Raw genomic sequence first — 57,671 nt, 5'->3', positions numbered from 1 at the left:
TTTTATCGCCTGCATGTACTCAATGCCGATTTTGGTCCTAACTCTATAAAAGCACTGGGAGTGATGGTGTTTTTACCGTCGCTGCTGATCCTTGCCGTGCTCACCGACTTCGGCAGTGAAACCTTAGCGGCATTACTCGGTACCGTGGCAGGTTATGTGTTATCGGGTTCAGAGTCCAAGCCCAAGCCCGAACAAGGTCCTCACCAGTAAGTTCTAAAAATAGTGGCAGTGCCCTGTGTGCTGCTATCTCCTTTACTCCCAGTTACCTCGCTGATCACACTGACACAACGTGAATTTTTATCACTTTCTACCGAACAAGACGTCTCGTTTGAGCCCTTACTCGCTTGCACCTAGCAGATAGTCCCCCTTTGAATAGCCGGATTTACTTTAGAGCGGATGCATTATTCGAGTATGAATAATAGACATGTAATAAAAATGTAAGTTAAATTAATCCTTTTTTATTATTGCCAGTGATAACCATTATCATTACGATCCCGTTTCTAATCTTTGTACCTTAAATGGAGTTGCGTCGTGAATCAATTAGCCCCTGTGGTTGATAGCCAATCAGCTAGCAATAGTCATAGTGATCCAAGTCACCCCTATATTTTTAACGAGAATAACCTGCTGCATTACGAGATGGCTTCTATGCAAACCATGTCGTTAATCCATCAAGCCATACGCCGTGCTAAAAAGGTTCATTCAGGTGTTAACCACCAGCAGCTTAGCCAATTGGTTGCCAATATAGATTTAAGCCAGCCATTACATAGCGTGGATAAAGCACTGGATGAAATAAAAGCACTGTACTTAGATCATGCCGTCTATTTTCACCACCCTAAGTACGTGGCACATTTGAATTGCCCGGTCGCCTACCCTGCGGTGATAGCCGAGCAATTGCTCAGTGCCATTAATTCTTCGTTAGATACCTGGGACCAAAGCGCTGGCGGTACCTTAATAGAGCAAAAGCTAATTGACTGGAGCGTGCAAAGAATAGGCTTTGATAGCCACGCTGATGGCATTTTCACCAGCGGCGGCAGTCAGTCCAACCTAATGGCATTATTACTGGCGCGGGACGATGCGGCTAAACGCCTGCATGGTCACGTCATCCGTGACCATGGCCTGCCAGCACAAGCCAAGCGCTACCGTATTTTCTGCTCAGAAGTAAGCCACTTTAGCATTCAAAAATCGGCGGCCCTATTGGGACTTGGGTATAACGCAGTGGTACCAGTGAGTGTTGATAAGCACTTTAAAATGGACTTAGCCGCGCTCGATGCAGCCATGTGCCAAGCCCGAGCACAAGATGACATTCCCATCGCCGTCATCGCCACGGCAGGGACCACCGATTTTGGCTCAATCGACCCATTAGCGAGCATCGCTGAGCGCTGTCAAAAACAGCAGGTATGGATGCATGTTGATGCCGCTTATGGCTGTGGCCTGCTCGCCACCGATGATTACACCCATTTACTTAGCGGCATTGAGCATGCCGACTCGGTCACCCTAGATTACCATAAATCTTTCTTACAACCGGTGAGCAGCAGCGCCTTTATCGTCGCCGATAAACAGCAATTCCAACATTTAACCCATCACGCTGATTACTTAAACCCGTTCAGTGATTGCCCACAAGCAGCGCCTAATTTAGTGGATAAAAGCCTGCAAACCACTCGCCGTTTTGACGCTCTGAAGCTGTGGTTGACGCTACGCATTATGGGCAGTGAACAGGTTGGCCGCGTGTTTTCAAGTGTGATGGCTTTGGCGCGCAGTAGCTTTGTGACGTTAAAACAAGATCAGGAATTTGAACTGGTTCACGAGCCAGAATTAAGCACACTGGTGTTCCGTTTTATTGACCCCCAACTCGATGACGAGCAGCTCAATACACTGAATTATCAGATTAAAGACGAGTTATTCAAACAGGGTGAGTGTGCCATCGCACGCACCAAATTTAGGGGCATTAATTACCTCAAATTCACCCTACTCAACCCCAACACCGCCATTGAGGACATTAAGACCATTGCCGCCGAAATTAAAGCATGCGCCTACACCCTCAAAGCGCGCTTATTCGAAAAGGAGACAAACTATGAATAAGGTGTATGACTTCATCGCCATTGGCCTCGGCCCTTTTAACCTCAGCCTAGCCTGCTTAAGCGACCCAATTGAGCAATTGGATGCCTTGTTTCTTGAGCAGCGCCAGTGCTTTGATTGGCACCCAGGGTTGATGCTCGACGGCGTCACCTTGCAAACTCCTTTTATGTCGGACTTGGTGACTTTGGCGGACCCCACCAGCCGCTTTAGCTTTCTAAATTATGCCAAGCAGCAGGGAAAATTATACCAATTCTATATTCGCGAAAGCTTTTTCTTACTGCGTGAACAATATAACCAATATTGCCAGTGGGCAGCGAGTGAGTTACCCAGTGTGCGCTTTGGCCACTGCGTTCGCCGTGTCGAATTTGACAATAGCCAAGATTGCTACCAATTGACCGTTGATACGCCAGAAGGTGAAAAGCGCTTTTTTTGTCGCCATCTCGTACTCGGCATCGGCCCTTCGCCGTACTATCCACCCGCTGTGCAGCCCGATGCAGCCAATGTCTGTCATGCCACTGAATATCTGTATCGTCGCGATACCCTCAACCAAAGTAAGAGTATTACCGTGGTGGGCTCAGGGCAAAGTGCCGCAGAAATCTTCTATGACTTATTATGTGACATAAAACACCAAAACTACCACCTGCAATGGGTCACCCGCGCTCCGCGCTTTTTCCCCTTGGAGTACACTAAATTAACCTTGGAGATGACCTCTCCTGAGTACGTTGATTACTTTTACCAATTAGAAGACGCCACTAAAGAGCAACTGCTTGCCAATCAGCGTAACCTCTATAAGGGCATAAACAGTGAGCTGATAAACCAAATTTACGACAAGCTTTATGAGCTTGATGTTCAAGGTATTCAGCGGGCGCGATTATTTACTAACAGCGAACTCCTTAAACACCAAGGAGAGAGCCTGCAATTCAAACACTTAGAGCAGCAACGTAGCTTCACCTTGCACAGCGAGCAAACGGTCATGGCCACCGGCTTTAATTATCAGTTACCCGACTTTCTCAGCGGCCTAATGGATGAGCTCTGTTGGCGCGACGATGGTCGTTTCGCCGTTAATCGCAACTACAGTATCGATAAACGCCAACGCGTATTCGTACAAAATGCCGAGCTCCATACCCATGGCTTTGTCACCCCAGATTTAGGGATGGCCTGTTATCGTAACAGCTGCATCCTGCGCGGCATTCTCAAGCGTGAGCCCTACAAGATTGAACAGCGTATCGCTTTTCAAGAATTTGGCGCCCCAGCCAGTGTTCAGCAACCACAAAAGAGTCCTGTATGAAGCAACAAGCGCTGAAATCGACGCTTATACTGCTTACGGTGATCTCTGTGGTGTGCGACACCATGATTTTGCCGTTTTATCCGCAGTTTTTTGCCACTGAGTTCAATGTCAGCTCCAGCTTGCACGTAGGCAGCTACCTTGCCACTTGCTGTATCACCGTGATGTGCGCCTTCCCGCTCTGGGCTAAGGTGGCACGTCGCGTTCATGAGCTGCACTTGTGGGTGGTGACCCAGATCATTGCCGGAGGGTTAGGAGTGGCGTGTTATTTTGCCACCGATCTCCTCGCATTCTGGCTACTTTCGCAAACGATGTTGGTGTTTAAGGCCAGCTATTTACTTATCTACCCCTTTGTTCTCAGCCTTGAAGAGAAGGAAAAGCACCTAGGCATCGTCGGCCTGTTCAGTGTGTTGATGCATTTCGGTGGCATTGGCGGGGCGTTATTGGGTGGTCTGGTCTTACACAGCTTTGACCCTCGGGCGCTGTATCTCATTATGGCGGCTGGCGATGCTGTACAAGTGCTGCTGTGCCTGTACTTAATTCGTGTTTTAGCGGTCACTTGGCATCAACGAGCGCTTGGTGAAAGTACCACTGAGCGGGCACGCATCCCCCGGTTTGTGCTCGTCCTTGGGCTGGTATCCATGGGGGTCTACTTCAGTGCCTTTTTGGCGCGTCCGTTTTTCACTCTCTTTTGGCAGCAACTAAGCGGGTTCAATAACGATATCCTCGCCGGCTTTATTTTTGCCATTCCGGCTTGGGTGGCACTGGCATGCCTGTACCGTAATCATCGTCGCCCGCGCTCGCAAACGCATCATGGCAAAGACATCGCCTGGGCTATGCTGCTTGCCAGCATCGGGTTACTCCTGCATGGCGCACAGGCATGGCCGGTGATGATCTTTGGCCGAGTGCTACTCGGTATCGGCTTATTTGTGGTCACGGTACGCCTTGAGGTGGTGCTTTTTGCCCTGAGCGAGCCACGCTTTTATGGCAGCGACTTTGCCAAGGTGCACTTTATGCAAAACATCGGGCTGATCAGCGCCTCGTTTCTCGTCGGTTCGTTAGTGAGTGACAGCAATTACACACTGCCCTTTTTCGTTGCCAGTGCCGGTTTTATGCTCACGCTGATGGTGTTTTATGGGCTCTATATGCGCCCCGAAGCACGGCAATTTAATCGCGTTTCGCAAACCAGCACACCGAGTCATTAATAAGGAAACAATCATGAATACTCACCGTCTAACTGCCGTCGACTTTGTTCGCGGGTTTAGTGTACTCATCATGGTCTGCGTACATACGCTGTGGATGTACGGCTCCAGTTATACCCAGGGGCAATCGTTACTGGGGGAGATTATCCATTTACTTGGCAAAGGCACCGCTGCGTTCCTTATTGCTATGGGGATTTCCTTATTGCTTTCTCGGCATCATAGTCCGCGAGCCTTGGCAAAACGGGGCGTAACTATACTCGCGCTGGGCTATGGTATGAATGCACTGAAGTTTGTGCTCCCTATCGCCCTTGGGGTATTACCTGAGAGCTTTATCAATGCGTATGGCTGGCAATCGCCGTTACAACTCCCGCACTACCTGTACTTGTTGGGCACCGGCGACATTCTGCAAATGGCTGGGCTCTCGCTACTGTTGTTAAGCCTTGTGGTGCACCCAAAGCGCAGCCCATGGGTCTATATTGCCTTAGCCTTGCTGGTTGCTTTTGTGACGCCGCTGATACGCGGCTGGCAAAGCGGTATGACTGGGCTGGATTACCTGGGTGATCTTTTTGTCGGCGCGCAGTTTAACGTCTACTTCCCGGTATTTCCATGGCTGGCGTGTGTGCTTTTTGGTCTTGCACTATCAGCGCGGCTACGCCAAGGCCGGCCTCTTGCGCGCAGCGCGCTACATCTTGGCCTACCGTTGCTAATCGTCGGCGGCGCGCTGTGCCTATGGGATAAAGACACTCATTTTAATGACTTTTTCCATCTTGGTCCCGGTGGTGCCTTGTATTTAAGCGGACTGAATTTAGTCGCACTCGCGGCTATCGACAAGCTCCTGCGCTTGAGCCAAAACTGGCCTGTGCAACAACGGATTATGACGGTGCTGACCTACTGCTCTCGTCATGTAACCAGCTTGTACATTATGCAATGGGTACTGGTGTGTTGGGGCATGGCGTGGGTTGGCTTTAAAACCCTCACGCCTTGGCAATGCGCCGCGATGATGCCGGTGATGTTACTGCTCACGTTCGCTATGCACCGTCTTTTATTTGTACGTCAGAGGCAGCCTGCCACCACGCAGCCGCACACTCATAAAGTTATTGACTGAGCTACTTTACCAACCAGATTGAGAACGAATTATGACGAAAAATACTGTATACACGCACGCTCATCCACTGTTAGGCACGCTTACCTTTCGTGCTCTGGACCTTGAACACGACTTACCCCTGATGGTGCAATGGTTGCATCATCCGCAAGCCCATTTTTGGGGCGCAACGCAGCAATCTGCCAAAGAAATTAATGACTTCTATCAAGCACTCAATAACGACCCAGCGCAGCATGCTTTTATTGTCGAAATCAACGATAAACCCAGCGCGCTTATCGAGGTATATCAACCGCAGTTACTAAACCTTGAGCAGCACTTAAATCTACAAAGCGGTGACTTGGGCATGCATTTGCTTTTGGCACCGGCGCACTTGCCCGTGCACGGCTTTAGTCTGGGGGTGATGACTTCGGTCTTACACTTTATGTTTACTGAGCTTGATTGCGAACGCGTGGTGGTTGAGCCGGATGCCGGTAACCACAAAATTCATACCCTTAATTTAAAAGCGGGGTTCAGCCATCACAAGGTGATCCAGCTAGGTGATAAAACGGCACTGCTAGGCACTTTAACGCGCGCGCATTTTAATTATCTCAAGCAGTTGCCTGAACGCTTTGATAGCTCAAGGCAAAGCCCAGAAAAACAGCGCATAACACCGAGCCTGAGTGGCCAACATTTGGATGATGAGTCATGGCAATACGCCAATCGTTTGCTGATCGCAAAAATGCTGAGCGAATTTTACCATGAGCGCATCTTTACCTACGACCAAGATGCCGAGGGTTATGTGCTCAGCACCCTCGGCGGACACAGTTATCACTTCCAAGCCCACGCCATGGCGCTCAACCATTTGCAGGTTGACCCGCAAAGCATTACCAAAGTGCACCTTGGGCAACACCAAGCCCTAGACGCCATCGCCTTTGTGTTAGAGTGCAATGATAAATTAGGCATTGCCCAAACCATGCTGGGCACCTATTTGGAGGAGCTTGCCAGTACCCTCAGTGGCTTCGCATTTAAGTATCGCAATAACAGCCTCAACAGTGCCCAACTAGCACAGGCTAATTTTCAGGTGATTGAAACACAGATGACTCAAGGCCACCCCAGCTTTATCGCCAACAATGGCCGCATCGGCTTTAATGCTCAGGACTTTCATCAGTACACGCCTGAGGCGGCCAGCGCATTTAATATTGTTTGGCTTGCGTGTCATAAACACCACACCACCTTTAAGAGCACCGCCGATTATAGCTATGAAGTCTTAATAGCGCAGGAGCTCGACATCGCCGAGCGGCAACGCTTCGATGCTCAGCTAGTCGAGCAAGGGCTAAACCCTGACGACTATTATTTATTCCCCATGCACCCATGGCAGTGGTTCAATAAGCTGGTGCATGTTTACAGCTACCACGTAGCGCAAAAGCAAATAGTATGCTTGGGCTACAGCCAAGATAAATACTTACCGCAGCAATCCATTCGCACCCTGTATAACATCACAAAACCGCATAAATGCTATGTGAAAACAGCCTTGTCAATTCTCAATATGGGCTTTATGCGCGGCCTTTCCAGCGCGTATATGAAAGTAACCCCTGCCATCAACCAATGGTTATTTGATTTAGTTGCCGGTGATGATTACCTACGCCAATGTGGCTTTATACCGCTCCGAGAGGTGGCAACTCTGGGCTTTGACGAGCAGTATTACACCCACCCCGCGCTCGGTGATAACCCCTATAAAAAAATGATGGCGGCACTGTGGCGAGAAAATCCACGCCACTATATGGATGACGACGAAAGCTTAGCGACCATGGCTAGCTTACTGCATATTGACACCCAGGGTCAGAGTTTTATCGGCGCCAAGATTGCAGCGTCTGGGCTCTCGCCACAGCGCTGGTTAGCGCATTACCTACAAGCCTATATGACGCCTCTGCTGCACTGTTTTTATCAATATGATTTAGTGTTTATGCCCCACGGCGAAAACCTCATTTTACGCTTTAAAGATCATATCCCCGTCGGGGTGTTCATTAAGGATATCGGTGAAGAGATCGCAGTGTTGAATAGTGATATGGCCATCGCCGACGAAATCAGTCGGATCAAGATTGAGGTACCTGAAGAGGTGGCGGTTCTTTCTATTCTTACCGATGTATTTGACTGCTTCTTCCGTTATTTGGCGGCGATTATGGTCGACGCCAAGCTGGTGAGCGAAACAACATTTTGGCGCTGCGTGGCAAAGAGTATTCATGCTTACCAACAGGCTCACCCCGAGCTACAAAATAAGTTTGCCAAACATGATTTGTTTGCGCCCTCGTTCCCGCTGTCTTGCTTAAACCGCTTACAACTGCGCAATAACCAACAGATGGTGGATATCGCCGACCCGGCTAGCAGCATGCAATATGCCGGTGACTTGCGCAATCCGCTTGCCGATTATGCCGATGTCAGCGAACGTGCATAACAAGGCCATTGAGCAGCAATTACGCCAACAGTGCTCGCTGTTGGCGTTTGCCGAGCCGCGCCCGGGTGACATCTGGTTTGCGAATAACCACCTTGAGCGGCAGCCATGGCAGGCGTTGTTGACCCAGCTAAACGCTCGCGCCGAGAAGCTGAGCTCAGCGTATCTCAGCGTTAATAGCTTTTTGCAGCTTAGCTGGCAACCGCTTTACCTGAGTGTTGCCTGTGTCGAAGGGTTGCACTGCGTACCTCAATTAGGCGTAATGCAACAGCAGCTGCACGCCAGTGGCAGTATTTATGGTCTCAGCGCAGTGACTTATCAATATGTTGATAAGTGCATAGATAAGCAGATATTAAGAAAGCAGTGCCATGCTCAGCTGTTAACACTAAGCCAAGGTTGGCAGCAGCACATCGCAAGGTATGCGGGGTTAAGCCCAGGGTTAGCCCAACGACTGTTAAGTGACACGTTAACTTCGGCACTGCTACATGGTGCCACGTACTGCAGTGAAGCGCACCTGCACCAAGCGCATCAAGGTTGGCAACAGCTTTTTTATCCGCGCTTTCGGCAAACGATTCACTGCTCACAGGGTCAATATCACAGCTCACGTATGACGTGTTGCCTGCACTATCAACTCAAGGCACAAGAGGCTTGTCAGAACTGTCCTATCAAGTGCAAAGCACAGCAAAGCGCATAAAAAAAGCCCCTAGATAGGGGCTTTAGCAGGGTAGAATAATATTAGAAACTGACGTTCACACCCGCAGTGACGCGTCGTCCAATAACGTCATAGTACTCACCATCAGTGAAAGCGAATGGATTACGCGGCGGTGTGCGATCAGCCAGGTTTTGCACACCTAAACGTACATCGACATGGTCATTCACAGTGTAATCGAAGTTAATATCGAAGGTTGTGTATGATGGAATGTCGTTGTAGTTATTATCCTCGATACTCCATGCAGGGCGCTCCTCAACCGTTGCATGAGTGTAGTTCGCCGCAAATACGGTACGCAAATCGCCAACTTGATACTCGGTCGTGAAGCGTGCTTCCCAGCGAGGTTTGTGCTGCTCACCTGTGCGAGTACGGTTATCTTCGGCGTTACCTGTCGGGTTGAGCTCATAGTTGTTCAGATACGTTGCAATAAGCTTCATTTTAAAGCCGCCAATGCGGGTATCAAAGTCATAGACCGACTCAATATCGACACCGCTTAGCTTTTCTACTGATGCGTTAAGGGACGTCTCGTAGAAATCAACAACTTCATAGGTGTCAGGGTCACGAGTGAAGGCGTCGCAGAACGGGTTGTTTAGGCTTTCTGAGCGATAACAGTTGCGGATTGAGTCTTCGTAACCGAAAAACGCAATGGCGTTTTCAATTTCAAAGTCCCAGTAATCAACAGTGATGTCAAAGCCCTCAAGGAAGGATGGCGTATAAACAAAACCAACGGTGATATCGTTTGATACTTCGTTGTCCAGATTCGGGTTGCCACCAAGTTTACCTTCTAGGGAGCCACCGTCACGCCAGTCGTCAGACGGGACCCAGCCCTCAGGAATACCTGCAGCCGCGCAGTTACGAGTAACTTGCTCTTTATACTGATCTTCTTTCGCGATGGCATCAGCCGCACACGGTTCTGCACGTTCTTGCGCATATTGCGTCCCTGACGAGCTATATAGTTCACCAATGTTAGGTGCACGCACCGAGCGAGCTTTAGCAAAACGCACACGGATGTCATCATTTACTTGCCAAGTGAACCCTAGTTTATAGGCATAATCAGTGCCTGTAGAGCTGTAATCCATATAACGATAGGCAGCTTCCAAGTTCACTTCCTGCATTAGGTATCGGTCATAAACAAGCGGCACTAAGAACTCTGCCGCATACTCATCAACAGTTAATGAGCCTTCATAAGGCAATCCTGAGTTACCGAATATAAGGCCTTTGCGAATACCCGTTCCAGGTGTTTCATAGGCACTTTCACGACGCCATTCGTAGGTGAATGCAGATGACACATAACCCGCTGGCAACTCCATCAAGTCACCGGTAACGGTTGCACCAAAGCTTGACTGCTCATGGCCTCGTTCGGCTTTGGCAACAGTTGAAATATACTCTAACGCTTCAGCTGAATGTTGCGGTTTACCCAAGAAGTTAATGGGCGCGCACCCTTGTAGTGCACCGATCACCTCGCCTTCTTCATCACGATCAGCACAAACAACTTGCCCTTCGTACTCTACGGCATCAAGCGCATTAAATAGATTTTCAGTAAATACTTCACCGTACCACGATGTATCTTGAGTCATTTCACCGTGCTGGAAGTAAGTGGAGTAAGTCCAATTATCATTGATATAGCCATCTAAACCAACCGATACACGGAACGTAGAACGGTCTTGTGAATACTTACGAGGACCAAAATCATCACTCAAACGACGCATATTAATCTGCTCTACGCCATTTTCATCCATAAGCGAAGCTAGGTCGTCTTTGATGAAAGCGTTATCACGGCGAACCACCAACTCGTCACCACGTAAGAATATAGGTGTTCCCTGACCAAATGCTTCACTCTCAGAGTAAGTCACGTCAAAGCTAAGGTCATGACCATCAACAATTTCTTGGTGGCCTGCCAAATTAAACGTATGACGCTCTAGCGGCGTGCGGAAGAACTCATCAACGCCATATTGGATACCATCACCGAATGGGCCTGTGTAGTACCAGTTAGTTCCTGCGCCAGGAAGACCACTGCCTGGTAATGGACCATCACCGTTGTCAAAAGGACGTAAGTTTAAGTTCTCATCAAATGTCCATTGTTGCCCACCCAGGAAAAATTCACTAGATTCGTCATACAATCCATAGTGCTCTTGATCATAGATAGGAATACGGGCCGGAATGCCATCGTCGCCCGACGTGTCGTTCGGGTTAGGCGTCGAACCTACCGCATCAACATACCAATCTTTGTCTAATCGGGCCATCTGCTCTTGATCGGTGTAATCATAGTTAAAGATGAAACCGCCACCATCAAACTCACGACCAAAGGTTAATGAACCGAATTTCTGGCTACCACCGCCCTCTAAAGGCTCAGTTGTGGCCAAGTCAATTTCGATGCCATCGAACGACTTACGAGTGATAATGTTAACAACACCTGCCACTGCGTCTGCACCATAAACAGCTGAGGCTCCGCCTGTCGAAATTTCAATACGCTCAATAAAAGATGTGGCGATATTGTTTAGATCCACTGAGTTTCCACCCGCCTGACCCGGTAGGAAACGTCGACCATTTACCAATACTAAGGTTCTGTCTGAACCTAGGCCACGCAGGTCGGTGGTATTTAGGCCGTTAGCATAAATGAAGTTGTTTGAGTTCTCTGGGCTGAGACCAACAGAGGCTGAAGGTAGCTCTGCTAGGAAGTCATTCACGTTGCTGACACCCGCATCTTCAAGTTCAGTGCGACCAATCACAACCACAGGCGTTGGCGCCGTGGCACCAATACGTTTGATTTTTGAACCTGTTACCTGAATACGCTCTACTTCTTGTTGCTCACTCTGTTGCTCGACTGCCAGCGCTGTCTGTGCGCCAACTACACCGCCGAAAAGGATTGCAGAGTGGACTGCAACCGCTAATTTGCTTGTTTTTATCATAATTAATCCCTGATTGAACTGAAAACTTTTTTATTTATATATGCACTACTAAGTAGGTACATTATGAATGTGTAACATATCAAAATAAAAATGTAACCTTTTTTAAGACAAAATAACTGTTTAACTACAATGAGTTACATAGAACAATAAGGGTGAAAATAAAACAAAAAAATAGAATAAATGTAAATTTAGATATAACAGCAACAACTTATTAAACATAAAAACAATATTTAAACACGCTTATAATCATAACTAGTGGGAAGGGTGTACTGTATCAACGAGCAGGTGCAAGGGGGTGAAGGACGGCGGTTCAAAACCGCCGCCCCTGTGCAGGCTACTTTAGGCCGCAGCGATTATCTAACCAATCAACTAATTCGGAGTAAAAAGTCATTTTGTGGTCAAAAAACAACGTGTCAGAGAAATGGTCCGCATCCTCTAACACAACATACTTAAAGTTTTTGTTATGTTGCTTTAGCTCATTTACAAACGCGTCACTATGCTCAATAGGCACACGCCCATCAATATCACCATGAATAACCAAAATAGGCACATTGACCTTTTCCACTTGCTCCACAGGAGAAACACCAGCGATGGTAGGTTTTTGCAGTTTACTCAACAGCGGATTATCGTTAAGCGTGGCATTAATGCGATTTAAGTCACTCACGCCAGCCCCAGCGACAGTGCATTGATAGATATTTTTATCACGCATTGAAGCAGCAAATGCGGCATAACCACCGTAACTCCAACCAAACATGGCCAGCTTATCCTTGGTCGCAAGTCCTTTATCAACCAGATACAAGGCAGCATCATCAAGGTCGTCTTGCATCTTCAAACCCCAGTTCTTGTCGCCCGCCTTCCAATGCTCTAAACCATAGCCTGTCGAGCCTCGATAGTTCGGCTGGATCACCACATAGCCATGAGAGGCAAGTAGTTGTGCCCAGTCATCAAATATGACCGTATCGCGCACCCAAGGCCCACCGTGGGGTAACACGACAGCTGGGAATGGTCCTTTACCCTGAGGAATGGTTAAATAGGCGCGGATCTTACGACCATCACGGGCTTTATAGCTAATATATTTGGTCTCTCCCAGTTTATTTTTATCAATAAAGGGCATTTTTTCGCCCAGTTTGATGATGTCTTTTTTGTTCAAAATGACATAGTAAGTACCTGGGTCATCGTCCGACTGGGTCATCACCACTAAGGTATTATCGTCTTCAGAGCGACTGACTACGCGAACAAATTTGTCAGGATACAACTGTTTCACGCCATCTTGGACAGCTTGATACTCGGGGTTGGTAAAATAAAACTCCGGATGCTTTGCCGTGTAGGAAAACCCAATCAGGTTGTCTTCTTTGTCCTGCAATACTGCATCCACATCGACTGATTTCAGACCAAACAAGCGCTCGGAATACGTCTTCTCAATAATGTCATATAGGTATACCCCGGTGGTATTCTCGCCTTGGTTTGCAATAACGTATAATTTGTTGGGTTGCTCAGCAGACACACCGGCGATGTCAAAAGTTTCACGCTTTTCACCGCTGACACTATGAATTTTAATCCATTCGTCATCGCCCTTTTTTCGCGCAAATACATCAATAGCCTGATCAGCACGATTAAAGCCTTGACCAACACGAACGTCACCATCTTTGTCGGCAATAAAGCTACCGTTTACCTTGTCGCTGCCGCGCACCAAAGTTTTGGTTCGACCACTATAAATATCAAGTTTTACAACATCAGGGATGTAGTTGTCATTGACGTCACCTTCGACCAAGATATGTTTGTTATCATCGTGCAATAAATCAATGATTGAGAATCCCTGACGGCTTTCACGAAAGGGAATAAGCCACTCCCCTTTACCATTTGCATTAGTAATCGCAAATTGAGTCACCCAATACTTACTGCCACTGTCTTCGAGTAACTGGCGAAACATCACACCAATTTTTTCGTTATTTAACCACGAGACACTGGATATACGCATTTTGTCTGCGCCTAAACGTACAGGTTCTGCGGCCATATCAGCTGTTTTTCTAACTTCAAGAACGTAATCACCATTCTTGCTGGTTGCTTTTAAAACAGCAAGGTGCTTACCGTCAGGAGAAGTTTGTACACTGCGAATCGCAGGTAGTATAGAGAAAGATTCGATGGTAGAGACTGAAGGCTGCTCAGATTGGGGCTCAGCATTCACCTCTGGAGCGGCCATCATTAGCATTGCTAAACTAAACATTGAGGTTTTTAACATTTTTATGTCCTCATAATAATTGAACCTAATTGTCCAAAAAAAAGGCTCCTGCAAGCAGAAGCCTTTTTACCAAATTTACTTCTTTAGCTTAAAACTGTGCTTGGAAGTTAATAAATGGTGTACGACCATCTGTATCATACCCAACACCTAGAGGGATATTAGAGCTTGAGAATGAACCATCAGGGTCTACTTTTGGTGGCTCTTCATTAAATACATTTCGAACACCGGCATTGATACTGAAGCTATCAAATTCATAACGGAAACTAATGTTATGAACATAGTAATCATCAGTGTAACCTAGTGGGCGACACTTCAACGGCTCACCGGCATTATTAGTCAGGCCAGTACAACCATCGGTACCTTCTTCGAAATCGCCAAGGTCGTCCGCATCTTCAGTGCCTTCACTGATATAACGCGTTTCCCAGTTAAATGCGAGGTCGTTGTACTCAAGTTTCAAACGAGCAGTACCACGCCATTCAGGATATTCAGGCTCGCCTAAGTTGTCATCAACGGTTCCAAGCACATCATACAGCGACTCAGTCATCTTCGTTGCTTGCAAGTCGACGGTAACGCCTAAGTTCTCCTCAAATACAACGAAATCCTGTTTATAGTAGATGTTGTAGTCGTAACCTTTTGACGTAATCAAACCGATGTTAATGAAGCTAGCATCAACTAGGCCGATTTGTTGATTTTCGTCACGAGTAATTCGGCTACAGAATGCATCGTTACCATCGGCTGAGTAACACTGATCGATACTGTAAGGTGCACTTGGCTCAGCAATCGAGTTGGTTACTTCAATATCAAAGCGCGTTAATGACACTGTTAGGTCAAAGTCATCACTAAATGGTTGTTCGAATACGAAACCATAAGTTTTTGCGATTGATGTCTCTGGCGTCAGCTCTTGTGTACCACCGGTAACAATCTCTGTGCTGGTCGAGTTAGTAAACTCTTCCTCACCGTTCTGGCCCAGACCAAGTGCAGTCGGATCTACACCAGAAGCAGCACACGCATCCAATACGCCTTGAGTACGGGTGTCTTCCGCTGGGTTGTAGGTAGCTGGCACATCGTCATTCAACGGATCTTCGATTCGAGCATCATCCGGAACCACACAAGGGTCAATTACGGTGTTAAAGCCAGAAGTACCATTTAAGAAGCGCTCACGTAAGTTCGGAGCACGATACGAAGTACCTTTGGTTGCACGAAGCGTGAACCAATCAACTGGACGATATACGGCCTTTAAGCTGTAGGTGCTTTCTGCATCATAGAAGCTTTCTTCTGAGATACGACCTGACGCTGTAAAGGTCAACTCCTCAGCCCATTGCTCGCCACGAATAAGTGGGAATTCCATCTCGGTGAAAACCTCTTTGAGGTTTCGAGAGCCGTCAGCCCCTTGGTCAGAGAAGTAACCCCAAAGCAAACCTTGTGCAGCCACATCATTTGGATTTGACTCGATCTCGTCGCGACGGAACTCAGCACCAAACACCGCACTGACAGGCTCACCATTCCAAGCGATATTGAACAGGTCACCGCCAATAAAGCCATTCACCACCAATTGGTTAACTTTTGTCTCAATGGTGCGATCGACAAACAAGTAGTTCGCTTCGGCGTCCGTTAACGTACCACCGCCTGGCTGATAAATATTTTCGCTAAATAGGTTAACCGGAACACAGTCTGCGCCACAGGTCACTGTACCGTCATCGTTAAGCATCGCGTCGTTAAGTGACTTCAAAAGTCGTGCTTCTGAAATACCTTGACGGCTGTCAGTACCTGTTGAGGCGCTGTAAGATACATACGCATCATAGTACCAATTTTCTAAACCGATCGCCTCTAGAGCCGGTAGGTCAGCGGTAAAGCCCGCGACTGCACGATATTGCTCAACCTCGATATCAAAGTGATCACGGTCACCGCGAATATTGATAATCGGTAGCACGTCTTGTGCCCCGTACGGGAAGCCAATTCCTGCACGACAATCGGTACCATTTACACCACATGGGTTATACGGGTTTGAAGCTGGCACGTTTTCGAACAGCTGGGCACCAGGGTTGAAAATAGGTGATTCACGCTTGGCATAAATACCTTCGTAGTAGAACAAAGTACCATTGTCGTCATCAAAAGAGTATTCACCGTTGAGCATAACGGAATAACGTTTGTTACGACTGCGGTAATCACCACTGCGATAATAGTCTGACTGTTGTAACGCGTATAGCGGGTCTTGGAAATCTACGTCACGATAACCGTCACCGTTGCCATCAGGGAACCATACGTCATTGACACCATCACCATCTGAGTCACCGAAGACCCATCCTGGAACACCGAAGTCTGGGCCAAGTTGGCCCCCAGTCGGATCCGTTGTTTCGCTAAAGTTTGGAACACCAACGTTAGTGCTACCACCTGTGTAGTATAGGCTGCCCCAGAACGGAACTGACACACGGTTTGTTAAAGGAAAGATATCACAAGTATCGTCGCCACGGGCAAGTGGGCCATCACCGCTGTAACGGGTAATGATGTCACCCTCTTCTGTTTCCCAGATACGCTCTTCACAGCCTTTTGTAAAAGGGTTACCAGCATATGACTGAGCTTGGCGGTCGGTGTACTCTGCACCAATAGTTACAAAGCCATTATCGAAGGTTTTACCCCACATTGCTGATAACGACGATTCTTCACCACCATCACCATCAGGTTGTTTATATGAGCCTTGTACCTCAAAGCCTTCTACATCTTTACGGAGAATGATGTTGGCAACACCCGCAACGGCGTCGGAACCATAAACGGTTGAAGCACCATCAAACAGATTTTCTACGCGTTGGATCATGACCCCTGGTACAAGGTTTAAGTCAGGTGAAGTTGGTGCACCACCTACCCCTGCAGGTGCCATGCGTCGACCGTTGATCAGAACAAGAGTACGTTCAGCACCTAGGCCTCGGAAGCCAATTGTTGCTGCGCCTGGACCATTATCTAGAACGTAACCACCAAAGGTATTGTCAATTTGCGAACCCGATGCTTGGTTCGTACCTTGAAGCATTTCGCCAGCATCAAAAAGACCCATTTCACGAGAAAAGTCACCACTGATAACTTGAATTGGTGAGGCGTTAGAAAATTCTGCTCGGCGAATACGTGAACCAGTCACCTCGATGCGCTCTGGTGCTTCTTCTTCAATGACCGTTTCATCCTGTTCCTCAGCTGCATAAGCCCCAGAAACAAATGCTGCAGACCCTAGCATAAGAGAGTATTGCACGGCTTTTGATAGTACCGTTTTTTTAAACATTGTTATTACCCCTGACATTATTATTTTAATTCAATGTAACATCTACTTACATTAGTCACAATTATGTACACAATTGACAGTGAATTAACAACAAAAATCGATAAAAAGTACTAAAAAATACAGCCCCCTTGTAAACATTTGGTTACTTTCGCTAAATTCTTAGTTTGGTGGTACAAAAATTCATCTAACACGTATCCAGTACTTGCATAACTTTGCGGTATTTATCTTGGTAGGAAATGGACGAAAAACACCTACTGAAAGAGGAGGTTTAGGGGTAAAAATAATATGACCGCACCAAAATTAGCGCGGTCATATTCATTTAACAGTAGAGTTTATTTTTATCTACTCGAAAGTCACTGTCACTTCATTCGAACAAATATCGCCTTCTTGACAGATTTGATAGGTGTAAGAAGTTTGGTCTGCGCGGCGTTCAAAGTCACGATAGTCACCGGTATTGGCAGTGCTTTCTAAGAACTCGCCATTACGGTATACATCCACTTGCTCAGCGCTGCTGCCCTGCCATGCCAATTCAACGCGCATAAAGCCTAAGCGTGTTTTATTAGCACGTACCACTTCGAGTTGCACATCATCTGCGCTTAAAGTGACTTCTTGAGTTAAGGTATCACTGTTACCTTCACTGTCGGTCACAGTCAGGCTTACACTGTACGTGCCATAATCCGCGTAGGTATACATAGGGCTAGCATCAGAGCTGCTGGCACCGTCACCAAAGTCCCACATCCAGCTAACAATATCGCCGTTCACATCAGAACTTGCATCTGTAAACTGCACGCTTAGGTCATTAACGTCATAGCTAAAGCCTGCCTGCGGCGGCTGCGCCGTTACTTCGCCAATGCCTGTAAGATTAAGGGTCCAAGCGTTTAATGTCCCCGTGTCAGCACCGACATTATCAGATACCGTTAGCGTCCAATCACCGGTGGCCACTTCACCATTAAAGGCCTCTGAGTTGAAGGTTTCGTTAATGTCATCCGCACTACCGCCACTGCGATTATGAAGCGTAGCTACCGTGCCTGATGGCGAAGTAAGCGTGACAATCAAATCGCCAATCCAAGTGTGGCTGATATCTACGAAGGTATTGGTATCAAACACCGTGACGTCATCTGCAACAGTGATCACTGACGTGATACCTGTTGCGTCATTATCAGGAATGTCCACAGCAGTGGTGTTTTCATAGCTAAACTCAGTTAACCCCTGAGGTAATACGTATAGCTCAACTGACTTTTGCTGTGCTAAATCACCCGAGGTTGCATCAATGGTAAAGCTGTACTCACCCCATTGCGTTTGCGCCGTCGTTGGCACGCTCAGCGTTACCACATCACCTGGCTGTGCAGTGTTGCTCGACAAGCTTGCGCCATCAATGCCTGCAACAAGCGCAAGGTCGATTGTTCCTTGCCACTCGGCCACCGAACTAAAGCTCAGCTCATAGGTCGCAGTGTCACCGGCAACAATCTCTTGGTTACGGGGCGCAGCCGTCATTCTAAAGCCTGGCTCAGGGTCAGCATCAATTACCGCTTGGTTCACATTTAAACGTGTACCCGCAACGGTCATTCCATCTAAGTCAGCGTTCGCATCGCCACTGCTCATTAGCAATTGCTTCACTTCTACCGCACTCAAGCTCGGATTCACCGACAGCACCAACGCTGCAGCACCAGCAACATGAGGTGTCGCCATTGAGGTGCCAGAGTAAGACGCATAACCGCCCCCCGGCACAGTAGAGAGGATAGCGCTGCCTGGAGCACCCATATCAACACTTGTTAAGCCCCATTGTGAGAACCCTGACATCGCATCGGTGTGCGTTGTGCTGGCAATAGAAAGCACTGATTCATGCTCATAGCTCGATGGGTAGTGAGGGTTAACATCGTTATCAACTGCGTCATTACCTGCAGCCGCAACGAAAAGAATGTCGGCATTCTCGCTCGCCGTAATGGCATCTGCAAGCGCTTGGCTGAAGCCGCCGCCACCCCAACTGTTATTGGTAACACGAATGTTGTGACCGTCATTTTTCAATGCCACGAAATAATCGATACACTCAATCGCATCCGATGTTGAACCCGTGCCTGCTGCACTGAGGAACTTACAACCAGCGATAGATACTTCGTGGTTTACACCGACAACGCCCTCAGCATTATTACCGGATGCACCGATGGTGCCAGAGACGTGCGAACCATGACCTTGGTCATCCATGGGGTCGCCATCGCCAGTGATAGCATTAATACCGTGAACATCATCGATATAGCCGTTGCCATCGTTATCCACACCATCACCGGCAACTTCACCTGGGTTTACCCACATGTTCATGGCAAGATCGGGGTGTGAGTAATCAACACCAGTATCGATAACACCGACGATCATATCTGCGGAGCCGGTGGTAATATCCCATGCTTCAACAGCATCAATATCAGCATCCTCTGTACCACCTGTTTGCCCAAGGTTATGAAGGCCCCATAACTCGTCAAAACGACTGTCATCAGGCACGCCTAGTGCTTTTACTTGGTAATCTGGCTCAGCATATTCCACACCAGGGTGCTTATTAAGTGCCGCCAAGGCTTGTTTGGCACTGACACCATCGAGTTTAAAATTGGCAAGACGACCACCAAGCACATGCTTGTAGCGATCATCGACTTCGTCAGCGTTCAAATCGCTGATTTTTGCTTTGACTAAAGACCGTGCTTGAGCACGCACTGCGGCAGAAGTGCCTTGTTTGAATACCACAAGGATGCTGTCGTCATTGTCAGTGGCAGCTGTATCTTTAATGTGAACGCCCGCGTGAGCGCTTAATGAAAGTACCGGAACGAGCGCTAAAGTCAGCGCAGATAGTTTGGTTTTCATAGATCTATTCCATAGAAGTTGTCCGTGTGGCCCGAAGGTACACGGAAGTAAGTATCTCTTCTCCAAAAGAGCACATACGCAGTCAATGTGTGGCAACCTCTTTGTTGTAGCGACTGTTTTAGGAACACGCAAAACAAAAATGAACAGAAAGTTAAAAACCACTCTTTTTTGTTAAATTTAATCCTCAAAGGTTGAGTCTCTCATGCTTTTTTTTGATCTCACTTCGAGCAAATTCAACTCATTTTTTCTCATGCTTTTTTGGTAGCAACCGCTAGTCTCTACGATGAAAAGCTAAAAAAGCAAACACAACACACTGATTTAATTAAAAAATAATCAACCATAAAAATTGCTAATTTATCTGCTTTTAAAGTGAACTTAGAGTGAATACCTCGGTAGGAAAGTGAGTATTACTAATATTGATATCTTGCAGCGCCAATCCATGCACTGTGCATGCAACTATCAATGACTCAGGAGGGAATATGGCTCGTTGCAATTACTCAACAAAGCAGTGGAAGCAAGTTTTCCCCATGCATGCGCGTAATTGCAACTTAGTGACGAGTGTTATTTCTCTCCTAGCACTTACCGAACTCTTAGGCTTCTCCGTATTCCAGCGCCCGGCTACTTATTTACGGCTAAGGCAAAGGAATGACGCCATACGCACCAGTGACCGTTGGCTTTTACTACTGCCAACACCTTTTAGGACAACAACGCTGCGCTCGTTTACACGCTTTTTTGATTAACCCAGCTCAGGTCGGCAACCCTGAGGTGAGCCTTTTCATTTGTAACGTCGTCGCAGTAATAACAAACAACAAGGAGATAAGCGTGAAGCTTTCTAAATCTATTTTAACCTGCGCCATCGCGATGGCCCTATCAACAGGTGCTTACGCACAAAGCGAAGACAAACCTGGGTCAACATCTGCACTTGCTAACGTAGAGCGTGCAGCCGCTGTTGGTAATGAGCTCACAATTTCACAAACGTCTGTACAGGGTTTAGGTAACAGCGCCAGCTCTTTGCAACAAGGCGACGCCAACCTTACTGAGATCACCACTGTAGGTGATGGTAACCAAACAGATGCCATGCAAATAGGTAACGGCAATGTGGTATTGGTAACCACACAAGGCGACAACAACCAGCAATCTTACAACCAAGATGGCGAAGCGAATGGCGCATTAAGCGAAGTAACTGGTAGCGACAACCAAATTGCGGTTGAGCAAAACGGCACTGGTTTCTTAGGCATCAACAATGAGGCCATCAACGTGATTGGCGGCGATGCAAACCAAATTAATGTTGTTCAAGGCGACGGCGGGCATTGGTTCTACAATCTGGATATGCAGGGCAATGCTAACGTGGTTAATGCACAGCAAGCTGGATTATGGAACGAAGCGCAATTTACGTCGGTTCAAGGTGATGCCAACGACCTGAGCGTAGAGCAAGATGGTTTTTGGAACCAACTATCCGTTACTTCTATTAGTGGCAGCATGAACGAATTTGCCAGTGAACAGCTAGGCGATACCAACGTCATCAGCATTGGCGATATTTTCGGTGATGAGAACGAACTCGCTATTGAGCAAGAAGGTGCCAATAACAGCACTGATATCGTCGCTATCGAGGGCAATGAAAATGCCCTGTCAATTGATCAAGAAGGCAGCGCGAATACGTTTGAGTCGGCTCTATTCTCTGGTGATGGGAACGAGCTAAACGTTATGCAAATGGGTGATAATAACGCAGCATCCGCTGAGGTATTAGGCGATGAGAACGATTTCAGCGCAACCCAAAATGGCAGTGGCAACGAAGTGTATCTTGGCGTGCTAGGTAACAACAATGAGTTTGATGCTATGCAAATCGGCAACGACAACGCCACGCATGTTGTTAACTTCAACGGCAATGACAACGACGTAACAGTAGCCCAATCTGGTGACATGAACACCGCCGTTATTGAATCATCTTACCCAGATCCAAGCATTGCCAGCAACGATAATGATATCGCTATTACTCAAAGTGGCATGGGCAATGAAGCTGTCTTGACCATGGGCTCAGTGATGGAAAGCTCAAGCAACCAAGTCGACTTGGTGCAAAGTGGTGAGCTCAATGCTATCGACCTCATGGTAGAAGGCAGTGGCCACAGCATTGATATCGCCCAAGAAGGCGGCATGAACATGGTTGCCGGCATGGGACAAGGTGCGTTCGCAGTCGCAGGTGAAGGTAATACTGTGTCTATCAGTCAACTTGGTGAGGGTAACTTGGTTGAAGGCTCGGTTATGGGCACTGGTAACACCGTTGCTGTCACTCAAGTCGGTGACTATAACTCTGCAACTGTTGTACAACAGTAAAGCTCTAATGGGAGGGGTACCCCTCCCTTTCAGCCGATGATGAAGTATTTTCTCAGCACCCTGATTGTGCTCCTTGCCCTGACTCACACGGCAAGCAAAGCACAAGAAGTGGAAATTGACGGCCTCGTACTCGATCGCAGTATTAGCCGCTTTGGCCACCAATTTTACTTTAATTTCTCACAGTTATGGCGCGATCTACCTGATACCAGCGGCACCAACGTGGTGATCAAAGAAACGGTGCTCCCTCGTGCTGGCACCCGCCTTGAAGTACTCATGAATAATGAATTGGTATACGTCACTTTTATGGGCCGACGTGGTGGGCCACTTAAAGAGCGCGTCGAAAGCGCGATGTTCGCGATTATGGACGCCATGGCGCGCGCCAGATTTAAACAACACTCCCCTGATCTAGCAGCAAGTGGATGGTAAAAATGAAAACAATAATTTATGCACTTTTGCTTTGTGCGTCACTGCCACTGATGGCCACTGAGCTTGTATACAAACCTATTAACCCATCATTTGGCGGAAACCCGTTAAATGCCAATATGTTGCTCTCTAAAGCACAAGCCCAAAATAAGCACCGGGCCCCTATCAGTGAAAAAACCTATGGTGAAAAGTTTCAAGAATCGTTGGAGCGTACATACCTCAACCGCATGGTTCGTGAAATTACCGATATCGCCTTCGGTGACGATGTTGAAGACAGTATTTTTAACCAAGACTCCATCTTTATGAGTGGCGACTATCAAATCCAGATTATCACCAGTACCCCTGATAGTATCACCGTGCAAATAACCAATACCCTGGATGGCACAGTTACCGTAATCGAAGTACCGAGGTTTGGCTAATGAAACGTATATGTGCATTTTTACTATTGGCTTTGCTTAGCGGCTGTTCCGCTATCACCTCGACTGTGCCCCCAGATGAGCAAATTGCTGAGCAATTGGCGCTCACAGAAACCTTTGCCGAATTAAAAGCGCTACCTAATCCCAGGGGCGCGATCCCCGTCTCAGTTTATTCATTTCGCGACCAAACGGGGCAATATAAGCCGCAAGAGAACGTCAGCTCGTTTTCTACCGCCGTAACCCAAGGTGCGAACTCTATTCTTATGCAAGCGCTGCATGAAACCGACTGGTTTGTGCCCGTGGAGCGTGAAGGATTACAAAATTTGCTTACAGAGCGAAAAATCGTGCGAGCGGCGATGAGTGATAAGGGCGACAATGCCCCAGAGCTGCCGCCATTAACCACCGCCAAAATCATTCTTGAGGGCGGGATCATCAGTTACGACAGTAACGTAAAAACCGGGGGCTTAGGTGCGGAATACTTTGGTATCGGCGCCTCAGAGCTGTACCGTGAGGATGTTATCTCTATTTATATGCGTGCGGTCGATGTGCGCACCGGGCAGGTATTGCTGTCGGTTGCCACCAGCAAAAAAGTACTCTCACAAGAGATGCGTGCTGGCTTTTTCCGCTATGTGAGTTACAAGCGCTTGTTGGAAGCCGAAGCGGGCTTCAGTGATAACGAACCCATGCATATTTGTGTCACGCAAGCGATTGAAAAAGCACTGACGTTACTCATAAAAGACGGCATTAACAAAGGGGTATGGTCGGCGCGAACCAGTTGATCACCTCTGCACTGACACAATAAAGGCGCCTCGTTTGGCGCCTTTATTTTTGCTCAATGATAACCTTGCGTTCAATTGCATGCTGAGCAGGTTATTGACGTTGTTCCATGACGCGAGATGCCACTGGAATATAGCGCTGTGCCCAATTGGCCAATTCAATACGATTACGCGAGTTGGTCTTACGAAAAGCACTGTATATATGCGTTTTCACCGTGTGGTTACTGATGTTCAAAGCGCAGGCGATATCATCATTTTTAGCCCCCTTAGCCAACAATGAAATCACCGACTTTTCCCGTGCGGTTAGCACACTTAAATCGATATCGCTGTGGCGTTGCGCCGATAGCGCATCGGTAGCGGGGAGCTGTTGAATTAGATCGCCAAAGGCATTGGAGATGGCCTTGCGGCAAAACCATAGTTCGCCGCCGAGGACGCGGCGCACGCCTTTAAACATATGTTCAGGACTGTCATCGTTATAAAGCGCGCCTTTGAGATTCGCAAGCAGCGCTGTGCGTTCGTTGAGCGCGTGGCGCTGAGCATTAAATACCGCAACACTGTGCTGGCGCGCCAGCTGGATGATCTCCTCGCTGAGCATTTCTTGGCAGTCACAATACGCAGCATCCACCAAAAAGAGTGCTATGTGTTCGCGCTCACCCTCCTCTGGCAGGCGGGTATCGACCTTAACGGTTGTAGCGAGCGTTTCCAATACTTTGAGTAACAACAAGAAATCGTCGCTTTGAGTATTTGCATTATCTTTTGTTAAGACAAACAACTGCTTGTTATTCATTACTTCTTCCTCTGAAGCACCCAAACACTGGGGGGGAGCATTGAGTGTACCTATTTAAGCTTTACTATCAAGACTAACCACGCACAAAATAAACATCTTGTTTACATAACAACAATAGAGCTAAGCCTCTAACAGCGCCTTTATTGCGTCATAAGAGTGCAAAAATGCACCCTGTGACCTAATAAATTTAATGGCATCCAGGGATAGTAACCACTTGCAGACATTCATTTTATATTCAGCTACTTTTGCGCTTAACCATATAATTGCAAAATAATCACTAATTTATCTAATAAGGCCAGCTTGAGTATTTAACAAGGCATACAGCTTGCGCCACCACATTTGTCTTTTAGGGTATTGCACGGCCACAGATTCAGGGTCTGCAGCGCCAGCATGATAGTGAGTGACAAATTGCATCCCTAGGTAGGTGGCAGTATGGATGAAAGGGTCCACAAACGCTTGCGGCGCCCGCTCGGTGTAACTAGTGGAGAGCAAGGATGCTTGCTTAGTGCGCAGTTGTCGTAACTGGCTACGCAATTGGGGCTGATCCATGTATTCCGTGAGTCTATCAAAGAACGCCTTCATCTGCGGTGTGGTGTTATACCAATAGACGGGCGATGCAAATACCCAATGGTCAAACTCCAGTAATCGCGTGATTAACGCGCGGAAATCATCGCTTTGTTCGCGAATATCATACCGATACGGGTTAATCTGATAGGCGTCTAAATCAATGAACTGCGCACCTAGGTGTCGGGCGAGAGTCTCGGCAGCTTGGCGGGTGTTACCTTGGCTTCTAGCACTTGAAAAAATAATAACATGTTGGTTCATAATTGCTTTCCTGCATTTGTATGTTTAACCTAAGGCTAAAAGCTCAAGTTAAGTTTAGGTCAACAACAAAATGACATTAGAAGCAAATTTATCTGTCGGCACTGTCGCCAAACGTGCTGGGGTCGCCGTATCGGCGCTGCATTTTTACGAGAAAAAAGGACTTATCCGCAGTTGGCGAAACCAAGGAAATCAGCGCCGCTACAAGCGAGACGTACTAAGGCGCATTGCGGTTATCAAGGCCGCACAAAAAATGGGGATCACCCTCGAGGAGGTAAAAGAAACACTCAGTACCTTGCCCGAAAAACGCACCCCCAATAAAGAGGACTGGGCCAATATGTCACGCCAATGGCAGCGCCAACTCGATGAAAAAATTGCCTACATGCAACGAGTGCGCGCCTATGTTGATGGCTGTATTGGATGCGGCTGCCTGTCAATGCAACGCTGCCCTATTTATAACCCTGAAGATAAGCTCGCCAATGTCGATGGTGGAGCCGTGTTATTGGATCACCCTGAGCTGGGAGACTAGCGCCAACAAGACACAGGCTGTTTATTATCGAGCGCAGACAATCACTCAGTGAGATATGAGGGGAGTCACTTTGGGCCGCCGCAGATGTTAAATTTCTGTGGTTAAATGTATAAATTCACTTGTTTATTGCATAGAGTAACGTCTTACTCTTTCAAATTTGGATATGAACTGGTAGCGTACGCGCCTTTTTTTAACCTCGACAGGTGATATATGAAGTTAGGACCTGGACTACTGGTTGCCGCCGCCTTTATTGGCCCAGGCACCATTACCACCGCCAGCGTAGCCGGTGCAAACTTTGGCTTTGCATTGCTATGGGCCTTGGTGTTCTCAGTGCTGGCAACCATTTTATTGCAATCACTGGCCGCACGCTTAGGCGTGGTCACCGGCCTAGATTTAGCCCAAGCACTGCGCGCGCATATTGAAACCCCTGTGTTTCGTTGGCTTGCGGCATTTTTGGTGATCAGTGCCATTGGTATTGGCAGTGCCGCCTATGAGGCAGGTAACCTCAGCGGTGCCAGTCTCGGTTTACAAGGGTTATTTCCCTCCGCTTCAGCGCAGCTGTGGACGCCATTGATTGCCATTATCAGCGCCGCATTGTTATACAGTGGCAAATATAAGCTGATAGAGGGCGCACTGATCTTTTTAGTGTTGCTGATGAGTTTAGTGTTTTTAGCGACTCTGGTCATCGCCAGCCCCGATCTCAGTGCCATGTTTGCAGGTTTTAAGCCTAGTTTTCCTGAAGGTTCACTGACCACCGTATTGGCGTTAATTGGCACCACCATCGTACCGTATAACTTATTTCTTCACTCTGGGGTGGTCGCACGGGCCAGTCAAGATGAGCAGGATAAACAACAGGCCATTCGCAGTAGCAACTGGGATACCGGTTTATCAATTGGTCTTGGGGGATTGATCACCTTAGCTATCGTGTCCACCGCAAGCGTGGCCTTTTTTGGCCAGGGCAATAGTCAGCTCAGTGCCGCCAACTTGGCTTCGCAATTAACGCCTTTACTGGGCGACAGTGCCCATTACTTTTTTGCACTCGGACTGTTCGCCGCTGGGTTAACCAGCGCCATAACAGCGCCTCTGGCGGGAGCTTACGCGGTGTGTGGCATGCTCGGGTTAAAAGGAGATACCAACAGCCCTCGCTTCAAGCAAGTAGCGTTGGTGATATTAGTGTTTGGTGCTGTTGTGGCCAGTCTTGGTTTAGACCCAGTGGCGGTGATTATTTTCGCGCAAGCCACCAATGCGCTGTTATTACCCATTATCTGCATTTACCTGCTGTGGCTAATGAATCAAAATAAGGTCATGGGCAGATTTAAAAACTCACTGCTGATTAATGTGCTGGCGATGCCGCTGCTGATACTGATCATTACGTTGAGCGGATACAAACTACTTACGCTCATATAATGCCTATTAAGTGAGCGCAAGGCGCTTGCCTCTGTGCTCACTTTCCCCTACCATCTCGGCTCATTTTACCAAGGAGTCGGTTATGGCAACATCCCCACCACAGGACAAAAAAATCCCCAAAGTGCTGCAACAAGTCGACAACAAAGAGCTACGCAGTACCGGTTTTTGGCTCAACCAAGTATTTTTGGTGCTATCCACCATTTTTGGTGTCTACCTCGCCGCACAAAGCGGTTTAGAGCAGGCAATTAAATTCGATACCTACTCTAAAATGGAAGATAACTACTATCTGCGCACGTCTCTGTACGATGAGTTGCTCGACAATCAACGTAAAATTCAAGCGTATGCCGAGCTACTGGCTAAGAGCCCGCCTACATCTGAGCTTGAGTTCAATAAACCCACTTTAGATAAATATGTGTGGCACACCATGCAATACTCACCCACGACTTTGGAAACCCCAAGTGCCATTCTCTCCGCTGCGCGGCGTTTTTATAGTCAAAGTGAGTTTTATATTGAACGCGCGCTAAAGCGCAAGGTGTCAGCGCGTCACGCCAGTGAAAAGCTAGGCAAACTTGCAACCGACCTAGAGCAAAATACGCTCCCCTATTTAAAGCGCAGTGCCCAGGCACTGAAACAAGAATTAGCTGATAACGACGTGCAAATTGGCAGTCTCAAGGAGTTAGAGCATGAATAAACGCTGTCCCCATTGTGTTGATGAATACTTAGAAGTGACCGAGTATCAAGGTGAAGAAATTGATGTGTGTTTAGAATGTGGTGGCCTTTGGTTTGAAAAAAATGAAGTCAATCGCATGTTGAACGAGGTCAACGACGGTCCTGTGGGTGAGAAATATGAACACAATTTTGGTGAACATTTAGGTATATCTGAGCGCGACTGCCCCGATTGCTCAACATTGATGGAGCGCTACCACTTATTAGAGCACTACCACAGCGAAATCGATGTATGCCGTCATTGCGATGGCAGCTGGATAGAAAAAGAGCAGTTAAAGAGTGTCGAAAATAGCCCACAGCTAAAAGCGGCACTTGGCGAGCTCAACCAGAAGGTGTCATGGAAAACCTACTTATTTCAATTTCTAACGCAAATGCCAGTAGAGTACAACATCAAACCACATCGTACCCCGTGGGTAACTCGCGCTTTGGTGGCGTTGAACGTGTTGATATTTGCCGCTTACTTTTTTGTTCCCAGCCACTTTGAGTTTGTACTTGAATATTTTGCCATGCGCCCGGTGGATGTGCTCGCCGGGGAAGAGCCTTGGACCTTGCTCACCTGTGTGTTTTTACACGGATCAATTATGCACCTGGTAGGCAACATGTACTTTTTATACATCATTGGCGATAACCTAGAAGATGCACTTGGCCACTGGCGATTCTTAGGCTACTACCTACTTTGCGGGGTGCTCGCCTCCGTTGCCAGCCTCATGCTCTCAAGTAATGGTGCAATCCCCAGTGTCGGTGCCAGTGGTGCCATTGCTGGCTTATTTGGCATGTATTTAATGTGGTTCCGCTACGCCAGCTTGACCTTTATGTTCATTATTTACCAGAAGAAGCTCTCTGCTATGTGGTTCTTCATTATTTGGCTGGGTATTAATTTATTCGGTTTATTTAGCCTGCCCGATGGTGTTGATTATGGCGCGCATATTGGCGGCTTTATCGTCGGTCTACTCATTGGCTATGCGCTTAAAACCAAAGTAATGAGCGACAGGCCGATGATTGCACTGTTAAATAAGCCAGCCGCCCAGCTTAAACGTTAATACCGGGGCTTATCAGGTGAGTGGCGTGCATATATGCCATGCTGCTCACCATCACCAACCCCTTATTCATGATGGCGGCGCTCGATAGCCTCTAGCTCGCTTTGCGGTTCACTAGGCGCACTTGATTGCATGGGCGCAACTAAATCACACTCAGTAATAGTGTCGGACAGTTTCTTACACTCTTTATTGCTTTTACTCTGCGTTGGCTTTTGCAATGCGCCGAGCACCGCCGAGTCAATCGCCAAGCCAAGTTTAGCGAAGCTAAAACCATCATTATCTGTTGGCGTGTAACTGGATTTACCCGGGTCGCCTTGGATGCTGGCGGTATAGTGCTTTTCTGCGCGCTGCTGCATATTTGGCTGCGCGTAACCATCCACTAAGATGCCCACCACCGTACAACCATTTAAAATACTCAGCGCGGCCAGCGCGATAAATAATTTAAGCATGCTGCGTATCCTTTCATGCCTTCGTATGCTCGTTCTATTACTTTAACGTTAAACATTAACGCGAACTGTAAGAAAGTGTACCCTTTTATTTTTTGCACCTTGGCGGCGGTGGTTTACGCTTAAAGCTATGCACACATTATATGCTGTAAGCGCCATTGTACTGCTCATGATGCAGTTGTGGTCATCATCAAGCTGGGGCACACCGGCGCCACTGCGGATCTGCTTTGAAAGGTGGTGGCCCTACAGCTATGTCGACGAATCGATGCAAGCAAAAGGCATTGAAGTCGATTTAATCCGCTATGCATTGTCACACTCAGGCACTGACGTCATCTTTACTGAGCTGCCCTACAAACGCTGTGTTGAAGCCGTTACCCAAGGTAAGTTTGATTTCACCTTGCATGTGGATGAAACCGATGGCTTGGCAATGCTCGACCAATCGTTCGTTAACTGGGAGCTGACGTTAGCGGTGGCCATCAAGCGCCAAGAGAGCTTTTACCAGCAGGCTGTGCAGCGCTCTCCTATTGTTCTCATTGCTGAGGAGTACCCTTACCCTGATGAAGTCTATAGTGCACTAAAAGCACTCAATGCTGATATTGTTACTCGCTCCTACTACGAGTCAACCGACGCGCAAGCTAAATCATTTTTCTCGACGCTGAGCGATAGTCGCGTCGATGCCATTGTGGTGGATAGAACCTGGGCTGCGAAAATTATTCACGATTTCGATTTGCCCGTTGCGCTTTTACACAACCTGCATATTGAGCCTCAGTATATCGGCTACCATCCTAATAACGAAAAAAAGGCGTTGCGCTTGCAACACCTTTTGTCATCTATTCCTGAGAGCGTCAAAAAAGAGATTGAACGCCGCTATCAGCAACCCTAGGCTGGTTTTATTAGCCTGTTATTGCACAGAAATATTCAAGGTTACACCGGAGTAATTGTTATACGCACGAAGACCTACATGCCAAGTGCCAGCTGCTGCGGCCTCTGAACACGACTCGTTATTGCCTGAACGAAACGGTCGACAATCATAGCTAGAGGTTGTTGGCTGCGCGCCTTGACGAACATACAAATCGACATCACCGCTGCCACCGGAGGTACTTACATCAACCGAGCTCGCGCCCGCAGGGACATCAACAGTAAAGTATTGCCACTGACCTTGGCTGCCTGAGAGGTTTGACTCAGTGATCTCAATCGGTAAATCGCTGCCACTCTGCTCGTAGCTCGCCACTAGGGTCGCACCACTATACGCGTTGTAACCATGCACCATAATTGAGTAGGTGCCTGAGCGCGTATCTGTACAGCTCTCGTTATTCCCGTTTTCATAAGGGCGGCAATCATAGTTATTCTGCGATGCCGTTGCGCCGTATTTTACATACAAGTCTAAATCACCTGAGCCACCTGAGCTGGTAATGCTGATATTACTGGCACCGGCTGGTACTTCAAAAGTGTATAGCGTTTCACTGCCATTAGCACCGCTGATGCTAATAGGTTGACCATTTTCAAGCTCATTTGGAGGCGGTGGTGGCGTGCCGCCACTGCGGAAATTAGCAATTGTTGGACTGGTAATATTCAAAACACGCGTGTTGTCGCTGCGCGTGGTTGTGCCCATCGCCGTGCCATTATAACTCTTGTTTGGGTTTGACCAATAATTGATACGAGTACAACCACTGTTACAGTTATACGCCATCACCGTACGCCATTGCGAGCTTGGGTCTTGGTAGCCGTGACCGTAGGCATAAGGCGAGTTAGTGGGGTCGTTTTCAGGGTTGTGACGCGCCGCTTGGAGGTGACCAATTTCATGACCGAAAGAGTAATAGCCGGTAGCACAATCATAATCAACCATGGCAAAAGCACTGCTGGCACTGGCACCAATGGCATCAGCTTGACCACAATAGCCGTTAACATCGTTCACTAATACCACCACATCGGCACCATACTGGTCACGCAAACCGTGCACCTCATCCATGTAGCCATCGTTGGTCCCGGCCAAACGGTTTAAATCGGTGCCTGAGCTACTCGCTTCGGTGTAGTTGACCTGCGCTTTATGGGCAAGACTGACAGTGGCATTCACACCTGAGTTTTGATAACCCTGATTGGTTTCATTGATAGCAAGGTCTATCAAGGCATCAATGTCGCCAGAAAGCTGAGCGGCCTTAGCGGTGTAAACCACCAATAGGTCGATTTGCGTATCAGCAACGGTCTGCGGCTGCGCGAAAATGCTAGGGCTATTATTGATGTTTACCTGGTTTGCGAGTGGGCCTTCAGGCATAACGTGTCCTGGTTGGTGCTCTGGTGGCATTTGCTCAGGCTTGAGTGTACGCAGCTGATGACCATGGGCGCCAACAGGCTTAAGCTTTAGCACGTCACCGTTGGTTTTAACTGTACCAGAGATGCCTTTTGCAGTTTGCACTAATGTGACCGAGTCACCATTGTCATTTTCACCTTGCCAAATAAGGTTACCGCTGGCGCTAAGGCTCGCGTTTTTGCGGGTAAAGTGTACCTGCGCACCATCAACAGGCAAAGACAAGGATGCGGTGTTGCTGGTTAATTGGAACTGCGCGCCACTGAGCTGTGACATATCTGCTTGTGTAGCATTAACGCTGTTTGCCATTTGCTGCGATGACACTTCAAACAGTGGACCTTGGGCACATACAGCGGTACTGCTAAGCAGCGCGCTGGCGATAAGGGTGGGTTTAAACATGGGATATCCTAGTTGTTTCTTTTATGGGAAACAGCAAAATAAAACAACATCAATTCGTTTGCAATTATTTTACATTTAAACCAACAAAGCTTTGTAAACGCTTGTAAATATGAGACATTAAAGAACCAAAAGCAACAGACAAGAACAGCCAATTATTAACCCAAGGTTAACAATAACCAAAAATGATCTCTTTGTTCTTTTTTCTTGAGGTTATCGAGGCTGTGTCTCAAGCTTAAATAAGGCTAGGCTCCAACATTAAGGAATTACTATGAAAGCTTTGTTTGCAGCGCTTGTGCTGCTATTACCGACTCTGGCGCTTGCGAAGAGCACATTATCACCTCAACTGAGTGTTTTTGAACCCTACTTAGGTACTTGGCAGGCGCAGTTTAAACTCGATCCAGCTCAAGAGCCGGTCACAGATGTGGGCCAATGGCAGCGGGCCCTCAATGGCACAGCGATTCGCACTTTACACAGCATCAATGACGGCGATTATGGTGGCGAGTCACTGATATTTTGGGACCAGAGTAAACAAAAGTTGGTATTTTATTATTTCACAACCGCCTCTTTTTACACTCAAGGCTGGCTTGAAGTGGGCGATGACGGCAGCTTCACCGCTTATGAGGAAGTAACCGGCAGTGCTCAGGGGATCACCCAAGTAAAATCCACGAGCCAATTCGTGGATGGCAAAATAGTAGTCAGTACACAATACTTACAAAACGAGCAATGGACATCACCCCAAGTGCGCACCTACACTCGCTCAGATAAAGCGGTCGTTTTTAAGTAGATTTTCACTAAGAGGTATTCATGTTTCGTAAGCTGCTAAGAGCTTTGTTGCCATCGTTTGTGCCCGCAGAGGTCGACGCTAATTATGCGTTTTTTGATAAAACACCGGAAAATGAGCCCTTACCGATCGCCGATAAAGCCCCTGTTAACGACCAAGCAATACCTTACGAAAACGACTTAGAGGGCGCGTATCTCGATTACTTATTTGGCTGTGATGCTCGGCCAATGCAGCAAAACGACAGCCTCAGTCAATTCATTTACCATCAACTGAGCCTGTTAATGCATGAGCCTGAGCAGTTGCTATCACACCTACCCGTTATGCCGGCCTCCATCAGTCAAGTACTTAAAGAGCTGGATAACCCAGATTTCGACGTGCAGCGATTACTCGCTGTGGTAGAGCGAGAGCCTGCGATGGCAGCAGATCTTATCAAGCTAGCGAACAGCCCTCGTTACCGCCGCCGCGAACAAGAAATCACCGAGCTTAAAGCCGCTTTTATGAGTATGGGGGCCAATGGCCTGCTTGAGGGCGTGGTGCAATCTTATATTAAGCGCTTTACGCCGCGCCCGAGTATTTACTACCGCCAGTTTGGCGAAAAAATATGGCAGCATGCGTTACAAACCGCTGACTTTGCCAAGTTAGCAGCCAGCGACAGCCAAACCGACCCCGGCGCCGCATATTTTACCGCACTGCTTTACAACCTTGGCACCATGATTATTTTTGAGCTTATGATAGAGGCGTTTAATGTTGTTGACCCCGACGTCACTCCTAGCAGCGCAGCCTTTAAACGCCTAATTCGCGAGTACAGCCACGATTTAACCTTAACCTTGGCAAATTATTGGCAGTTGCCGCAACTGATTGTAAAAGGGTTGCACCGCAGTAGGTTGGACCACATTAGGTTGGACCGCAGTCAAGCTCAACTCTCGCCTTTAGCGCAATTGTGTGAGCAAGCGGACATAGCCAGTAAACTGTGTTGCTTACAAAACCAGCAGCAGGCGAGGCAGCTCAGCGACCACCTCACCCACCCAGTACTTAAACAGCGAGTCGACACCCATTTATCGGGCGTTTGAACTGGGCAACAAACACTTAGTTGGGCTGCGCTATCATAATCGATTTAACATTGACGAATTCACGCATACCAAAGCCGCCGTGCTCGCGACCATAACCGCTGTCTTTAACGCCGCCGAAAGGCAGGTTAGGCTGTGCTAACGAATAGCCGTTAATGTTGACCATTCCGGTATCGAACTCGGTTTTTGCCAGCGCCACGGCTTTTTCTGTGTCCTCACTGAAAATACCGCCACCTAAGCCATAACGCGAGTCGTTAGCCAGTTGCATGGCATGCTCATCGTCATTGGCACGAATGAACGACGCCACCGGGCCAAATAACTCATCATCGTAGGCGGGCATGCCCGATTTAACGTCTTCTAATACGGTGATCGGGTAGAAGAACCCTTCACCTTGGGGCACATCACCACCGAGAATACACTTTGCACCGGCTTCAATGGATTGCTGCACTTGCTGGTGCAATTGGTCGCGCAAATCATCTCGCGCCATCGGCCCAAGATCGGTGCTGGACTCTTTTGGGTCGCCCATTTTAAGGTCTTTGGCCGCTTTAACAAAAGCATCGCGAAATTCATCGTACACCGCATCAGCGATAATGAAGCGTTTGGCGGCAACACAGGTTTCACCGTTATTGACCACACGGCCTTGAATACAACATGACACCGCATGCGCAATATCAGCATCGCTGAGCACCACAAATGCGTCGTTACTGCCAAGCTCTAGTACCGACTTTTTCGATACCGACGCGGCCTGCTCCGCCACTTTCTTACCGGTTTCGTCACTGCCGGTAAAGGTCACACCGCGTACTTTATCGTGCGCAATCAGTTTACTGGCGGTAGCGCCATCAATAAGCAGTGATTGATAACAGCCCTCAGGAAACCCAGCTTCAAGAAACAGCGCTTCAATTTTCTTCGACATACCAAACACATTGCTGGCATGCTTCAACACCGTGGTATTGCCCGCCATAATATTCGAGACGCTATAACGGATCACTTGATACAGTGGGAAATTCCAAGGCTGGATCCCTAAGATCACACCTATGGGCTGATAAGTCACCAAGGCGTGCCCATCTTCAAAGAAACGGTGTTCATCTTCTAATTCTTTGGCGCCATGCTTAGCGGTGTAGCGGCAAATTTGCGCGCACAACGCCACTTCTTGTTTACCTTGGTCGGTGACTTTACCCATTTCCTCGGTCATTAAGCTCACCAAAGCGCTCTCATTTTGTTCGATCAGGTCGGCGAGTTTGTTCAGTTTCTCAGCGCGCTCTGAAAATGATGTCTTGCGCCATTGGCCAAACGCATCATGGGCAGCATCGACTGCCTGCTCTGCTTGAAACTGTGATAATAAGGTGTACTCAGCTAATGGGTTACCATTACTTGGATTTACGGTTGTTACCGTCTTTGCCATAACCTTCTCCTTTAAATTTAATCGTCGAGCTTATGCCAGCAAAAACAGCACCAACTATTTAAAACTTTAAAAATCAATAAATTAAGATTAAACATTGAAAATAAATGGCTCTGTACCAGCAAGCACTACACACACTCAGTGAAGATTTTTCAAAAGCGCGCTTGAGCAATGCTGAGTCTATCTTTTGTTGCACTAAAAATAGGGTCAGATAAAATAGCCGCAAAACAAAGGAGTGTAAGATGTTAAAAAAGTCTCTCAATATCGGCCTATTGGCTTTACTAGGCTCACCTTGGATAAGTGCCGCCGCACCGACACCTGATTTCGATGCCGCCTATGGCGCCTTTGAGCAAGCACTGCACACTGGCGAGAATGTGCAGCAGCATGCACAAACCGCCTATGAGGTAGGCCTGAGCACCTTTGGTGAAACATCGCCAGCTGTTGCTAAGTTAGCCATTAACTACGCCAACGCGATGGCTCCTTCACCCACTAATGCGCAGCGACGCGCGACCCTTTATAAACAGGCGTTGACGATTTTAGAGCAGCAGCCTAACCCAGACCCACTAAGCCTTATCGACCCGTTAATGGGCATCGCCAAAAGCGCGGATAAGGCACACACCGTTGAGAAGGCCATCGAACGTGCGATAGATATTGCAAAGCAGCAACAAAAACCCAAATTGGTCGCCGATTTAAAAGTAGACGGTGCCGAAATTTACTTTCGCCGCTTGGACTTTGATAAAGGCCGTGCAGCGGTAGTCTACCTCAACGAAGCCGAAGCATACTATCAAGCGCATATCGCCGATGACACGGTAGAAATGATTAATGTCACCATGCTATTAGGTGCGGTAGACAAAGCCCGAGGGCGTCGACATACAGCCATTGAACGTTTTAACAAAGTGGTCAATATTTTTGATGATAACTTTAGTTTCGACCACCCTGCTGAGCTGCAAGCTCATTCGCAGCTCGTCGCGCTGTATGAGCAAGAAGGTGAATCCGAGCAAGCCACTAAGCATTGTGTTGCCATCGCAAAGATGCGTCCGTGGACGAAGAATCAAGAGCAAACTCCATTGTATCGCACTCCCCCGCGCTACCCCGCTATCGCCGTGCGCCAACACCGCGAAGGCTGGGTACAAATGGAGTTCACCGTGAACGAGAGCGGCTTCGTTGAGGATATCAATGTACTGGACTCCGACGGCAGTGCGGCGTTTGAAAGAGCGGCTGTTAATGCCGTAAAACAGTGGCGATACGCACCAAAATTTGAAAATAATCAAGCCGTTAAAGCAAAAACCTCGGTCCAGCTTGATTTCAAAATAGGCTAATCACTCGGCCCTTGGGACATCAGGGCCTCCTACTTTTTACTTAATTTAGAAACAAATGTTAATTTAGTGTTTATTTTTTGTTTGTTCTCTTATAGGGTAATTCCACTGTCTTAATCAAAGGCAATATCGATGGCTTACAGGAGTATAAGCAGTTGTAGAGCCCGTGGAATGATTCAAATGGAGAGAACAATGAAAACACTTATTGCATCAGCCGCTCTACTGATTGGTGGACTATTTAGCGCCCAAGCAAGCGCCGACAGCATGGAATGTTATGTCGATACTCAGGCATACGATCAATTTACACCTAACCGTTGTTTCGCACTGGTTTATGGTGCGACATCAAGCACCGCCGTTTTTCGCGTGGTAGGGAACGGCTCACAAATCGACAGTGTTATTTGGTCTAATGCGGCCTCATCGTGCGGCACCTCGGGCACGTCGTGCTCTTTTGAAATTCGTGCTTTCCGCCCATATAAAGCCGAAGCAACCATTCTTTACAGTAATGGCTCGTGGAGCAAAGTTTCAGCTACGGCGTCATTTGAAGACGGCCGATAGTTAACAGCAACCGCCACGCGGTTGCAGGTACCTCGTTCATTGAATGGACACTTCGTGAATGTGCAAAAGCCGACTCGTTCGGCTTTTTTTATGGTTCACACAGCAAAAAACGCAGTCAGTCGACACCCACTGCGTTTATAATGATGTGCTTGGGGTTAGCTGTTTTTTAGCCTCCCCCATATTAGGTAGCTGTTTTCTCAAACATATTATCTTGGTGAGAGCGCCTCACCTGTTATGCCAAGTTAAAACTCTTAACCTCATTACGTTGCCAGTCATCAACAATCGCCTGTGCAGCGTTATCCAGCTCCTGAGTCCATATAACTGAGTACCCCAGTAAAGCACCCTTGCTGAGCGGCTGTGAAATAGTGTTCCAACGCGGCTTGCTCATCATTGTTCATGTAAGCCAGTGCTCCCCGAAAATAGGTCGCCGTTGCCATGTCTTGAGGACTACTTTGCTCGCTAGTTATCGTCTCTGTTAGCTCAGTCAGCCGTGCAACGTAATGTTTGTTGTCCAATTTCAGCGTGTCACTTTCTAAATCAGAAACAAAGTCATCAAGCTCATATTCTGCAAAGGTGTTTCCGTTTGGAAGAATACGCACTTGCTCGGGCTGCCCCGCACGTCGAGGGAATACCTGAGTGCGAATATAGCCTCCCGTGGCGGGGTTCTTAAACCAGCCAACTAAGGTATCAAAGCCTGCCGCCCATTCATCCACGCGCTGCTTGAGTGTGGCGAGATACTCATCAATTTGAGCTGTATCACCTTGCACATCATGCAATATTAAGCGAATAGTGCCATTAAAACGCTCATCCGGTTTTAAACCTTGCTCAGCTAAACAAGGGCCGCTGCGTAATAAGCTCAGGCTATGCTGCATGGCCAGTTTGCGCACTGTGATTTCTCCAAAACGAATGGCATCATCAAGCGATTCTGTGGTGATATCTATATGTAGTTCACATTGCTCCGGCGTGTCTTCAGCCGCAACAAAGCGCGAGGAAATATCAGGAGTGGGTTCAAACTCTATTGGCGCATCCAAATTATTTGGGTCAAGTTCAAGCAAGAAGGTATTACCTACTTCTTTTCTTGGCTGACTGGCATAGAAGTAATACAAACCACTAGCTTCATCTTTACCCATAAAACGCTTGATATGAATACCCTGAGGTAAAGAGATCTCTTTTTTCAGCGTTAAATCACTAAGGTTATATACAAACAAACTACCTATAAGGTAGTTAGAATAAAACAGGCTATCACCATCAATATGGGTCGATGCGTTTTCTAACGACAAGCCTCTTTCCCTTTGCTTATAGTTACTAACGTCGACAACATCTAGCACATCACCGTTGATAGGGGATAAAAAGTAAACACCATCAAGAGACGAAACTACCAAGGCTTCGTTATATATAAAACACTCTTTAGCCTTAAAGCCGTACTCTTTAGTCCACTTTTCTGCACCATCAACCTGCATAAGCACTCTAATTTTCGTCTTTTTTTCTTCTTTTTCGTCACTAGGTGAAATAAATAATACCGAATCATCAAAAAGTAATGGGGGAAGGGCCCAAGGTTCATGTCGAGGAAGCTTATAGTCCCAAACCAAATCAAACTTCTTATCTCTTTTTTGAAAATTACTTTTTTTCCTTTCCCCCTGGATATATATAAAGCCACCCTTAAATCTTACCCCTTTTGTTTTTTCGGTGAATTTATAAGGGCCTTCTTTACAGTTAGAAACAATACCTCCATGGGACTCATCTTGGTTGTAAAGTAAAATAAAATCATCCTCGACCGCTATTAAGTAGCTTGGATCTATATTTGAAAGCTCTTTTTCCAACCAACTTTCAGGTTCTACTCCATCATATAGGTAAGTACCAGAATTAATTTTATATACAGGTATTTTAGCTCCATTTATTTTGACATACTTAGCAAATAACTTTTCGTTATCTAATTTCTGTAAAAACCATTTACCTTCTATTTTGTTAAATATTTTCCCTTCAAGAAGACTGGCTTTTACTTGCCCATCTTTAGAGTAAAAGTAGCCTAGACTATCGCTGAAAAAAAGTTTCATTTATAACTCCCGTACCAAATAATCAAAGGAAATCACTTCAAATTGCATTTCTTCTTCAACCTTTTTCACTAAATAAGATTTACACAAATTCCGGTAAGTCCACTTCATTAGCGAAGCTTGCAACAACCACTACGACATTTCCATTAGTCAACACTCTCCTTGGCGGCTTTAATATAAGGGGCGAGTAAAGCATGTACTGAATCAGGCAAGTCTGCTTCATTGAATAAACGGGTAAACTCTTGCGCTGTTTCCACGAAGCACTGCGGGTAATCGTTTGGGGAAGCAGTAATTTTTTCGAGAGCAGTAAAAAATGTTACTAAGTTTTCCTTCAATAGCTCTTCTTTGAAGTCAGAGTCTCGATAATGATTAAATGCGCTAATACAATAAGGTAAGCGATAACGGTAAATGAAATTAGGGTTAGGCTTTTCCTTGTTAAAGTAAATAGCTAATTTAGCAATGAATACATTTAATTCTCGCTCACAATCATCACTTATCTTGTCCTGCTCATTTCGCCTCTGACAGCCGACAAACCAAGACTCATCCTCTACCGAGCCGGGTAGTAATAGCTCGGCCAGTAAGTGCTCTTTACCCTGAAAAAAACTAGTGTCCCTGTTATCTGTCGCACTTTTATGAGTTATATAATCTCGACCACAGAACTCCAATACACGGTTAGCACCAGTGTCATATTGCATAATGGAACCATCTTGATATTGGACGGTTGACCTAAATTTATGTAATTCTTCAATAATAGATTCTTTATCGAATGATGGATATAGCCATATAGCAACCATGCCCATATAGGATATTTTTCGTTGAATATCCCCATCGTTATCCACCGTCCTCATAGGTTCTTTATCCGGGCCATAAAGAAAGTATTCTTTCATTAATTTAACGTCTTTTGGCTCGTATACATACATTTCTTTCAGCGACTCTTTAACTTCTTTCCACTGTGCTTTGCGTGCTTTTAGCCATGCTTTATCGTCTGGGTACCAACTCATAATCTTCCTTGTTTTTTAATTATATTTTTGCGGAAATAACAATGGAACGAGCGTAAGTCATTGACCGAGCACATATTGCTGGCTGAGAAGAGTTCATTCCATTGAGTGACAGCTCACTTAGCTGTCTTCCCTTTGCATGTTAATACGCGATAAACATATCGCAAAGAGCAATAAAAACAAAGAGCCAGCTCTTATCAAGCGGTGTAGAAAAAATCGCCATCACTTTCTGTTAAGTCATAAAACTGTCATTTAACTGCGGCATAATTGTGCGCAAATTATCAATATTAAGCAGGATATGGCGCAGTATCGCTCCCCTCTCGCTGTGTTCGCATTGCGAAGCGAAGGGTTATTATCAGACTTTGAAACTTTGGCTGCCCGGCCAACCACTCTGGGCGGTGTGGGTGTGCCTGTGCAACTGCTATGTCGATTGCCCAGCAGTGCGCAGCAAGGCGATGCGCTGCAGGCCAGTATCACCTTTGCCCAGCAACGTGATGCCCAACTTTTGGCGCATCAGCCATTGCATTACAAAGATATCGACAGCGGTATGGTGGCTTTGACCCTCTGCGCGCATAGCACGATGCAGGATGAGTGTGAGTATGAACATGCACAGTTGCAACTTACGCTACATGGCCTGCACAACACCGTAAAAGAAAGCGCGCAATACACCGTGCATATTCATCCGCAAGCGCAGTTAAGCTCGCCACAAATGATGAGTTGCACCAGCTTGCGCCAACGCCTCGGCCAGTATTGTCAACGCCTGTGGCGCAGCACGGCATCAGTCGGGAAAGCTTAATTTACCCATAGAGATTTGCGGCATCCCCTCTGTGGCCGCTGCTTTCGCTGGCTGACCGGCAAGCGTCTCATTGGCGAGTAAGGCAAACAACACCGCCTCTTTGGCGTCTGGGTTCATGCCCAGCTGCGTCAGCGAATCTAACTGCACCTGCTCACCGCTGAAATAGGCAATGCGCGCCATTAGCAATGGGTTGTGCACACCGCCGCCACTGGCATAGACATGCAGCGGGCCGTGGGATTTCGCCAACCGTGCTAACTGCGTTCCTACTTGATAAGCCGCAAACTCACACAAGGTTGCCAGCACATCTTCATGAGCCAGGTGCGTTTCCCCGAGTGCAGCTTGGCACTGTGCTAAATAGGCAAGATTAAACACTTCCGGCCCTGTGGTTTTGGGCATGGCGGCGTGCAAAAAGGGATGCTGCGAGAGCTTAGCCAAAAGAGGCTCATGCACCTGCCCCTGCCGCGCCAGGGTGCTATTTTCATCGAATTGTCGTGGTGCAAAATAGCGCTGCACATAGGCATCGAGCATGGTATTGCCAGGGCCAAGATCAGCACATAGCGTGCCGCTCAGCTCCCCGGCCTTGGGCAGCAAGGTAATATTGGCAATGCCCCCTAAATTTAACAACACCCGATGCTCGTCGGTGCTAGCAAAATAGAGATAATCACCATACGCGGCCAGAGGCGCACCTTCACCGCCTGCGGCGATATGCTTTTGGCGAAAATCACTGATAGTCAAAATACCGCTGGTGCAGGCAACATGGCAGCCATCGCCAATTTGTAAGGTGGCATTAGGGTAATCATCCAATCCATGCTGAGCTTTAGGGCAGTGGTACACGGTTTGCCCGTGACTGGCAATGGCATCGACCTCATCCGCATTGACCTGCCACTGTGCTAAACATTGCTTGACCAACTGGCCATGCAAGCGCCCCACCCACGCATTTAATAAGGTGAGGTGTTGTAAATCGATATCGCGCTTGGCGAACACTTGACGCAGTCGTTGCGAATACTCCTTCGGGTAGGCACAGGTGGTGAAGTGCTCAACCTCAATACGGGTATCACGACCCGCACCGCTGACCCGGCACATTGCCACATCCAACCCATCCATTGATGTGCCGCTCATCAGGCCGATAATCGTGCGCTGCGGCTTGGCACTGAGCTCATATAGGGCATGAATATGAGGATGCATAAGGGCTCCATGGAATAATTTATGACAACAAAATAGCCTTTTTATTATCATCATTCAATCTTTACGCTGCGGATGACATTGCCGCGCGATAGGCGTAAGCTAGGAGTCGGAAATCCTCAAAAACAAGCAGTTAGCCCCTGGGTTAATGATACCCAAGTGCATTTAAGCGGTACTGGGCGTGCATTTGGGTATGCAATTTTTGAGGAATAAACCATGAACCAAGACTCTGTGGAGCGTATAATTGTTATTGGCGGTGGTGCTGGCGGGCTCGAGCTGGCAACCGGTCTAGGAAAATCTCTAGGCAAAAAAGGCCGCGCTGAAATTGTACTCATTGATAGAAATCGCACCCATATATGGAAGCCGCTGCTGCACGAAGTCGCGACGGGCTCTCTTGACGCCAGTTTAGATGGCGTGGTGTACTCGGCCCATGCCGCTAAGCATCATTTTCAATTCCAACTTGGCACCTTCTGCGGCCTAGACCGCGACAGTAAACACATTACCTTAGCCCCGCTTCGCGACGAACGCGGTAACGCTATTCTTCCCGAGCGTACTCTCAGCTACGACAAGCTAGTAATTGCCATTGGCAGTGTCAGTAACGATTTTAATACCCCTGGGGCGCAAGAGCATTGCTTCTTTTTAGACTCGGTCAAAGGAGCGGAGCACTTTCAGCATACCTTATTAGACAGTTTTACCCGTTTGCAGCAAGGCGAAAGCGATAAAAGTGCGCTTAATGTGGCGATTATCGGCGCTGGCGCAACCGGTGTGGAACTCTCCGCCGAGCTTTATCATGTTACCAATTTGCTCAAAGCCTATGGCCTTAACAAAGTCTCCAAAGAGCGTTTAAAAATTCATTTACTGGAAGCAAGCCCACGCATCTTACCGGCTCTGCCAGATAAAATCGCAATCAAAGCCAGCAAAGAGCTGCAAAAAATAGGCGTACAATTGCACCTTGGACAAATGGTAAAAGGCATCGACGAACACGGTATTGATGTCGGCGATGAACGTTTGGATTGCGATATAAAGGTATGGGCCGCCGGTGTAAAAGCGCCCGACTTCTTACGCGACTTAAATACGTTTGAGCTTAATAAAAACAACCAAATTTTGGTTAATCAATACTTACAAGTGCGCGGCGATGATTCACTCTTTGTGATTGGCGATAGCTGCGCTTTTGAGCAGCCAGATGGCAGTTTTGTGCCGCCGCGAGCACAGTCTGCGCACCAAATGGCCAGTACTGTACTTGCTAATATTAAACGTCAATATAAAGGCCAGGCGCTGCGTCCATTTCACTATAAAGATCATGGTTCACTGGTCAATTTAGCGCGCTTTAGCGCGGTCGGGAACCTCATGGGTAATTTAAATAGCAATGTGTTTATCGAAGGTAAACTGGCGAGATGGATGTACATGAGCTTGTATCGCATGCATCAACAAGCCGTGCATGGCACATTAAAAATGATGGCCTTATGGATAAGTGAAAAAATAACGCGGGTGGTACGACCAAAGATGAAACTGCACTGAAGCATCAAGTTTAGGGGTGCGCAGCACCCAGCTGGTTTTGTAATAACGCCGTGATAGCCTGTTGCTGCGCTTCAATGGCTTGGTTGAGCTCGCGCATAAAGCCGGTGTTACTTAGCTGATGGCTAATCAGAAAATGAATAGGTTGTGCCGAGACGAGCTTGGGGTGCAGCATCAGTTGCGCGCCGCCATACTCGCTCAATAAATGCTTGGCGACCTGCTCGTCTTCTATGGTGACATCAGCACGGCCCGCTTTGAGCATTAAGTAACGCTTCACCGGCTCATTCACTGTTTGAATTTGCTGTTGATAACGGCTTTGTTGCACTAGCGTTTCCACTTCTTCACCATAGTAAGCGCCTGGCGTGTACACCAGCGTTAGGCCACTTTGCAGCATAGCCTGTAAATCGGCCAAAGCAGATGCTTGCACTCGCTCGCTGACAACCAAACGCACGATTTCTTGCCGATAAGGTGCGCTAAATTGGCCGATATCTTGGCGATAAGCGGCGAAACTCACCCCACTGAGCAAGTCAATTCTCCCAGCGCGCAGCTCGTTCATAGACCGCCCGGCACTGGGCAAACGCACGTAGTCAAAACAACGGCCCATACTTTCAAGTAATAAAGTAATGATGGCCATGTCTAAGCCGCTGATATGGTCATTCTCAATAGAAATATAAGGCGGCCACTCGCTGTTTACGCCAACTCGAATGGGGTTTGTGCACTGGCCAAACGCGGTGCTAGAGAAAAGTAAAATAATAAGCAGAAATTTGCCCACGCACATCTCTGTGGAAACAACCTTAAGTATCCTTGAGTATGGTGGCGAACATGAAAAAGGGCAACTTTCGTTGCCCTTGGTCTCTCAAGTAGGAATCTTATTTATAGCTGGTTCCACACAGCGGCAACGCCAGGCTCTTCACCTTTTGTCCACCACTTAGCTTCAAAACGTGCGCCGTTATAAGACACAACATCACCGGTGTTGTAGATAGACGAGGCACTCCAAACTAGGTCGCCGTTACCGTCTGTAGGTGCTGATACTGGCTCCCAAGGACCACCCAAGTCAGGTTGGTCGCCTTGAGTCCACCATTTAGCACGATACTCAACACCGCCATAGATCACCGTATCCCCACCGGTATACACAGCTTGTGCATCCCAGGTGTCACCCGGTGTGGTGGCGCCTGAATCGGTCACCGTAACGACAAAGCTCTGGCTGCTGCTGGCTTGACCATCACTGACAGTCACCGTGACGGTATAGCTAGTATCCGCATCCACAGGGTCCGCACTCAGTGTCGCACTGGCACCGCTGCCAGAGAGCGTCAACCCAGCTGGTACGTCCCAGCTGTAAGTCAAAGCGTCATTGTCAGCATCGCTGGCAACCACGTTAACGGCTAGGCTTGCGCCCTCTTCGATACTGGCATCAGCGATAGCATCAACCACAGGTGCCGTGTTGCTGCCACTGCCATCCGCTACAACATTAACACTAACCACTTTACTGACCGTGTCTTTGCCATCAGAAACCGAAGCCGTCGCACTGTACTGAGTGTCTTGGCTTACTTGCGGCGCATTGATCACTAAAGTCGCTGAGTTTGCACCGCTCACGCTTAGCGCGCTATCCGCCTGCCAGCTAAAGCTGAGCGGGTCATTATCACCATCAGTGGCCGAGGCAGTAACTGACACCGAGCCACCGCTTTGCACTGTAACACTGCTGTCTACGCTGAGCACAGGGCGTTGGTTGGCCGGCGGTACATCACCTAAACCTTCATGCATAGCATTAAGAATATCGCCATTATCGGCATCAATTTCCCATGCGAACAAACCACCTAGGTTATGTTGTTGCACGTATTGACCCTTGGCCATTACTGTTTGTGGGGTGTCTAAAGTGATCAGCTTACCGCTGCTGCGGTTCCACACATAAGCCGCTTGTGCTTGCGCATCATAACCCGCTTCAAAACCGTTAATACCTTGGAAGTTAGCACCGAGCATATTGGCTTTTACGCCTTTATAATCAATGACTCCATCTTCCCATACACCTTGTGCTGTGGTGCCTTTAAGCGGCCCATTACCAGATGCGGTCATCGGGTTGCCTGCGGTACTCGCGTTTTCAGGATACACGCCTTCCCAACCACGACCGTACATAGCCACACCCGCCACTATTTTTTGCGATGGCACGTTTTGCGCTAGCAACAGCTGAATGGCGTTATCCATGGTGTAAGCCGGGCCTTTATAAGGCTGGCCATTTTCATCGGTGCCGGAGCCGTCACATTGACCCGGGCGGAAGTGTTCGCCACAATAAACAGCTGTTTGGTGTCCGGTCACATTGCTCCAAGCCCCATAGAAGTCATAGGTCATGGCGAAGATGTAATCCATGTACTGCGCTGCGGTAGCATAGTCAACATCTTCAATCTTATCGTAACCTGCACCGATGGCTGACGTCAGCTCATACTGGCGGCCTGTTTCCGCTTCCAGCTCATCGAGCATGACGCGTAACTCACGCATCAACGCAATGTAAGTAGCGCCATCAGTGGTTGGGTCGCCAAGGTTCGGGTTAGCACCATCGCCCCCTGGGAATTCCCAATCAATATCAACGCCGTCATAGAACTTCCACGTTTTAAGGAACTCTTTCATCGACGCCACGAAGGTATCGCGGTTAGCTTTATCGGTGAAATAGTAGAACGGATCAGAGAGTGTCCACCCCCCTACTGAAGGCACGATTTTCAGATCTGGATAACGCTGCTTCAGCGCCATTAACTGTGCATAAGTACCACGAATAGGGTCGTCTGCACTGACACCCGGTAGGGCTTTTTGCACTGCCGCCCACGGATCGTGAATAACCACTTCAAAGTCTTGTGAACCCTGACAAGCGGTATCAAGCGCACGCTTTGGCCCGCCAGTCAGTGAGTCATTCGGGCCACAAATCGGAATAAAGCCATATAAAATGTGGCTAAGGTTTTGTGCTGGCATGTTAGTGACATCATAGTCACGACCATAAATGCCCCACTCTACAAAGTAGGCCCCTGTAACCATGCCTTGCTTTAAGCCATAGTCTTTGTTGTTAGGATCATAATCCATCGGTAACGGTGCTAGATGCGCGCCGTCGGTATCGGCAATGACGATGGGCTTGCCATCACTGCGCGCGCACACGGTGCCTTCACACAATTCAACATACAAGGTATGACGGCCAGCCTTGTCATATGGGAAAGTGATCACGCCACTTTTAGTGCCCGCAGGCAGTGCACCAGAGTTCACCACTTGGTCATCAAAGTACACTTTATAGTTGTCACCGCCATCACCACTCCAGGCATTCCACTCGATGTTGATGCTGACTTGGTCTTGGCGACGTACCAAAGATTTATAGCCACCTGTGCCTTCTAAATCTACTTCAACAAAGGAGTACTCTTGCGGCTCCCAGTTTAAGCTCGGTGTCGAAGGCGCGGCAACGGCGACACCCGATGCCATAGCCAGCGTAATCGCTGCGGTTAATTGAGTTAATTTCATATCTTTCTCTTCTTGTTGTCTTATTAAAGGCTAAGCACGACGCATAGGTACTTGCCCGACTAGCGGCGATTTAGGCGCCTCCGTGTGTCCATCATCGCCATTTCTTTACTGCTTAAAGTGCTTGCCAAACGGAGGCCTGACCCGGGATATCCCCTTGAGTCCACCACTTGGCTTGGTATTGCTGCCCTTGATAGAGCACCGTCGCGCCACTTTCATAAGCGCGCTGACTATCCCATTGTGCGGTGCCAGCATCTTTACTCAGCGTTTGCCATGCCGAGGATTGATCGGGTTGTTCACCTTGATTCCACCACTTCGCCTCATAGTCGCTGGCGTTGTAGCTCACCTTGTCGCCCGCTACATAAGTAGCACTGGCCTGCCACGCAGGGTAACTTGGATCAGGGTTAGTGCTGGTATCGGTAACGGTGACGACGAAGCTTTGGCTGGTACTGAGCTCACCATCTGAGACAGTGACTGTAATGGTGTACGGGGTGTCGGTATCAACATTCGCAGCGGTGATCGTTAGGTTGGCACCCTCACTGCTCATAGTCAGTGGTGCTGGCACATCCCAGCTGTAGTTCAGGGTACTTTGCTCATCGTCAAAAGCATGCACATGAACGACACTGGATTGTCCTTCAGCCAAGGTAAAGTCATCAGGCTTAACCACAGTAGGCGCACTATTGCCTGGTGCCTGTTGCACACTCAAGCTATAGCTGTAGTTGGCATTGGTGGTGTATACCTGATTTACCAGCGGGTCGCCGCTTTGGTAGACCACTTGACCTTGCTGGTCTTGCAAACCAATTTGCATATATTGGCTGTAGTCGAGATTAAGCATAGCCGCGAGGTCTTGCTGCCAGCTTGCTTGGTTATCGGCGCTGACGGCAAACATTTGGTTAACTAGCTCTTGACCGCTCTCGTCAAATAGCCGCACCCAAATAGAATCACCCACCGCCGGTGTTTGACCTTGTTGCAAGTAGTAACCAATGCTTTGCCACTGGCTGGGATCACTGGGCCCGCCATCACGCACTATGGTGATGTCACTACAGTTGTAAAACCCCTCCCCAGCTGCGTCATCACGCTGCCAACGTGTGTACAAGATGGCATCACCTTGGCGCTCAGCGGGAATGGCGACATTCATTTCATAGTAGCGATGACCCTCAGCGTCCTTGATAAAGTCGATATTGCCCACTTCTTGCACCAGCTCTAAATCGCTCCAAGCCAGTGTTTGCGTGGCGCCATCAAACCCGGGTTTGCTCAGGTAAAACTTCCAAAAGCTGGGATTATGTGGAGTGGTCGCACGAAAGCGCACCTTAATCTCACCATTGGCATTGGGAGTCACGTCACTGCGTTGCCAATGCGGTGAAGGTAAGTTCATACCGCGCTTGTTGGTGTCTCCAGCGGCGCACAAGGTGCCATCGGGAACGCTTGTCTCAACCGCTGCTTGGTTGTAGTAATCAGCGGTGTTAACGGCAAATTCATGCTCTTGAATAAACTGAAAGTGCCCTGACTCCAAATAGGCTGCGCGACACGCCAAGTTAGGAATATTGGAGCCATCTTCTGGCCACCAATAACCACCCTGAGCCTGACAAATAGCTTGGCGGGCCTTCGGGCTGTCCATGTAACCATGGGCATAAGCTTGGCTGGCGCTGAGGGCAGCACCAACGGCTAGCGCTGACACAGCCAGTGATAATAATTTCGCTTGTGGTGTTCTCATATCAATGTCCTCGTTGACAAAAGAGACCCGAGGCAGCCCTTGCAGGGAGGGCATGGGGCCGCCTCAAGTCTAAGATGGCGAGTTACAGGCTACAGACCTGATCCCAATCGGCGCTGCTACCCGGCTCAGCGGATGTCCACCACTTCGCCTTATAGACGGCATTACCGTTGACCATTAAGTCGCCACCCGCAGCATGGCTAGGGTTACCGGCGTAGTCACTTTGTGGCCAGTTAGGATAAACGGGGATATCGGCAATCGCGGTGCCTTCACAGGTACCATCGCCGCTGCCATTGCCACCGCCAGTGTCGCCGCCTGTTCCTGGCTGGGCATCAGGAAGGTGCGGGTATTGCGATTTAAAGGCATAGGTTTTGCCATTTTTCTCGATGGTAAAGTTTGCAGGACCGGTAATAGGCATGTAATACATTACCTGCGCATTCACCGTGTCACCCGGAGCAAAGGCTTTCTCTTGTCCGCCCCATTCGTTAGTCAACGTGATTGAGAAACGGTGGAACTCATTCTCAAAACCACCAATATTGTTACCCGCTGCATTCGAGCCATTGACGTCGACCGCCATGCCCAATTTCTCTTGTGCGTTCCAGTTAGACTTGAAAATGGCTGAGGTCGCCACTGGCACATCGAAGGAAATCTTGGCACCACTTAAATCAATGTTTGAGTTGTTGGTGAAAGCAAAGGTTGGAGCAATCGGGTAGTTGTCATCACCGACTGGGAAGTCCTTGGCTTCAAAGCTCACATCAACCGCTTCTGTTGGCACTACAAAATTAGTATTGCCTTGGTCAATGCTGTACGGCACGCCGCTTTGATTAAACTGATTATATGCAAGGGTAGTGAGCGTTGAGCCCATGAAGTACTCGCCCTTGGCCTGGTCATAATCATAGTCACCCGCCAATTCCCAGAACATAATGCCACCAATGCCTTGGTCGATAACGTATTGCACTTTAGTGGCCATTGATTCCTCGTCTTCCATAGACAAGAACACATTCTTATCGGCATTCCATAACCACGGTGCAACGGCCACGTTGTCATAATGACGCGTGTAGGTGCCAATCAGCTGATCGTCTGGATCGGTTTGTGGCGTTAAACCGTAAGTTGCGCCATAGCTTGGATAAATGCCGTTTTCTAAGTTCTTGGCATGCCAAAGAGGGTTAGAGCCTGCTGGCATTTCTTCGCCATTGGCATCTTTATCGTGCCAAAGGTTATCAATGCCAATGGCACCGTTACCGCATTTGTTTTGCTCGCCAACGCCCGTGCCTGCTGGACACTCGCTTTGGTTTGGCAGCGCCGCCTGGCCCCACAATCCATTGGTGCCACCTTGTACGTCTTTAAAACCACGGGTGTAATAAGGAATACCAATATTGATACGCCCGGCCGCTAGCGCGCCACGGAAATAGCGTACCGCCCAATCGGTGTTCAAATAGCCAATGCCTTCGAACTCCTTGGTGCTGTATACATTCCATTGTGCCAACTCCGAGTCTTCACCAGTGTCGTACAATGCCGCATTGTGACCGACATGAGAGTTCCACGCGCCGTGCAAGTCGTAAGACATAATGTTGACGTAATCGAGGTATTTAGTGACCTGGAAGGTCTCCATACCCCGCAGTAGGTAACCCGATGACGGTGAAGCAATCGTAAGCATATAGTGCTGACCATCTTGTTCACCCGCTTTATCAAGCTCTTCACGTAGCACCTTCATCAATTCTTTGTAAGATGCATTGAGACTAGCGCGCAAAGGGTTGGAGATAGCAAAGTCATCTGGGTGACCAGAGTCCTTCATTGACGATGGGTATTCGTAGTCAATATCCACACCATCGAAATCGTAGGTACGAATAAATTCAACCGCACTTTGTGCGAACGCGGCAATACCTGCGTGATTAATTGAGCCATCAGCATTGGTGGTCATAGTGTAGAAGCCACCGCTGTTGACGCGATTGCCATTTTCGTCAAAATAACCGCCAGTTTCAGCCCAGCCACCGACAGAGATCAGCGTCTTCACGTCTGGGTATTGTTTCTTGTACTTGTTAAGTAGGTTGAAGTGACCTTTGTACGGCAGGCTTGGGTCCATTTCAGCGCCCGGTTCACCTGGCCATTCCATGTTGGTTGCCGGATTGCCTGGGGCACTGGGGTTACCAATGGACAACTTATTGTTGGCATCAACGTGTGCGAAGGCATAGTTAATATGGGTAATTTTATCCCATGGAATATCGTCAACTAAATAACTAGGTTGCTCATTGGCGCCATTACGCCAACTGGTAAAGTAACCAATGATACGACGTGGGTGATCTGGGCCCATGAGCTCACGGCCGTCTTGATCATAAATAGTACAATACGGCGTGTTTACTCCCGGCGTTTGGTATAAACCTGCTGGGCGACATGCGTCAACGCCAGTTCCTGGTTCAGACACATCTACCACATTGATCACTTGAGTGGCCGTCCCCGTGGCCCCTTGATCGTCGGTCACATTGAGTACGAATTCAAATTGCCCCGTTGCTGGAGCCTGCCAAGTGTAAGCTTCACTGGCGTTTGCTGAGCTCAGCACTTGGGTGCCATTCTCACTGAACGTCAGCGCGGTGACTTGGCCATCGCTGTCTGTGCCGCTGAGGGTGAAGTTCAAGCTATCTCCCACCATCACTTGCGTGGGCAGATTGGCAATTTGAATGCTTGCGCTTGGCGCTTCATTCACGGGTGTACCGCCGCTTACGCTAACAGTATTAGCAAGAGCCGCAGATAGTGCGCCCTGATCGTCTGTAGCAACCGCGCTTATGGTTGCATCGCCGGCTACAGCTTGCCACGTAGTGCTAAACGGCGCGGTGGCATCAATCGCGATAGATTGATTATTAACGAAGAATTCTACCTGGCTAACTTGACCATCACTATCACTGGCTGACGCCTCGATGATAACGCTGTCATTTTCAGCAAATTGACTGCCTGCAGCGGGGCTCAACGAGGTGACCTCTGGCGCCTGGTTGACAGCGCTGTCACAAGCACCCAAAAGAGTCCAGTCTTGCCATTGTCCAGAATTCTCCACTGGGTTCGTTTGCGTCCACCAGTTTGCCTCATAGGCACTGTTTTGGGCCTGGACTTGGCTTCCGCCAACGTAAGCGTCACCACTTTGCCATTGGGCTAAATTGCTGCAATCAACAGCAAAAGCACTGGCGCTGCTCATACCTAAGCTGGCAAAACACATCGCCAAGGCGCTGCGTTTAAAGCCGCTTTCGCGCATACTTTGTTTACTCATTTTGTTCTCCACGACGTAAGATTTGTTGCGTTATTTTTATAACAATATATTTACAATGCTTTTAAAACTTATCACACCTATCCGGCTCTTCAAGCAATAGTCGACCACTTTTTAGACGTTTTAGTTCTAGAAGAACCGTTTGTTTATTCGAATAAATTGCTAAAAATTGGGGTAAGCATGCCACTTTATTCATTCAGTTTTTTGTAAGTTTGTACCTCAAAGCCGCGTGGAGTCTAGCAATCACAAAATGAACAAAAGATTAACCTTTAGTAAACAATTAGAGTTATATTGGGTACATATTTATTTCGTCTAATTTATAACCAAAACAGTTTTTTAATAGCTTTGATGATAGAAAATGCAAAGAGTTATGCTATTTAGAAATATGACATGAACGTCAACGTTAATGCCTGTGCCCACGTTGGCAGTTTTTACTTGCCGTTCACAAGCACTGGGAAAAGGGTTGACGGAGGAGTTAAGAGTGACACATGTGCTAGCATCATCTGATACAGTTGTTAAGCGAGTAATGGCTTGTTGCGCTTGATCCGAACTTTGCTGACTATCATCAGCCAGGCCGGCAATACTGACCACTTGCTGGTTAATATCCTCTGCCACATGAGCCTGCTCTTCAACAGCCGCTGCCATTTGGTTCGCCATGTCGTTAATATTGGCCACCGCCTGAGCAATACCACTGAGTTTTTCGGTGCTTAGTTGCACTTCATCAAGGCCTTGTTGCGACTCTTTACGCCCTTGTTCAGCAATGGTGACCGCCTGCTCGCTGCGGCTATTGAGCTCGCTAATGATCCCCTGGATCTCCCCGGTCGACTTTTGTGTGCGTTGTGCAAGCTGTCTGACCTCATCAGCTACCACCGCAAAGCCTCGGCCTTGCTCACCAGCACGCGCCGCTTCAATCGCCGCATTGAGTGCCAATAGGTTGGTTTGCTCAGCAATTTGTTCAATCATTTGCGCCGCTTGCGCAATCAAGGCTGACTGCTCCGAGACCCCCTGTACCGAGTCACCGATTTGCTGCACCGTATGCCCCAAGGTTTCAATAGATTGACGAGTCTTATCTGCCACTGCGGCACCTTCTGAGGCTAAATCATTGGCCTCGCTGGCTTGCTCAGAGGTCAGCTGTACATTTTGTGATACTTCACCAATGGTGGCTGTCATTTCGTTCATTGCCGTGGCAACTTGCTCGGTTTGCTGATGCTGAGCGTCTATTTTCTCTCTCGCATCGACCGACATTGAATAACTGCTGCTAGCATCTGCAGCAACACGGTTCGCGGCATTATCAATACGCGTTAGGATGGTATTTAAATGCGCCCTGTCTGATTTCACCGCTACGCTTAGACGCCCCAAAGGGCCACCATGATCGCAGTAGCTTTGCACCGCAAGTGGGTCACAGAAGCGATCGCCTATGAGTGTGTCTAAGCGTTTTTTCAAACGCACCCGAGAAAAGGTATTAAATCCGGCAAATACTAATACACTCACTAAGGCCACAACCTCAGCGGCGACAGTGTTACCACTTAGGAAAATCATAAAAGCAACAGCCAGGGCAAGGCCCAAGGCATAGAACTCTGTATTATTAGGCAGTGTGAACGTGCTCTTGTTGTCTCTGATGCGCGCATAAAGTGCCTCTGCGCGGGCAACATCCTCACGTCGTGGGCTGGTGCGTACCGATTCATACCCTACCACTTTACCTTGTTCGGTAATCGGCGAGACATGGGCATCAACCCAGTAGTAGTCACCATTTTTACAGCGGTTTTTTACTAACCCCATCCACGCTTTACCTTGCTTTAGGTAACCCCACATTGTTTTGAACGCCGCAGGTGGCATATCGGGATGGCGGACGATATTGTGAGGTTGGCCAACCAGTTCGTCGCGGCTAAAGCCACTGATATCGACAAACGCTTGGTTACAATCAAGGATAGTGCCGTTTAAATCAGTGACGGAAATGAGCTTTTGCTCGGGAGGAAAACGCTTTTCACTAGCGGTGATGGGTTGGTTATTTCTCATTAATGATTCCCTGTTACGACGCCCGTGCCATACTGCACGTATAAAACTCTATATTAACAAAAACTTATACTTCATAGATAGCATTTGCTTGGCAAAAAAATAGCAGCAGCCATACTAATAGTGATGGTGTTGTAAGCTGCTGTAATTTATTACTTAGTTCAGTCTAGTTAAGCTCTGCCCGAAATTGCAAAGAATTCGCTGGGTACAGAGCCGTTGTCGGTCAGTTTTGCATAAACACTACATCTTAACGGTAAGTTGTTTACCTTTGTTCACCCTAGGTAAATTCTTGCGTAGACGCACTACCCAAGAATGTGACATAATAGCGACAAACTCACCCTAAAGAATTAGTTTTAACAACGCTCTATAGCAAGCTATTAAAGGGCTTACCCAGCCACACATCGTCACTTGGTTTAAGTTAATTGGCAGTATTACTATTGACTAAATGTAAATTTGTTTTCACTGTGATTGTTGCTCTGTTTGTCTCGGGTTTAATAGCACAGCCTACCAGAGCAGTTACACCCACCCACTTCGAACAGTCAATCGCTTTTTATTACGGCGAAGTTGACTCCGTGCGCGAGCTTATAAGCTATCAACGGGTTGTGGTGTCACCGGAACAGCTGTCAGAACGCCAATTACAGCAATTAAAAAATGCCAATACGCAAGTGTATGCATATCTCAGTGTGGGGGAATACCTAGGCGGAGATACCAAGCTTTTAGACACCGCAAGCATTGGTCGTAACAACGCTTGGCAAGCCGAAATTATGGATGCGGCATCACCGGTATGGCGTCAACATCTGCAACAGCAAACTGAGCGCTATCAGCGCCAGGGATTCAGTGGTGTTTTTCTCGATACTTTAGATAGTTATCAACTTGCACTGCCTCGCGAACAACATACCTCGCAACAACAAGCGCTGGTCTCGCTCATCGATAGTATCGCCACATCTCTGCCGGTGATGCTCAATCGCGGTTTTGAATTGGTCGATAAGCTGGCCCAACCGCCGCAAGCGGTGGTCGCCGAATCACTGATGTATGGCTTTGATATAACCAAGAATGACTATACTCGCCAAAGCGATAGCGATATCCAGTGGCTTCGCACCAAGCTTGAGCACTTTGAGGGCTTGGGCATTGAGGCCATCGTGATTGACTACCTGCCAGCGGGTGTAGAAGCCAGAGTCGCGGCAGCAAAAGAAATCGCTGCTTTGGGCTTCACCCCTTATGTTAGCGACGGCTTATTACAGCAGTTTGGGGTGTCTTTGCACTACCCTGTTCGTCGGCGAGTACTGGGGGTCTATGACTCGAGCGTAGTGCTAAAAAAACAATCTGCGTGTCATAAATATTTAGCCACCTTAATTGAGTATCAAGGCTATGTTCCCCAATGCGTTGATATTCGCGACAGTCGCCTTGCACAGCTTGACTTAAATCGGTTCGCCGGCGTCGCGTTTTGGCTACCCCAAGCCAGTTATCAGCATTTAGATGCACAACAGCTGCTACTGCGCAGTATTTCTCAGCGACCAACAGTCATTATCGGTGAGCTTCCCGATGATGAAGCCTTGCTAGCGCGTTTAGGGATACGTGAAAACGGCAGCTACATCGGCGCGCTTGAAAGTAGCGGAGCCAAGCTCACCTACCCCATGCCCCATGCTGCGCCTAAACAATTTCCTCGATATCAGTTAACAGACTCGCGCACACCGGCGCAAGTGAGCATTAATGATAGCCAAGGCAATACTGGCGTGGGCGTAGCGCGTATGCCCTGGGGTGGACTGTTTCTTGAACCTCTGACGGTCCAAGAGTTAATAGGCGATCGCAACCGTTGGCCACTAGAGCCATTTGCGCACCTAATGCCACTGTTTTCTCTTGCTGCTATTCCGGTGCCCGATGTCACCACCGAATCTGGACTGCGCATTGTTACCGCGCACATCGATGGCGATGGTTTCCCCTCAGTCGCTTGGCTTCCTGGGCGTCCCTATGCTGGCGCATCAATACTCAATAATGTGCTGAAAAAATCGCCCCTCCCCCATACGGTTTCAGTGGTTGAGGCGGAAGTTGCTCCTCATGGCTTATACCCTGATATTGCCAGTGAACTAGAGGAAATAGCGCGGCAAACCTTCGCGCTTGATAACGTTGAAATAGCTTCGCACACCTTTAGCCACCCTTTCTTTTGGGACGACCGTATTGATGCCAAAGAAAAGCTCTATGGCGATTCCTTACCGGTCCCCAATTACACCCTTGATTATGACCGTGAAGTGTTTGGCAGTGTGCATTATATCAATGAGCATTTAGCCCCTAAACATAAGCAAGTAGAGGTGTTCTTGTGGTCTGGCATGGCCGACCCAACCGCCGATGTCATTGCTAAAACCAGGCAACTCGATTTATACAACGTCAATGGCGGCAATACTTATGTACTCAATGACAACTACTCTATTGCCCAAGTATACCCACACCTAAATTGGTATAAAGACGGCATTCAAGTCTACGCTGCAGTGATGAACGAAAACCTCTATACAGAGCTGTGGACTGAAAATTACCGAGGCTTCGCCCGTGCCAGCGAAACCTTTGAGTTACTCGGAGCGCCACGACGCTTAAAGCCTGTGAGCATTTATTACCATATGTATTCCGGGGTTTATCCTGCTTCATTAGGCGCATTAGATCACCTCTATGATTGGGTAGAGAAGCACGAATTAACACCACTGTACTTAAGCGAATACGCCCACCGTGCGCGCACGCTTTATGAAACGGGGGTGGCTCGCGCCATTGATGATGATAACTGGCATATTACCAGTACCGGCGTGAAATCGTTGCGTATCGCTAGCAATCAACTGCCAGATGGTGATAGTGAAGGCATCGCAGGGTTCACCCCAGGCCCGGATGGTAACTACATCACCTTAGTACAGCCACGCTCAACTTTATCGCTTAGCCAAGGTGATGCGGCGGCGTTTGCTAACCGTGCCTATTTAGCTAAAGCCAACGCGGTGATTGAACACTGGCAATGGCAAGGAGCGAGGTTACGCTTCACGGTGCTGGCTCATCGTGATTTGCAACTAACGTTAACTAATGTTGCTTCATGCCAAGTAAACAAGCT

General features: G+C 48.0%; 40 protein-coding genes (2 of these 40 cut by a window edge). 23 read left to right on the top strand and 17 right to left on the bottom strand.

All coding sequences use genetic code 11. The features are described 5' to 3' along the window. The 7 genes from MHM93_RS16155 to MHM93_RS19465 all read left to right on the top strand — a co-directional run. Nucleotides 1–210, top strand: the 3' portion of a protein-coding gene (locus MHM93_RS16155; protein ID WP_239449811.1) for a hypothetical protein. It extends 24 nt beyond the left edge of the window; only the last 210 of its 234 coding nucleotides appear in the window; the start codon falls outside the window, past its left edge; it ends in the stop codon at nt 208–210. A gap of 321 nt (nt 211–531) precedes the next feature. Continuing rightward, nucleotides 532–2,079, top strand: coding sequence for an aspartate aminotransferase family protein (locus MHM93_RS16150; RefSeq protein ID WP_239449810.1), 1,548 nt, complete (start codon nt 532–534; stop codon nt 2,077–2,079). Continuing rightward, on the top strand, nt 2,072–3,364 hold the full coding sequence (locus MHM93_RS16145; RefSeq protein WP_239449809.1) for a SidA/IucD/PvdA family monooxygenase: 1,293 nt from the start codon (nt 2,072–2,074) through the stop codon (nt 3,362–3,364). The genes MHM93_RS16150 and MHM93_RS16145 overlap by 8 nt, the downstream gene beginning before the upstream one ends. Continuing rightward, the gene (locus MHM93_RS16140; protein ID WP_239449808.1) at nt 3,361–4,566 is read left to right on the top strand and encodes an MFS transporter; all 1,206 of its coding nucleotides are present in this window, start codon (nt 3,361–3,363) and stop codon (nt 4,564–4,566) included. The genes MHM93_RS16145 and MHM93_RS16140 overlap by 4 nt, the downstream gene beginning before the upstream one ends. 13 nt (nt 4,567–4,579) lie before the next feature. Further along, nucleotides 4,580–5,668, top strand: a complete 1,089-nt coding sequence (locus MHM93_RS16135) for a heparan-alpha-glucosaminide N-acetyltransferase domain-containing protein (RefSeq protein ID WP_239449807.1) — start codon at nt 4,580–4,582, stop codon at nt 5,666–5,668. 31 nt (nt 5,669–5,699) lie between these two features. After that, on the top strand, nt 5,700–8,096 hold the full coding sequence (locus tag MHM93_RS16130; protein ID WP_239449806.1) for a GNAT family N-acetyltransferase: 2,397 nt from the start codon (nt 5,700–5,702) through the stop codon (nt 8,094–8,096). Further along, nucleotides 8,044–8,787, top strand: coding sequence for a (2Fe-2S)-binding protein (locus MHM93_RS19465; protein ID WP_239449805.1), 744 nt, complete (start codon nt 8,044–8,046; stop codon nt 8,785–8,787). Before MHM93_RS16130 ends, MHM93_RS19465 begins: the two co-directional genes overlap by 53 nt. Nucleotides 8,788–8,828: 41 nt before the next feature. Here MHM93_RS19465 and MHM93_RS16120 read toward each other — a convergent pair whose 3' ends face one another. The 4 genes from MHM93_RS16120 to MHM93_RS16105 all read right to left on the bottom strand — a co-directional run bounded on the left by MHM93_RS16120 (nt 8,829) and on the right by MHM93_RS16105 (nt 20,062). Beyond that, nucleotides 8,829–11,711 (bottom strand): TonB-dependent receptor, encoded by a 2,883-nt coding sequence (locus MHM93_RS16120; RefSeq protein WP_239449804.1) that lies wholly within the window; start codon nt 11,709–11,711, stop codon nt 8,829–8,831. 334 nt (nt 11,712–12,045) lie between these two features. Beyond that, nucleotides 12,046–13,950, bottom strand: coding sequence for a prolyl oligopeptidase family serine peptidase (locus MHM93_RS16115; RefSeq protein ID WP_239449803.1), 1,905 nt, complete (start codon nt 13,948–13,950; stop codon nt 12,046–12,048). An 88-nt stretch (nt 13,951–14,038) separates the two neighbouring features. After that, the gene (locus tag MHM93_RS16110) at nt 14,039–17,215 is read right to left on the bottom strand and encodes a TonB-dependent receptor (protein ID WP_239449801.1); all 3,177 of its coding nucleotides are present in this window, start codon (nt 17,213–17,215) and stop codon (nt 14,039–14,041) included. A 342-nt stretch (nt 17,216–17,557) separates the two neighbouring features. Then, nucleotides 17,558–20,062 (bottom strand): S8 family serine peptidase, encoded by a 2,505-nt coding sequence (locus MHM93_RS16105; protein ID WP_239449800.1) that lies wholly within the window; start codon nt 20,060–20,062, stop codon nt 17,558–17,560. A 645-nt stretch (nt 20,063–20,707) separates the two neighbouring features. Here MHM93_RS16105 and MHM93_RS16100 point away from each other — a divergent pair. Genes MHM93_RS16100 through MHM93_RS16085 form a run of 4 tightly spaced genes read left to right on the top strand, consistent with a single transcriptional unit; the run spans nt 20,708 to nt 24,011 of the window. Then, entirely contained in the window at nt 20,708–22,393 is a 1,686-nt protein-coding gene (locus tag MHM93_RS16100; RefSeq protein ID WP_239449799.1) for a curlin, read from the top strand. A gap of 39 nt (nt 22,394–22,432) precedes the next feature. After that, entirely contained in the window at nt 22,433–22,819 is a 387-nt protein-coding gene (locus tag MHM93_RS16095; protein ID WP_239449798.1) for a curli production assembly/transport protein CsgE, read from the top strand. Next, nucleotides 22,813–23,235: a curli assembly protein CsgF gene (locus MHM93_RS16090; RefSeq protein WP_022945045.1), complete on the top strand. Its 423-nt coding sequence runs from the start codon at nt 22,813–22,815 to the stop codon at nt 23,233–23,235. Before MHM93_RS16095 ends, MHM93_RS16090 begins: the two co-directional genes overlap by 7 nt. Then, nucleotides 23,235–24,011 (top strand): CsgG/HfaB family protein, encoded by a 777-nt coding sequence (locus MHM93_RS16085; RefSeq protein WP_022945044.1) that lies wholly within the window; start codon nt 23,235–23,237, stop codon nt 24,009–24,011. The genes MHM93_RS16090 and MHM93_RS16085 overlap by 1 nt, the downstream gene beginning before the upstream one ends. Before the next feature lie 91 nt (nt 24,012–24,102). Here the strand turns inward: MHM93_RS16085 and MHM93_RS16080 are convergent, their stop codons facing one another. Together MHM93_RS16080 and MHM93_RS16075 are read right to left on the bottom strand one after the other, a co-directional pair. After that, entirely contained in the window at nt 24,103–24,795 is a 693-nt protein-coding gene (locus MHM93_RS16080; protein WP_138590086.1) for a response regulator transcription factor, read from the bottom strand. A 282-nt stretch (nt 24,796–25,077) separates the two neighbouring features. Further along, nucleotides 25,078–25,620, bottom strand: coding sequence for an NAD(P)H-dependent oxidoreductase (locus MHM93_RS16075; RefSeq protein ID WP_239449797.1), 543 nt, complete (start codon nt 25,618–25,620; stop codon nt 25,078–25,080). A gap of 70 nt (nt 25,621–25,690) precedes the next feature. Between MHM93_RS16075 and soxR the strand changes: the two genes are divergently transcribed. From soxR to MHM93_RS16055, 4 genes are all read left to right on the top strand, one after another. Then, nucleotides 25,691–26,146 (top strand): redox-sensitive transcriptional activator SoxR, encoded by a 456-nt coding sequence (gene soxR / locus MHM93_RS16070; protein ID WP_022945041.1) that lies wholly within the window; start codon nt 25,691–25,693, stop codon nt 26,144–26,146. Between the two features lie 210 nt (nt 26,147–26,356). Beyond that, a complete protein-coding gene (locus MHM93_RS16065; RefSeq protein ID WP_239449796.1) occupies nt 26,357–27,553 on the top strand; it encodes an Nramp family divalent metal transporter in 1,197 nt (398 codons plus the stop codon). A gap of 82 nt (nt 27,554–27,635) precedes the next feature. Beyond that, the gene (locus tag MHM93_RS16060; RefSeq protein ID WP_022945039.1) at nt 27,636–28,244 is read left to right on the top strand and encodes a hypothetical protein; all 609 of its coding nucleotides are present in this window, start codon (nt 27,636–27,638) and stop codon (nt 28,242–28,244) included. Then, nucleotides 28,237–29,319, top strand: coding sequence for a rhomboid family intramembrane serine protease (locus MHM93_RS16055; RefSeq protein WP_235418635.1), 1,083 nt, complete (start codon nt 28,237–28,239; stop codon nt 29,317–29,319). The genes MHM93_RS16060 and MHM93_RS16055 overlap by 8 nt, the downstream gene beginning before the upstream one ends. Nucleotides 29,320–29,381: 62 nt before the next feature. On the opposite strand, the gene MHM93_RS16050 is transcribed toward MHM93_RS16055, so the two are convergent. Beyond that, nucleotides 29,382–29,765 (bottom strand): hypothetical protein, encoded by a 384-nt coding sequence (locus tag MHM93_RS16050; protein ID WP_053909625.1) that lies wholly within the window; start codon nt 29,763–29,765, stop codon nt 29,382–29,384. 127 nt (nt 29,766–29,892) lie between these two features. Here MHM93_RS16050 and MHM93_RS16045 point away from each other — a divergent pair, with 127 nt between their 5' ends. Next, complete coding sequence (locus MHM93_RS16045; RefSeq protein ID WP_239449795.1) at nt 29,893–30,645, top strand: transporter substrate-binding domain-containing protein; 753 nt, start codon at nt 29,893–29,895, stop codon at nt 30,643–30,645. Nucleotides 30,646–30,663: 18 nt separating this feature from the next. Here MHM93_RS16045 and MHM93_RS16040 read toward each other — a convergent pair whose 3' ends face one another. Then, a complete protein-coding gene (locus MHM93_RS16040; RefSeq protein ID WP_239449794.1) occupies nt 30,664–32,466 on the bottom strand; it encodes a pre-peptidase C-terminal domain-containing protein in 1,803 nt (600 codons plus the stop codon). A 268-nt stretch (nt 32,467–32,734) separates the two neighbouring features. Between MHM93_RS16040 and MHM93_RS16035 the strand changes: the two genes are divergently transcribed. Then, nucleotides 32,735–33,250, top strand: a complete 516-nt coding sequence (locus MHM93_RS16035; protein ID WP_239449793.1) for a hypothetical protein — start codon at nt 32,735–32,737, stop codon at nt 33,248–33,250. A gap of 20 nt (nt 33,251–33,270) precedes the next feature. Then, nucleotides 33,271–34,317, top strand: a complete 1,047-nt coding sequence (locus MHM93_RS16030) for an HDOD domain-containing protein (RefSeq protein WP_239449792.1) — start codon at nt 33,271–33,273, stop codon at nt 34,315–34,317. Nucleotides 34,318–34,333: 16 nt separating this feature from the next. Here the strand turns inward: MHM93_RS16030 and MHM93_RS16025 are convergent, their stop codons facing one another. Continuing rightward, a complete protein-coding gene (locus tag MHM93_RS16025) occupies nt 34,334–35,716 on the bottom strand; it encodes an NAD-dependent succinate-semialdehyde dehydrogenase (RefSeq protein WP_152441903.1) in 1,383 nt (460 codons plus the stop codon). 239 nt (nt 35,717–35,955) lie between these two features. On the opposite strand from MHM93_RS16025, the gene MHM93_RS16020 reads away from it, so the two are divergent. Beyond that, complete coding sequence (locus tag MHM93_RS16020) at nt 35,956–37,032, top strand: TonB family protein (RefSeq protein ID WP_239449790.1); 1,077 nt, start codon at nt 35,956–35,958, stop codon at nt 37,030–37,032. Between the two features lie 189 nt (nt 37,033–37,221). Then, nucleotides 37,222–37,584 (top strand): hypothetical protein, encoded by a 363-nt coding sequence (locus MHM93_RS16015; RefSeq protein WP_130145974.1) that lies wholly within the window; start codon nt 37,222–37,224, stop codon nt 37,582–37,584. 296 nt (nt 37,585–37,880) lie between these two features. Here MHM93_RS16015 and MHM93_RS16010 read toward each other — a convergent pair whose 3' ends face one another. Further along, the gene (locus tag MHM93_RS16010; RefSeq protein ID WP_239449789.1) at nt 37,881–39,638 is read right to left on the bottom strand and encodes a hypothetical protein; all 1,758 of its coding nucleotides are present in this window, start codon (nt 39,636–39,638) and stop codon (nt 37,881–37,883) included. A 143-nt stretch (nt 39,639–39,781) separates the two neighbouring features. Then, nucleotides 39,782–40,636: a hypothetical protein gene (locus MHM93_RS16005; protein ID WP_239449787.1), complete on the bottom strand. Its 855-nt coding sequence runs from the start codon at nt 40,634–40,636 to the stop codon at nt 39,782–39,784. A gap of 295 nt (nt 40,637–40,931) precedes the next feature. Here MHM93_RS16005 and MHM93_RS16000 point away from each other — a divergent pair, with 295 nt between their 5' ends. Continuing rightward, nucleotides 40,932–41,429 (top strand): hypothetical protein, encoded by a 498-nt coding sequence (locus tag MHM93_RS16000; protein WP_239449786.1) that lies wholly within the window; start codon nt 40,932–40,934, stop codon nt 41,427–41,429. On the opposite strand, the gene MHM93_RS15995 is transcribed toward MHM93_RS16000, so the two are convergent. Beyond that, complete coding sequence (locus tag MHM93_RS15995) at nt 41,412–42,614, bottom strand: anhydro-N-acetylmuramic acid kinase (protein ID WP_239449785.1); 1,203 nt, start codon at nt 42,612–42,614, stop codon at nt 41,412–41,414. The two genes, MHM93_RS16000 and MHM93_RS15995, sit on opposite strands and share 18 nt — an antisense overlap. Before the next feature lie 213 nt (nt 42,615–42,827). Here MHM93_RS15995 and MHM93_RS15990 point away from each other — a divergent pair, with 213 nt between their 5' ends. Then, nucleotides 42,828–44,129, top strand: a complete 1,302-nt coding sequence (locus MHM93_RS15990) for an NAD(P)/FAD-dependent oxidoreductase (protein WP_239449784.1) — start codon at nt 42,828–42,830, stop codon at nt 44,127–44,129. Between the two features lie 10 nt (nt 44,130–44,139). Here the strand turns inward: MHM93_RS15990 and MHM93_RS15985 are convergent, their stop codons facing one another. From MHM93_RS15985 to MHM93_RS15965, 5 genes are all read right to left on the bottom strand, one after another. Then, nucleotides 44,140–44,898 (bottom strand): transporter substrate-binding domain-containing protein, encoded by a 759-nt coding sequence (locus MHM93_RS15985; protein WP_239449783.1) that lies wholly within the window; start codon nt 44,896–44,898, stop codon nt 44,140–44,142. A gap of 101 nt (nt 44,899–44,999) precedes the next feature. After that, nucleotides 45,000–47,615, bottom strand: a complete 2,616-nt coding sequence (locus tag MHM93_RS15980) for a glycosyl hydrolase family 18 protein (RefSeq protein WP_239449782.1) — start codon at nt 47,613–47,615, stop codon at nt 45,000–45,002. A 112-nt stretch (nt 47,616–47,727) separates the two neighbouring features. Beyond that, nucleotides 47,728–49,326: a lytic polysaccharide monooxygenase gene (locus MHM93_RS15975; RefSeq protein ID WP_239449840.1), complete on the bottom strand. Its 1,599-nt coding sequence runs from the start codon at nt 49,324–49,326 to the stop codon at nt 47,728–47,730. A gap of 82 nt (nt 49,327–49,408) precedes the next feature. Beyond that, entirely contained in the window at nt 49,409–52,579 is a 3,171-nt protein-coding gene (locus tag MHM93_RS15970) for a glycosyl hydrolase family 18 protein (RefSeq protein WP_239449781.1), read from the bottom strand. 333 nt (nt 52,580–52,912) lie between these two features. Next, nucleotides 52,913–54,592, bottom strand: coding sequence for a PAS domain-containing methyl-accepting chemotaxis protein (locus MHM93_RS15965; protein WP_239449780.1), 1,680 nt, complete (start codon nt 54,590–54,592; stop codon nt 52,913–52,915). Nucleotides 54,593–55,161: 569 nt separating this feature from the next. On the opposite strand from MHM93_RS15965, the gene MHM93_RS15960 reads away from it, so the two are divergent. Then, nucleotides 55,162–57,671, top strand: partial view of an endo alpha-1,4 polygalactosaminidase gene (locus MHM93_RS15960; RefSeq protein WP_239449778.1) — the 5' portion only. 109 nt of this gene lie beyond the right edge of the window; the window shows 2,510 of its 2,619 coding nt (coding positions 1–2,510); it begins with the start codon at nt 55,162–55,164; the stop codon falls past the right edge of the window.

Source organism: Pseudoalteromonas sp. MM17-2 (genome assembly GCF_022347945.1).
Classification (GTDB): domain Bacteria; phylum Pseudomonadota; class Gammaproteobacteria; order Enterobacterales; family Alteromonadaceae; genus Pseudoalteromonas; species Pseudoalteromonas ruthenica.
Note: the sequence above shows the minus strand (reverse complement) of the source record. Positions and strands in the feature narration are given on the sequence as shown.

Bases quoted from the DNA above. Each gene is read 5' to 3' on its own strand.
- MHM93_RS16145 (WP_239449809.1), top strand. From the start codon at position 2,072: ATGAATAAGGTGTATGACTTCATCGCCATTGGCCTCGGCCCTTTTAAC.
- MHM93_RS16140 (WP_239449808.1), top strand. From the start codon at position 3,361: ATGAAGCAACAAGCGCTGAAATCGACGCTTATACTGCTTACGGTGATC.
- MHM93_RS16135 (WP_239449807.1), top strand. From the start codon at position 4,580: ATGAATACTCACCGTCTAACTGCCGTCGACTTTGTTCGCGGGTTTAGT.
- MHM93_RS16130 (WP_239449806.1), top strand. From the start codon at position 5,700: ATGACGAAAAATACTGTATACACGCACGCTCATCCACTGTTAGGCACG.
- MHM93_RS16120 (WP_239449804.1), bottom strand. From the start codon at position 11,711: ATGATAAAAACAAGCAAATTAGCGGTTGCAGTCCACTCTGCAATCCTT.
- MHM93_RS16115 (WP_239449803.1), bottom strand. From the start codon at position 13,950: ATGTTAAAAACCTCAATGTTTAGTTTAGCAATGCTAATGATGGCCGCT.
- MHM93_RS16110 (WP_239449801.1), bottom strand. From the start codon at position 17,215: ATGTTTAAAAAAACGGTACTATCAAAAGCCGTGCAATACTCTCTTATG.
- MHM93_RS16105 (WP_239449800.1), bottom strand. From the start codon at position 20,062: ATGAAAACCAAACTATCTGCGCTGACTTTAGCGCTCGTTCCGGTACTT.
- MHM93_RS16100 (WP_239449799.1), top strand. From the start codon at position 20,708: ATGACGCCATACGCACCAGTGACCGTTGGCTTTTACTACTGCCAACAC.
- MHM93_RS16095 (WP_239449798.1), top strand. From the start codon at position 22,433: ATGAAGTATTTTCTCAGCACCCTGATTGTGCTCCTTGCCCTGACTCAC.
- MHM93_RS16090 (WP_022945045.1), top strand. From the start codon at position 22,813: ATGGTAAAAATGAAAACAATAATTTATGCACTTTTGCTTTGTGCGTCA.
- MHM93_RS16085 (WP_022945044.1), top strand. From the start codon at position 23,235: ATGAAACGTATATGTGCATTTTTACTATTGGCTTTGCTTAGCGGCTGT.
- MHM93_RS16080 (WP_138590086.1), bottom strand. From the start codon at position 24,795: ATGAATAACAAGCAGTTGTTTGTCTTAACAAAAGATAATGCAAATACT.
- MHM93_RS16075 (WP_239449797.1), bottom strand. From the start codon at position 25,620: ATGAACCAACATGTTATTATTTTTTCAAGTGCTAGAAGCCAAGGTAAC.
- soxR (WP_022945041.1), top strand. From the start codon at position 25,691: ATGACATTAGAAGCAAATTTATCTGTCGGCACTGTCGCCAAACGTGCT.
- MHM93_RS16065 (WP_239449796.1), top strand. From the start codon at position 26,357: ATGAAGTTAGGACCTGGACTACTGGTTGCCGCCGCCTTTATTGGCCCA.
- MHM93_RS16060 (WP_022945039.1), top strand. From the start codon at position 27,636: ATGGCAACATCCCCACCACAGGACAAAAAAATCCCCAAAGTGCTGCAA.
- MHM93_RS16055 (WP_235418635.1), top strand. From the start codon at position 28,237: ATGAATAAACGCTGTCCCCATTGTGTTGATGAATACTTAGAAGTGACC.
- MHM93_RS16050 (WP_053909625.1), bottom strand. From the start codon at position 29,765: ATGCTTAAATTATTTATCGCGCTGGCCGCGCTGAGTATTTTAAATGGT.
- MHM93_RS16045 (WP_239449795.1), top strand. From the start codon at position 29,893: ATGCACACATTATATGCTGTAAGCGCCATTGTACTGCTCATGATGCAG.
- MHM93_RS16040 (WP_239449794.1), bottom strand. From the start codon at position 32,466: ATGTTTAAACCCACCCTTATCGCCAGCGCGCTGCTTAGCAGTACCGCT.
- MHM93_RS16035 (WP_239449793.1), top strand. From the start codon at position 32,735: ATGAAAGCTTTGTTTGCAGCGCTTGTGCTGCTATTACCGACTCTGGCG.
- MHM93_RS16030 (WP_239449792.1), top strand. From the start codon at position 33,271: ATGTTTCGTAAGCTGCTAAGAGCTTTGTTGCCATCGTTTGTGCCCGCA.
- MHM93_RS16025 (WP_152441903.1), bottom strand. From the start codon at position 35,716: ATGGCAAAGACGGTAACAACCGTAAATCCAAGTAATGGTAACCCATTA.
- MHM93_RS16020 (WP_239449790.1), top strand. From the start codon at position 35,956: ATGTTAAAAAAGTCTCTCAATATCGGCCTATTGGCTTTACTAGGCTCA.
- MHM93_RS16015 (WP_130145974.1), top strand. From the start codon at position 37,222: ATGAAAACACTTATTGCATCAGCCGCTCTACTGATTGGTGGACTATTT.
- MHM93_RS16010 (WP_239449789.1), bottom strand. From the start codon at position 39,638: ATGAAACTTTTTTTCAGCGATAGTCTAGGCTACTTTTACTCTAAAGAT.
- MHM93_RS16005 (WP_239449787.1), bottom strand. From the start codon at position 40,636: ATGAGTTGGTACCCAGACGATAAAGCATGGCTAAAAGCACGCAAAGCA.
- MHM93_RS16000 (WP_239449786.1), top strand. From the start codon at position 40,932: ATGGCGCAGTATCGCTCCCCTCTCGCTGTGTTCGCATTGCGAAGCGAA.
- MHM93_RS15995 (WP_239449785.1), bottom strand. From the start codon at position 42,614: ATGCATCCTCATATTCATGCCCTATATGAGCTCAGTGCCAAGCCGCAG.
- MHM93_RS15990 (WP_239449784.1), top strand. From the start codon at position 42,828: ATGAACCAAGACTCTGTGGAGCGTATAATTGTTATTGGCGGTGGTGCT.
- MHM93_RS15980 (WP_239449782.1), bottom strand. From the start codon at position 47,615: ATGAAATTAACTCAATTAACCGCAGCGATTACGCTGGCTATGGCATCG.
- MHM93_RS15975 (WP_239449840.1), bottom strand. From the start codon at position 49,326: ATGAGAACACCACAAGCGAAATTATTATCACTGGCTGTGTCAGCGCTA.
- MHM93_RS15970 (WP_239449781.1), bottom strand. From the start codon at position 52,579: ATGAGTAAACAAAGTATGCGCGAAAGCGGCTTTAAACGCAGCGCCTTG.
- MHM93_RS15965 (WP_239449780.1), bottom strand. From the start codon at position 54,592: ATGAGAAATAACCAACCCATCACCGCTAGTGAAAAGCGTTTTCCTCCC.